At 65.9% G+C, this 57671-nt stretch carries 50 protein-coding genes and 2 pseudogenes (1 of these 52 running past the window's edge); 23 read left to right on the plus strand and 29 right to left on the minus strand.

Annotation, left to right across the window (positions count from 1 at the left end; translation table 11 throughout):
• Positions 1-17: 17 nt before the first annotated feature.
• On the minus strand, positions 18-326 hold the full coding sequence (locus tag OXF11_14595; GenBank protein MCY4488325.1) for a hypothetical protein: 309 nt from the start codon (positions 324-326) through the stop codon (positions 18-20).
• Positions 327-491: 165 nt separating this feature from the next.
• Here OXF11_14595 and OXF11_14600 point away from each other — a divergent pair, with 165 nt between their 5' ends.
• From OXF11_14600 to OXF11_14620, 5 genes and pseudogenes are all read left to right on the plus strand, one after another.
• Complete coding sequence (locus tag OXF11_14600) at positions 492-836, plus strand: transposase (GenBank protein ID MCY4488326.1); 345 nt, start codon at positions 492-494, stop codon at positions 834-836.
• A gap of 131 nt (positions 837-967) precedes the next feature.
• Positions 968-1054, plus strand: a pseudogene (locus tag OXF11_14605) (hypothetical protein).
• A 70-nt stretch (positions 1055-1124) separates the two neighbouring features.
• Positions 1125-1751 (plus strand): annotated as a pseudogene (locus tag OXF11_14610) (IS3 family transposase).
• Between the two features lie 516 nt (positions 1752-2267).
• Positions 2268-3131 (plus strand): EamA family transporter, encoded by an 864-nt coding sequence (locus OXF11_14615; protein ID MCY4488327.1) that lies wholly within the window; start codon positions 2268-2270, stop codon positions 3129-3131.
• Positions 3132-3374: 243 nt separating this feature from the next.
• Positions 3375-4097: a GntR family transcriptional regulator gene (locus OXF11_14620; protein MCY4488328.1), complete on the plus strand. Its 723-nt coding sequence runs from the start codon at positions 3375-3377 to the stop codon at positions 4095-4097.
• Here OXF11_14620 and OXF11_14625 read toward each other — a convergent pair.
• From OXF11_14625 to OXF11_14700, 16 genes are all read right to left on the minus strand, one after another.
• Positions 4094-5230, minus strand: a complete 1137-nt coding sequence (locus OXF11_14625) for a mandelate racemase/muconate lactonizing enzyme family protein (protein ID MCY4488329.1) — start codon at positions 5228-5230, stop codon at positions 4094-4096. The genes OXF11_14620 and OXF11_14625 overlap by 4 nt on opposite strands.
• A 32-nt stretch (positions 5231-5262) precedes the next feature.
• A complete protein-coding gene (locus OXF11_14630; GenBank protein MCY4488330.1) occupies positions 5263-6768 on the minus strand; it encodes a sulfatase in 1506 nt (501 codons plus the stop codon).
• A 24-nt stretch (positions 6769-6792) separates the two neighbouring features.
• Complete coding sequence (locus OXF11_14635; protein MCY4488331.1) at positions 6793-7785, minus strand: hypothetical protein; 993 nt, start codon at positions 7783-7785, stop codon at positions 6793-6795.
• Complete coding sequence (locus OXF11_14640) at positions 7782-8621, minus strand: transketolase (GenBank protein MCY4488332.1); 840 nt, start codon at positions 8619-8621, stop codon at positions 7782-7784. The genes OXF11_14635 and OXF11_14640 overlap by 4 nt, the downstream gene beginning before the upstream one ends.
• 98 nt (positions 8622-8719) lie before the next feature.
• Positions 8720-9781 (minus strand): alpha/beta fold hydrolase, encoded by a 1062-nt coding sequence (locus OXF11_14645; GenBank protein ID MCY4488333.1) that lies wholly within the window; start codon positions 9779-9781, stop codon positions 8720-8722.
• Positions 9781-10848, minus strand: coding sequence for a mandelate racemase/muconate lactonizing enzyme family protein (locus OXF11_14650; GenBank protein MCY4488334.1), 1068 nt, complete (start codon positions 10846-10848; stop codon positions 9781-9783). The genes OXF11_14645 and OXF11_14650 overlap by 1 nt, the downstream gene beginning before the upstream one ends.
• 12 nt (positions 10849-10860) lie before the next feature.
• Positions 10861-13023: an acetate--CoA ligase family protein gene (locus OXF11_14655; GenBank protein MCY4488335.1), complete on the minus strand. Its 2163-nt coding sequence runs from the start codon at positions 13021-13023 to the stop codon at positions 10861-10863.
• Between the two features lie 58 nt (positions 13024-13081).
• Positions 13082-13555 (minus strand): (2Fe-2S)-binding protein, encoded by a 474-nt coding sequence (locus OXF11_14660; protein MCY4488336.1) that lies wholly within the window; start codon positions 13553-13555, stop codon positions 13082-13084.
• 197 nt (positions 13556-13752) lie between these two features.
• A complete protein-coding gene (locus OXF11_14665; GenBank protein MCY4488337.1) occupies positions 13753-15465 on the minus strand; it encodes a thiamine pyrophosphate-binding protein in 1713 nt (570 codons plus the stop codon).
• Positions 15466-15474: 9 nt separating this feature from the next.
• Positions 15475-16983 (minus strand): tripartite tricarboxylate transporter permease, encoded by a 1509-nt coding sequence (locus OXF11_14670; protein MCY4488338.1) that lies wholly within the window; start codon positions 16981-16983, stop codon positions 15475-15477.
• Between the two features lie 9 nt (positions 16984-16992).
• Positions 16993-17487, minus strand: a complete 495-nt coding sequence (locus OXF11_14675) for a tripartite tricarboxylate transporter TctB family protein (GenBank protein MCY4488339.1) — start codon at positions 17485-17487, stop codon at positions 16993-16995.
• Between the two features lie 39 nt (positions 17488-17526).
• Positions 17527-18492 (minus strand): tripartite tricarboxylate transporter substrate binding protein, encoded by a 966-nt coding sequence (locus OXF11_14680; GenBank protein ID MCY4488340.1) that lies wholly within the window; start codon positions 18490-18492, stop codon positions 17527-17529.
• Between the two features lie 258 nt (positions 18493-18750).
• Complete coding sequence (locus OXF11_14685; GenBank protein ID MCY4488341.1) at positions 18751-21147, minus strand: molybdopterin-dependent oxidoreductase; 2397 nt, start codon at positions 21145-21147, stop codon at positions 18751-18753.
• A 9-nt stretch (positions 21148-21156) separates the two neighbouring features.
• A complete protein-coding gene (locus OXF11_14690; GenBank protein MCY4488342.1) occupies positions 21157-22014 on the minus strand; it encodes a xanthine dehydrogenase family protein subunit M in 858 nt (285 codons plus the stop codon).
• Positions 22015-22098: 84 nt separating this feature from the next.
• Entirely contained in the window at positions 22099-22440 is a 342-nt protein-coding gene (locus OXF11_14695; protein MCY4488343.1) for a putative addiction module antidote protein, read from the minus strand.
• A gap of 4 nt (positions 22441-22444) precedes the next feature.
• Complete coding sequence (locus tag OXF11_14700) at positions 22445-22777, minus strand: type II toxin-antitoxin system RelE/ParE family toxin (protein ID MCY4488344.1); 333 nt, start codon at positions 22775-22777, stop codon at positions 22445-22447.
• A gap of 142 nt (positions 22778-22919) precedes the next feature.
• Here OXF11_14700 and OXF11_14705 point away from each other — a divergent pair, with 142 nt between their 5' ends.
• The 4 genes from OXF11_14705 (at position 22920) to OXF11_14720 (ending at position 29883) form a co-directional block, all read left to right on the plus strand.
• Positions 22920-23525 (plus strand): hypothetical protein, encoded by a 606-nt coding sequence (locus OXF11_14705; protein MCY4488345.1) that lies wholly within the window; start codon positions 22920-22922, stop codon positions 23523-23525.
• Between the two features lie 449 nt (positions 23526-23974).
• On the plus strand, positions 23975-25291 hold the full coding sequence (locus OXF11_14710) for an efflux RND transporter periplasmic adaptor subunit (GenBank protein MCY4488346.1): 1317 nt from the start codon (positions 23975-23977) through the stop codon (positions 25289-25291).
• A complete protein-coding gene (locus OXF11_14715) occupies positions 25288-28452 on the plus strand; it encodes an efflux RND transporter permease subunit (GenBank protein MCY4488347.1) in 3165 nt (1054 codons plus the stop codon). The genes OXF11_14710 and OXF11_14715 overlap by 4 nt, the downstream gene beginning before the upstream one ends.
• 291 nt (positions 28453-28743) lie before the next feature.
• On the plus strand, positions 28744-29883 hold the full coding sequence (locus OXF11_14720; protein MCY4488348.1) for a DUF1295 domain-containing protein: 1140 nt from the start codon (positions 28744-28746) through the stop codon (positions 29881-29883).
• A gap of 31 nt (positions 29884-29914) precedes the next feature.
• On the opposite strand, the gene OXF11_14725 is transcribed toward OXF11_14720, so the two are convergent.
• Both OXF11_14725 and OXF11_14730 read right to left on the minus strand, forming a co-directional pair.
• Positions 29915-31387 carry a TM0106 family RecB-like putative nuclease gene (locus OXF11_14725; GenBank protein MCY4488349.1) on the minus strand — a complete coding sequence of 491 codons (1473 nt, stop codon included), beginning with the start codon at positions 31385-31387 and terminating at the stop codon, positions 29915-29917.
• A gap of 23 nt (positions 31388-31410) precedes the next feature.
• A complete protein-coding gene (locus tag OXF11_14730; protein ID MCY4488350.1) occupies positions 31411-32856 on the minus strand; it encodes an amidohydrolase in 1446 nt (481 codons plus the stop codon).
• A gap of 515 nt (positions 32857-33371) precedes the next feature.
• Here OXF11_14730 and grdC point away from each other — a divergent pair.
• The 3 genes from grdC (at position 33372) to OXF11_14745 (ending at position 35971) form a co-directional block, all read left to right on the plus strand.
• Complete coding sequence (grdC, locus tag OXF11_14735) at positions 33372-34826, plus strand: glycine/sarcosine/betaine reductase complex component C subunit beta (GenBank protein ID MCY4488351.1); 1455 nt, start codon at positions 33372-33374, stop codon at positions 34824-34826.
• Between the two features lie 82 nt (positions 34827-34908).
• A complete protein-coding gene (grdA, locus tag OXF11_14740) occupies positions 34909-35379 on the plus strand; it encodes a glycine/sarcosine/betaine reductase complex selenoprotein A (GenBank protein MCY4488352.1) in 471 nt (156 codons plus the stop codon).
• 163 nt (positions 35380-35542) lie between these two features.
• Positions 35543-35971, plus strand: a complete 429-nt coding sequence (locus tag OXF11_14745) for a type II toxin-antitoxin system HicB family antitoxin (protein MCY4488353.1) — start codon at positions 35543-35545, stop codon at positions 35969-35971.
• A 45-nt stretch (positions 35972-36016) separates the two neighbouring features.
• On the opposite strand, the gene OXF11_14750 is transcribed toward OXF11_14745, so the two are convergent.
• Both OXF11_14750 and OXF11_14755 read right to left on the minus strand, forming a co-directional pair.
• Positions 36017-36412, minus strand: coding sequence for a type II toxin-antitoxin system VapC family toxin (locus tag OXF11_14750; protein ID MCY4488354.1), 396 nt, complete (start codon positions 36410-36412; stop codon positions 36017-36019).
• Positions 36409-36657 carry a type II toxin-antitoxin system Phd/YefM family antitoxin gene (locus OXF11_14755; protein ID MCY4488355.1) on the minus strand — a complete coding sequence of 83 codons (249 nt, stop codon included), beginning with the start codon at positions 36655-36657 and terminating at the stop codon, positions 36409-36411. Before OXF11_14755 ends, OXF11_14750 begins: the two co-directional genes overlap by 4 nt.
• A 70-nt stretch (positions 36658-36727) precedes the next feature.
• Here OXF11_14755 and OXF11_14760 point away from each other — a divergent pair, with 70 nt between their 5' ends.
• The 4 genes from OXF11_14760 to OXF11_14775 all read left to right on the plus strand — a co-directional run bounded on the left by OXF11_14760 (position 36728) and on the right by OXF11_14775 (position 41286).
• Complete coding sequence (locus OXF11_14760) at positions 36728-37543, plus strand: alpha/beta hydrolase (GenBank protein ID MCY4488356.1); 816 nt, start codon at positions 36728-36730, stop codon at positions 37541-37543.
• Positions 37544-37745: 202 nt separating this feature from the next.
• Positions 37746-39368, plus strand: coding sequence for a peptide ABC transporter substrate-binding protein (locus OXF11_14765; protein MCY4488357.1), 1623 nt, complete (start codon positions 37746-37748; stop codon positions 39366-39368).
• 53 nt (positions 39369-39421) lie between these two features.
• Positions 39422-40348: an oligopeptide ABC transporter permease OppB gene (gene oppB, locus OXF11_14770; GenBank protein MCY4488358.1), complete on the plus strand. Its 927-nt coding sequence runs from the start codon at positions 39422-39424 to the stop codon at positions 40346-40348.
• A 41-nt stretch (positions 40349-40389) separates the two neighbouring features.
• The gene (locus OXF11_14775; protein MCY4488359.1) at positions 40390-41286 is read left to right on the plus strand and encodes an ABC transporter permease subunit; all 897 of its coding nucleotides are present in this window, start codon (positions 40390-40392) and stop codon (positions 41284-41286) included.
• Between the two features lie 48 nt (positions 41287-41334).
• Here the strand turns inward: OXF11_14775 and OXF11_14780 are convergent, their stop codons facing one another.
• Together OXF11_14780 and OXF11_14785 are read right to left on the minus strand one after the other, a co-directional pair.
• Positions 41335-41670, minus strand: a complete 336-nt coding sequence (locus tag OXF11_14780; GenBank protein ID MCY4488360.1) for a type II toxin-antitoxin system PemK/MazF family toxin — start codon at positions 41668-41670, stop codon at positions 41335-41337.
• The gene (locus OXF11_14785; protein MCY4488361.1) at positions 41660-41884 is read right to left on the minus strand and encodes an AbrB/MazE/SpoVT family DNA-binding domain-containing protein; all 225 of its coding nucleotides are present in this window, start codon (positions 41882-41884) and stop codon (positions 41660-41662) included. Before OXF11_14785 ends, OXF11_14780 begins: the two co-directional genes overlap by 11 nt.
• A gap of 93 nt (positions 41885-41977) precedes the next feature.
• Between OXF11_14785 and OXF11_14790 the strand changes: the two genes are divergently transcribed.
• From OXF11_14790 to OXF11_14800, 3 genes are all read left to right on the plus strand, one after another.
• A complete protein-coding gene (locus OXF11_14790; protein ID MCY4488362.1) occupies positions 41978-42793 on the plus strand; it encodes an alpha/beta hydrolase in 816 nt (271 codons plus the stop codon).
• Positions 42794-42843: 50 nt separating this feature from the next.
• Positions 42844-44082: an alpha-hydroxy acid oxidase gene (locus OXF11_14795; protein MCY4488363.1), complete on the plus strand. Its 1239-nt coding sequence runs from the start codon at positions 42844-42846 to the stop codon at positions 44080-44082.
• 299 nt (positions 44083-44381) lie between these two features.
• Positions 44382-44969, plus strand: coding sequence for a TetR/AcrR family transcriptional regulator (locus OXF11_14800; protein MCY4488364.1), 588 nt, complete (start codon positions 44382-44384; stop codon positions 44967-44969).
• Between the two features lie 80 nt (positions 44970-45049).
• On the opposite strand, the gene OXF11_14805 is transcribed toward OXF11_14800, so the two are convergent.
• The 3 genes from OXF11_14805 to OXF11_14815 all read right to left on the minus strand — a co-directional run bounded on the left by OXF11_14805 (position 45050) and on the right by OXF11_14815 (position 49820).
• On the minus strand, positions 45050-46936 hold the full coding sequence (locus OXF11_14805) for an ABC transporter ATP-binding protein (GenBank protein ID MCY4488365.1): 1887 nt from the start codon (positions 46934-46936) through the stop codon (positions 45050-45052).
• On the minus strand, positions 46933-48882 hold the full coding sequence (locus OXF11_14810) for an ABC transporter ATP-binding protein (protein MCY4488366.1): 1950 nt from the start codon (positions 48880-48882) through the stop codon (positions 46933-46935). The genes OXF11_14805 and OXF11_14810 overlap by 4 nt, the downstream gene beginning before the upstream one ends.
• A gap of 122 nt (positions 48883-49004) precedes the next feature.
• Entirely contained in the window at positions 49005-49820 is an 816-nt protein-coding gene (locus tag OXF11_14815) for a sulfite exporter TauE/SafE family protein (GenBank protein MCY4488367.1), read from the minus strand.
• A 212-nt stretch (positions 49821-50032) separates the two neighbouring features.
• Here OXF11_14815 and OXF11_14820 point away from each other — a divergent pair, with 212 nt between their 5' ends.
• Complete coding sequence (locus tag OXF11_14820; GenBank protein ID MCY4488368.1) at positions 50033-51037, plus strand: LLM class flavin-dependent oxidoreductase; 1005 nt, start codon at positions 50033-50035, stop codon at positions 51035-51037.
• A 391-nt stretch (positions 51038-51428) separates the two neighbouring features.
• On the opposite strand, the gene radA is transcribed toward OXF11_14820, so the two are convergent.
• Complete coding sequence (gene radA, locus OXF11_14825) at positions 51429-52793, minus strand: DNA repair protein RadA (protein ID MCY4488369.1); 1365 nt, start codon at positions 52791-52793, stop codon at positions 51429-51431.
• A 72-nt stretch (positions 52794-52865) separates the two neighbouring features.
• Between radA and OXF11_14830 the strand changes: the two genes are divergently transcribed.
• The 3 genes from OXF11_14830 (at position 52866) to hemG (ending at position 56716) form a co-directional block, all read left to right on the plus strand.
• On the plus strand, positions 52866-53984 hold the full coding sequence (locus OXF11_14830) for a DNA polymerase IV (GenBank protein ID MCY4488370.1): 1119 nt from the start codon (positions 52866-52868) through the stop codon (positions 53982-53984).
• Between the two features lie 17 nt (positions 53985-54001).
• On the plus strand, positions 54002-55036 hold the full coding sequence (gene hemE / locus OXF11_14835; GenBank protein ID MCY4488371.1) for a uroporphyrinogen decarboxylase: 1035 nt from the start codon (positions 54002-54004) through the stop codon (positions 55034-55036).
• A 231-nt stretch (positions 55037-55267) separates the two neighbouring features.
• Positions 55268-56716: a protoporphyrinogen oxidase gene (gene hemG / locus OXF11_14840; GenBank protein ID MCY4488372.1), complete on the plus strand. Its 1449-nt coding sequence runs from the start codon at positions 55268-55270 to the stop codon at positions 56714-56716.
• A 326-nt stretch (positions 56717-57042) separates the two neighbouring features.
• On the opposite strand, the gene OXF11_14845 is transcribed toward hemG, so the two are convergent.
• Positions 57043-57462 carry a VOC family protein gene (locus tag OXF11_14845; protein ID MCY4488373.1) on the minus strand — a complete coding sequence of 140 codons (420 nt, stop codon included), beginning with the start codon at positions 57460-57462 and terminating at the stop codon, positions 57043-57045.
• 137 nt (positions 57463-57599) lie between these two features.
• A protein-coding gene (locus tag OXF11_14850; GenBank protein ID MCY4488374.1) for a xanthine dehydrogenase family protein subunit M crosses the window boundary here: on the minus strand, positions 57600-57671 show its 3' portion. 786 nt of this gene lie beyond the right edge of the window; 72 of the gene's 858 nt are visible here — the last part of the coding sequence; the start codon falls outside the window, past its right edge; its stop codon occupies positions 57600-57602.

Genomic DNA, 57671 nt, shown 5'->3' on the forward strand with positions numbered 1-57671 from the left:
CCGTAAATTTGCTAAAGCTACGGACACAGCGTCAACAGACATTTGCCGAGGAAGTCCAGGATCTGATTCGGGACGAGTGCGGGTTGGCTCGCGGCGGTGGCTTCCGAGGCACCAGTCTCGTATTGACGGCTTTGGGCCGATCTTTGCTCCTGTTCGGCTAGTTTCTTGGCAACTTCAGCACACGCCTCGACACATGTCGTCGCAGGTGGCTTGACCTCCGCCGCAGGTGGGTTGACCTCCGCCGCAGGTGGGTTGACCTCCGCCGCAGAAACCGAAGTGCCTAGAACAACAAGACAAAACAGCACGGTTGAATAGACTCGGAACATTGTGGTCCTCCTTTCTGGATGCTTCTCCCTACTCAGGGGAACAAGATTGACATGCACCCCTGAACCACAGCTGAAGACTCGTACTCTAGTTTTCGTTGCAGAAAGTGTCACGGATGCGGCAACTGTTCAGCTCGCGCGTTTCGCACAGGGCCAGCGCGGATTGAGGTGGTCCCAGAAAAACGGACAGGTTGCAACGGTGTATTCCACCGACTTAGGGGGGGATACGCAAAGAACACACGACGAAGGTGCAGCGGGGAGTTCAAGGCGAAAGTGGCGCTGGAGGCGCTGCGCGGGGACAAGACGATCCAGGAGATCGCTGTGCGGCACAAGGTTCATCCGAACCAGGTGACCATGTGGAAGCAGCGGGCGGTGGAGGGGATGAAGGAGGTCTTCACGAAGGGGGCCGAGCGGGCAACTGGGGACCACGTGGGGGAGATTCGGGACCTGCACGCGAAGATCGGGGAGCTGACGGTGAAGCGGGATTTCTTGGCCAAAGGGCTCAAGTGGTGAGCCGGGAGAAGCGCCGGGCGATGATCGAGCCATCCCAAGCTCAGCTTGAGCCGTCAATGCCATCTGCTTCGAGTGAGTCGATCCTCCGTGTACCACGGCCCAAGGGCGAGAGCGCGGAGAATCTGGCGCTGATGCGCCGGATCGATGAGCTGTTCCTGGAGTACCCCTTCTACGGCAGCCGCCAGATGGTCCGCCATCTGTGGCGGGAGCGAGTCCGAGTGGGTCGTCACCGGGTGCGGCGTCTGATGCCCTTTATGGGGCTCCAGGTCATCTACCAGGCGCCGCGGACCACCCGACCGCACCCCGAGCACCGGGGTCTATCCCTATCGGCTCAAGGGCGTCGCCATCGAACGGCCCAATCACGTGTGGACCGCAGATATTACCTACATCCCCGTCCAGAAGGGCTTCCTGTACCTGGTGGCGGTCATGGACTGGGCCACCCGCCGGGTGCTCTCCTGGCGGCTGTCGAACACCCTCGATGCCCGCTTCTGTGTCGAGGCCCTCTCAGAGGCTCTGGAACGCTACGGTCCTCCCGAGATCTTCAACACCGACCAGGGCAGCCAGTTCACCAGCCTGGAGTTCACCTCCGTGCTCAAGGACGCCGGCATTGCCATCTCCATGGACGGCAGGGGCCGGTGCATGGACAACATCTTCATCGAGCGCCTGTGGCGCTCCCTCAAGTACGAGGCTGTCTACCTGCACGAGCTCTCGGACGGCTTGGCGGCCCTGCGGGTCATCGCCCGGTGGGTGGCCTTCTACAACAACCAAAGGCCTCATTCCCCCCTCGCCGGCTCCACCCCGGCGGAGGCCTACGAACGAGGACTCCAGCGGCAGGCCGGACCTCACAACCCGCCCGCCCCTCTGCCAGTTCCATCGGAACACGAAGACGTGTTAAACGGGACCCTGGCGGCATGATCGAACGTCGGGAATACACCTTATCTCGGCCGCCTTCCTGTCCAACGAACCAGGACCACCTCACAACCCGCGCTCCCGTTTCGACGGGTTCGCAACGATACCCATTTGCAAGACGCTCCGAGGTGGTTCATAACGAAACACGGCATCCTGTAGGAGGTTAAACCATGCGTGATCGTGCCACATGGAAACCCCTCGCGGGCGGGATGACCATGGTCGCGCAACCGCACCGAGAGCATCGTTAGGATCGTAGAGGCGCTGATGGAGACGGGATCGTTGCAAGGGGCCGGCACGCGAAGCGTTTGCCCATGCCGTGATGGCCGCGGAAACCGTCGATAATATCCATTGGCACGCCCGTGTGCCCGCCGACATCGTCTTCGCCATGGCGTCCGGGAGGTGCTCGCCCGCGGATGACCTGGATCTTGAGCGGAGAAATGAAGAGGACCGGCCGGGACCTTGCACGCCGCCGTTATTCCTCCCGGCACCTGCAGCCGTCATTGACTCATCCCAAGGAAATTCGTGCGTGCCGAATTCGTAGCCCTTGCCGCCGCCATCCTCTACTCCGGGGGCTCCATCACCGCGCGCATGGGGATGCACCACTCCTCCCCGCTCACCGCGGCGTGCGTGCTGCTCTTCCTGCGCACCGTCGTGTTCTGGATCGGTGTCTCCCTTATGGGCGGGATTCCCCACGTCGAGTGGCTGCCGCTGCTGCTGTTCGTCGGGCTGGGAGTGCTGCAGACCGCTACGAGCCTGCTCCAGTTGACCGGCATTCACCGCCTGGGCGTATCCCGGGCCGAGCCCCTGCGCAACACCTACCCGCTGTGGAGTGCCGTCATCGCCATCGTGTTCCTGGGGGAACACGCGAGCCTGGGGATCATCGCCGGGACCTTGCTGGTGGTGGGCGGCATCGCCCTTATCTCGTGGCAACCGGAAGAATCGGGGCTGCGCTACCGCTGGTGGGAAGGGATCTTCTCGCTCCTGGCGGCGCTGTTCGCCGGCATTGCCTTCCCCATCAGGCGCATCGCCTTCGACATCTCCAACGAGCCCCTCTACTTCGCCGCCATCCTGGCCGTCGTGTCCTTCGTCTCGCTGGGTCCGTACGTGTCCGTCCGCCTCCGCAGCGAGTCGTTCGTGCTCAACCGCCGGGCCGTGGCTCCGTTCATCCTGTCGGGCTTGTTCGAGTCCGCCGCCTCGCTGCTGTCCCTTGTCGCCGTGAGCCTCGGCCGGGTCGTGGCGGTGGCCCCCATCGTCGCCTCCACTCCGTTGTGGACCCTGATGCTCACCGTGGTCTTCCTGCGCGGCCTCGAGCGCATCAACGCCCGCACCGTGACCGGCACCTTCGCGGTGATGACGGGGACGATCTCCATTATCCTGAGCCGGTGACACGCTCCCGCGGGGCGGACCGCGATTTACCGCCAGGACTGAGGCATTCGTCCCGAAACCCTGGACTCGAACCCTTTTCTTCCCTATCCTTGGTGACGGGGCGCTTCTCATCTTCCCGTGAAACCGGGCCTCTACAAGCCCCTTTTTCGGGAATGCCGCGCCGCCTCCTTCGACTCGGCCGTACACCAGTTTCAGGCGCAGCTCACGGATCTACCTTTGGACACCAAGGAGAAACCGGTCAACATGAACCTTCTCACCATGAAGCGGGAGGCGGTGCCGCTGCACGCCGAGGTCGCGGCGGTGCTGCGACACCAGATCCTCGCTGGCACCCTTGTCCCGGGAGCGCAATTGCCGCCGCTGAGCGAGTTGACCGAAAAGTTAGGCGTGGCGCGCATGACCATCCGGCAGGCGATGGACGCGCTGGAAGCCGAGGGATTGATCGAACGCCATTCGGGCCGCGGCACGTTCGTCAAGCGGGTGGAGCTTCCCAAGCGCCAGACCCTGAACATGCGCGCGGATCTGTCCCAGCTTCAATCGATGGTCGCCCAGTTGGAGGTCTCGGTATTGGTGGAGGATATCCAGGCCGAGAAAACGGACGAGAACGGCGTTGCCTATCGAACCATGAAGCGGATCCACTCGCTCGACGGCAAACCCTTCTGCCATGTCGACCTGCGCGTGGACAACGCCCTTTATGAACAGGCGCCGGAGCGGTACTCTTCCGAGATCGTGGTCCGTGTTCTCAAGGATATGGGAATCCCCATCGGTTCCGCGCGCCAGCGGGTGACCATATCGTACGCCGACTTCGAAATCGCGCAGGCCCTGCAAATCAAGGTCAATTCGCCGGTATTCCGCGTATTTCGGGAGTTCTTCGATCGTCGCGGGCGGTTGATCTACTCGGCGAATCTCGTCTATCCGGGCGACGTGCTGGAGTTCGAGATGGAGTTCACGGCCGACACGTCCGGCTAATCCGCCTGTGCTTCCCGAAACTCCTCGAGGCGCGCGCGGACGGGCGGAACGACGAGACCGGGTGCGTCCGGCAGCGCGACGCGACCGTCGCGAATACCCAGGATGTCACCGCATAGATCGGTTCGCAGGGGGTTGGCGTTGACGTCCATTTCGCAGGTTGCGGTGGCACCGACCGCGGCGGCCACCGACAGAGCCGCCACCTGGCCGACGGAAGTCCCCATGAAGTGCGGCCAGAGCGCCACGCCCGGCGGCAGCGCGCGCGCCAGCGCGAGGGCTCCGCTCACGCCCCCCCATTTGGCAACATCCGGCTGGACGAAGCGCAGTCCGGCATCCGCCATGCGCAGAAACTCGTCGACTCCATAGAGGTTCTCGCCCCCTGCCAGCGGGATCGAGGTGGATTGCGCCAGACGCTCCCAGTCGGCGCAGCCGGCATCCGCCGGAATCGGTTCTTCGGCGAAGAGTGGCTCAAATTCCTCCAGAGACCCGAGCATGGCCTCCGCCCGCGACACATCCCATGTCTGGTTGCTGTCGATCATGATGTGTGTGCCGGGCGGGCGGATGGCGGCGGCCTTCCGCACGAAGGCGCGGTCGGCGGTGTCATCGAACCCCAGCTTCAGCTTGAACTGCGACTGGCCCCGTTCCGCGTGGTGTTGCATCAACCGTTCAAGGTCGGGCGGATTGATCGAGCTGGCGTAGGTAGGGGCGCTGGCCTCGGCAAGGCCGCTGTGCGCGGCGAACGTCCGCCCCGCGCTTCGGAGCACAAGATCCCAGAGCGCGACGTCCATTCCGGCGAGGATGTGCTCGAAGACGCGCTTCTGTCCGACGTGCAGGAAGTAGGTCGACAATGCCCTTCGCAGGAACGCGTCGATTTCCACCGGCTCGGAGAACGCAACCCCCCTCAGACGAGGGGCGATCACATCCTCGATGACCTGCGCCTTGTGGATATTCGCGCGTGGCGGAAAGTTCGCCCACACCTCGCCCCAGCCGACGCAGCCGTGGTCATCCCGGACGCGCACGAGCAGCGCGGGACGGGTGGACATGACTCCGAGGGCCATGTTCGGGCTCACGCCGCCGGCGGCCCGGATCGGGTACGCATCGACGGATTCAACCGTCACCGAATGCTTGAAATTCATCGGTCGCAACGAGCCGCTCCGCCCGGTGAACGTCAGGGGACGACGATGGCGCGCGGCAGAAGCTCATCGAGATAGCGTCTGCCCTCTTCCTGAGTGAGGTAGTTCTCGGGCGGGAAATCCAGCGCAAGGTCCCAATCGTCTCCGGTCTGCTCCATGTGGGCCCGGATGCGCGCGTCGAAGTCATCCATGAGCGCGCCGAACTGCCCGTCCTCGGCCAGGTTGTTCAGTTCGTCGGGGTCGTTGCGCAGGTCGAACAGCAGCTTGCGCCGTGTCGGTTGGCGCACGTACAGCCAATCGCCGGTGCGGATGCCGCGCTCCGGGACCGGCGTAAACTCCGACACGTCGCCGTCGTGCATCTTCATGGACTGGTACATCACCGCGTCACGCGTTTCCGCGGCCGTGCCGTCGAGCAGGGGCAGGTAGCTGACACCGCTGACCGGGTCCGGCACCGGAACGCCGCACAGCTCCAGCAGGCTCGGCATGGTGTCCACGGCGACGTCGATCATCGAGTCCGCGGTGCCGCCCGCGGGGAACCGGGCGGGGTAACGGACGATGAACGGCACCTGCATGGCGGCCCGGTAGGCGGTCTTCTTGATGCCGCAGTAGTAGCCGTGCTGGCCCAGCATGTCGCCGTGGTCGCTCAGGAAGATCACCAGCGTGTCGCCGGCGATGTCCAGGGCATCAAGCCGGTTCAGCACCCGCCCCACGTTGTGGTCGATGTTGGCGATCATGCCGTAGTACTCGGCGATGAACCGCCGCACCTCCGCCTCCGTCTCCGCCTCCCCCGGCGTCTTGTGTCCATGGCCGGCATGGCTGCTCAATTCGGCCTTCACGTTGCCGGCGCAGTCGAATTGCAGGCGATCCCTGCGCGCCTTCTCACGCTCCTCGGGACCGAGAATGCCGGGAGGCAACGGGACCTCCTCGGGCTTGTAGAGATTCCGCAGGTACCCGGGCATGTTCATGGGGAAGTGCGGCGGCCCGTAGCACACGAAACCGAAGAAGGGTTTGCCGGAGCCCTCGGTGACCGACGCGTCGATGAACTCGATCAGGTGGTCGGTCTGATAGTCCGGCTCGAAGCGGGGACAGTGATACGGCTGGCCGTCGTCCTTGTAGTAGATCGACCGCAGGTAGTGATGGCCGCGGTTGAAGCCGACGAAGTGGTCGAACCCGAAGCGGCGTTCCCCGGGCGGCACGAACCCCGGCCTCGGCCCTCCTTCGAGATGCCACTTGCCGATGTAGCCGGTCTGGTAACCCGCGTCCTTCAAGAGCTGCGCCAGAAAGATCTGCCGGGCGTTCAGTGGAAAGTGGTTCTGGTACATGCCGTGCCCCTGGGCGTACTTTCCGGTGAACAGCGACGCACGGAAGGGGCAGCACACGGGATACGACACGTAGGCGTTCCGGAAGTGGACACCCTCGCCGGCCAGCCGGTCGATATTCGGCGTCTTGATCACCGGGTTTCCGGCGCACCCCATGGCATCGTGCCGCATCTGGTCCGGGTAGAATATCAGTATATTGGGTCGTGTACGGGTATCCGGCATCACGCATCCTCCTGCCCGCTTGTCTCAGCCTTTCCTCCGCACGACCTCACGTGCGGCGTCGACGATAGCGGCGCTGTCCAGTCCGAATTTCTTGAAAAGATACTGCGTGGATCCCCCTTCGGCGAAGCGATCGGCGACCCCGACCCGCCGGAACGGCACTCCGATTCCCGCGTCACACAGCACTTCGGCCACGGCGGAACCGAGACCGCCCAGGATCGTGTGATTCTCGGCGGTGACGATGGCGCCGGTGGCCTTCGCGCGATCGAGCACCAGCGCGGCGTCCAAGGGCTTGAGCGAGGCCATGTCGACGACCGAGGCGGCGATCCCCTCAGCGGCAAGCCGGTCCGCGGCGGCCACGGCCTCCGCCACCGCCAGGCCGGCGGCCATGATCGTGAGGTCGGCGCCGTCCCGGCGCAGGATGCCGCGGCCCGACACCAGCGGTTGCGCCGCAACCGGACCATCGGGCGGTGTCTCCGGCCGCTTCATCCTCAGGTAGACCGGACCCTCATGCTCGAGCGCCAGTCGCACGGCCGCGGCGAAATATTCGGGAGCCGATGGCTCGAGGACCATCATGTTCGGCACCGCCCGCATCGCGGCCACGTCCTCGGTCGCCTGGTGCGACACGCCCAACAGCGTCGCGAGGCCGGGAAGGAAGCCCACGATCTTGATGGGTAGGTTGGGGTAGGCCGCCTGCAGGATGATCTGGTCGTAGCAACGCCTGGTGGCGAACGCGCAGAAGGTGTGCACGAAGGGGATCTCGCCACAACGCGCCATGCCTCCCGCGAGACCGATCATGTTGGCCTCGGCGATGCCGACGTTGTGAAAGCGATCCGGGAAGGTATCGCGGAAGATATCGGTTTCGGTGGGCGCGGCCAGGTCGGCGGCCAGACACACGATTCGGGGATCGTCGTGGGCCGCGGCCAGGAGCGCGTCGCCGTAAAACCGGGGAATGGGACGCTGCGAGCGGTTGATGAAATCGGCCGCTTCCAACCGCGACAGGGGGTGGGATCCGGTCATGGCGCGAGTCTTCCTTTCAGTTCCTGAACGGCGCCGGCGGCGATGTCGGGCGGGAAGCGCAACTGGTGCGCGATCATCCCTTCCAGGAAGGACACGCCCTTCCCGACGAGGGTCTCCGCGATCAGGAAGCTCGGTATGCCCTTGGTTCCCCGCGCCGCGGCGAGGGCATCCAACAGGGCCGCCAGGTCGTTGCCGTCCACCCTGCTCACCGAAAACCCGAAACTCTCCATCTTGCCGGCAATCGGCTCCAGCGTGAGGATGTTGTCCACATTTCCTTCGGACTGCATTCGATTGGAGTCGAGAATAAGGCACAGGTTGTCGAGTTTCCACGAGCCCGCGGTCATCGCCGCCTCCCAGACCTGACCTTCCTGCATCTCGCCATCGCCCAGGACCGCGTAGACGCGCGCGGACCTGCCCTGCCGCTTGAGCGCCATGGCCGTGCCGACGGCAACGGACAGTCCCTGGCCGAGGGAACCGCAGGTCGCCTCGACGAACGGCCCCACCCGCTCCGAGGCGTTCGTCTCCAGCTCCGCGCCGTCCTGGCAGTAGGTCGCGAGACGGTCCGTCTCGAAGAATCCGCGTTCGGCCAGCGCGGCGTAGAAAATCGCGGTGTTGTGCGCCGTCGTCAGGAAGACCCGGTCGCGGTCCGGCCACGTGGGATCGGACGGGTCCAGCCGCGCTTCGGCGAAATAGAGCGCCGTGAAGATATCCGCCGCGCCCAAGCCCTGCTGAACATAGCCTTGCCCCAGAGGGGCGACCATCTCGACCACGTGCAGGCGAAGTGTCGCGGCAATCCGTTCCAGCACGGCGATGTCTGTAGTGCGGATGTCTGTCATCTGCTCCTCCCTGAACGAGCCGTATACCAGTCTAGCTCTTCAGCCCTATATACTTCAAGCGAATGCAATCGACGTCCCCGAAAGAGGACATGGCGCGGTCACTCCATGGGGTGCGTCAGCGTCTCCAGGTAGGCCTGGATGACCGTGTTGTACCAGGGCGTGGCGCCGTGGCGCGCGTGAAAACCCACGTGGCCGCCGTCGCCGGTGAGCACCAGGGTCACGTTGGGTGGGGTGTCGCGGCCGATGTCCACGTAGGGATCGGCCGGTATCCAGGGATCGTTCCTGGCGTGAAGCAGCAGCAATGGGATGTCGATGCGGTCGAGCAATCCGGTCGCGGAGCAACGAGCGTAATAGTCGTCGGCGTCCGCAAAACCGTGGTGTGGCGCGGTGAAGGCGTCGTCGAACTCGCGGATGCTGCGCGCGTCCAGGACCGCCGCCTTTTGCCCCGGAGTTATCTCGGAGGCGCCGGCGATGACCGCATCCTTCATGCGCCCCAGCAGCCACCGGTGATAAAGAACATTGCGCGGCCGCATCAACCTGTGAATCACCGCCGCCAGGTCGAGGGGAGTCGACACCGTTACCGCGCAGATGGGCTGGACCGCGCACGCGTGCCGCGCCAGACAGTGAAGGGTCACGGTGCCGCCGAGGGAGAACCCGATCAGCACGACCCCGTGGCGCGCCTCCTCGATGTCCAGGGCCGACAGCACCGCGGCGACGTTGTCTCCCGAACCCCCGCAATAGCTTCCGCGGCAGGTCTCCCGCGACGGACCCGCACCCCGGAGGTTGAGGCGCATGACGGGATATCCGCGGGCGAGGAACGAGCGTGTGGTCTCGAACATGTACGAGCTGCCCTCGCATCCGGTGAGCCCGTGGACGAGGATGACCAGCGGCCGGTCCGTGGCGTGGTGCGGCCGATGCAGCCTGGCCACGAGCACATCACCACTCCCATCCGGCAGCGGGAAGCTCAGGCGCCTCGACGGCCACGCGGACAGATCCTCGCTGCAAGGAAAGAAATAGTAACGGAGCGTCTGGAGATCGCCGCCCAGCCACGGGAAGCGGGGGACGAAGCCGGGATAAACGGTGGACGGGCGGGTTTCGAAACCCGCCCGCGCCCGCATCGCGCCATCGGCCGGCACGCATTGCTCGGAGGTCCGCGCCACTAGTCCGCTCTCGTGACTCCCAGCCCCGGACCCTCCGGCACGCCGAGCTTTCCGTCCACCACCTTGATGCCCGTGAACGGGTCGCCGGTGAGGGCCTCGCACTCGCCGATCTCGCAGAACTCGGACACGCCCGGCGAGCTAAGGGCCACGTGCAGCAGTGCGGCGTCGCCCACCATGCAGGCGGCGATGTTGCTCAGGCCGCAATCGGTCCCGGTGAGCGCGCACATGTCGGCGATCTGCCGCGTCTGTTGCACGCCGCCGGCCTTGAGGATGCCGGTGTTGATGGAATCGCAGGCGTTGTCGCGGATGAGCCTGAAGGCATCGTGGACCGCGCTTGCCGACTGGTCGGCTTCGATCTTGATGCTCGACTGGGCCTTCACCTCGGCGAGCGCTACGTCATGATGCCGGGACAGCGGTTGCTCGAACACCGACACCCCCAACTCGGCCATGCCAGCGGCCATGCGAATGGCGGATTTGGCGTCGAAGGCTTCGTTGGCGTCCACCTTGATGTAGATGTCCGGCCCTACCGCGTCGCGCACCGCGGTCACCCGCGCGAGGTCTAGACCCACCTCGCCCTTCACCTTGAGCTTGATCGCGCGGTAGCCCTGGCTCACCAGCTCGCGGCACTCCCGGGCCATCTCCATCGGCGATCCGACGCTCACCATCTTGATGACGATGATCTCCTTGCGCACCAGTCCGCCCAAGAGCACGTAGAGGGGCGCGCCGTAGCACTTGCCCAACAGATCGTACAGGGCCATGTCCACGCCGCCCTTGGCGCGCCGGTTGTCCACCATACGGAAGTTGATGAGCTTGTTCAGCCGGTTGAGCTCTTCAATCGGCTGTCCCACCAGGAGCGGGCGCATGATCTCCTCGATGGCGCACCGGACCGAAGCGGGGGTCTCGCCGGTCCTGGGAAACACGTCGATATAGCCGTAGCCGGTGTGTCCCGAGTCCGCCTCCACGCTCACCAGGAAACCGTTGGACGAGTAGAACTGATTGGTGGCGGTGATGAGAGGCTTCGTGTACGGCAACTCCAGAGCCTCGAGCTGTACGTCCGTGATCTTCATGATGGCACTCCTTCAGAGAGAAGACGTGTAGTCCCCCGCGGCACACCGCACCAGCGTGTCCACCGCCAGCACGCCCTGTCCCTCGGGCAGGACCATGAGGGGGTTGAATTCGATCTCGTCCACTTCACCGCGATAGTCCAGCGCCAGCCGAGACAGCGCCACGATGGCCTCCGCCAGGGCGGCGACGTCGGCCTTGGACCGGCCGCGGGCTCCGGCGAGCAGCGGGTAGGTGCGGATCTCCCGGATCATGTCTTGAGCCTCCGGCAACCCCAGAGGCGGAAGCCGGAACGCCACGTCTTTCAGCACCTCGGTGTAGATGCCGCCCAGCCCGAACACGAGGCAGATTCCCAGATCCGGCGTGCGCGACGTGCCGATGATGACCTCGGCGACACCCTGCACCATCTTCTGCACCAGCACGCCGTCGATGCGAGCGCCGGGCGCGTTCCTTCCCACGTCCTCCAGCAGCCGGTCGTACGCCTGCGCCACCTCCGCGGCGCTCGCCAGGTTGAGCCGCACGCCTCCGGCCTCGGTCTTGTGGGGCAAGTCCGTGGACTCCACCTTCAGCACCACCGGAAACCCCATTTCGCCGGCGGCTTCCGCCGCCTCCTCACGCGAGCCGGCCAGGCGCTCGGGAACCATGGGGATGCCGTAGGCCCGAAGCAGCCGCCGTACGGTGGCGTGGGAGGCCTCGCCCCCGGCGAGGAGCGGACGCAGCGCCTCGGTCTCCGCCGGCTCCGCCACGGACGCCTCGGCCGCGGCGCCTGAGCGACCCCGCGACAGCGCGAGGACGTCGCGCACCGCGCGCAGCGATTTCTCGTACTCCAGCAGCAAGGGAACCTGCAGCTCGTCGAAGAACTCGAACCAGGAGCGGTCGAGTTGCTCGCTGGCCCGGGAAAGGAACAGGAACGGTTTGCCGCCGCGCCGGAGCGCGGCCGTCGACTCCCGGTACAACTGCGTGAGCCGGTCGCTGGGACTCTTGGGCAGGTTCAGGCGGCAACAGATCACCGCGAAGTTGTCGTCGCCCATGAACGTTTCCAGGCATTCGAGATAACCGGACCGGTTCGCCCAGTGCAGTTCCTCGATGTCCAGGGGGTTGCCGTTGAAGCCCTCCTTGTCGAAATAGTTGCGCAGCGCCTCGTAGGTGGCGCCGGAGGGTTCGGGCAGGTCCACGCCGTTGCGCTCGCAGATATCGGCGAGGAAGCTGCAATCGCCCCCCGAGATGGTGACGATGCCGACGCCGCCGGAGCCGGGCAGACGGTAGGGGTCCGGGGTCGCCACGGCCAGGGCGGTGACTTCCAGCATCTGGTCGAGGTTGTCCACCGGGATGACGCCCTTCTGCCGAAAGAGCCCGTCCCACACCGCGCCCGAGGTGGCCATGTTGCCCGAGTGCGACGCGACCGCGCGACCGCCCTTCTGCGAACGCCCGAGTCTCAGCGCGACCACCACTTTCTCCCGTTCCCGCGCAAGGTCCAGCAGGCCCGCCATCTCCTCGGGACGGCTCATGGACTCGATGACCACGACGATGACGCGGGTGCCGTCGTCATCCACCGCGGCCCGCAGGTAGTCGGTGAAGCCCGCGCCCACCTGGTTGCCCGGCGCGATGGCGTAGCGGAATCCCAAGCAACGGTCGGCGGCGGTGTTGAGGAAGAGGTTGAGCAGGCCGGCGCTGCTGAACACCGCGCTCACGGGCCCGGTGGTGAGGCGTTCGGGGAGCGGCGACGACCACAGCGCGGCGCCGCATTCGAGGGACAGATAGCCCAGGGTATTGGGGCCGGCCAGCGCGATGCCGCTCTCGCGCACGATGCGGGACAGCTCCGCCTGGTACTTCCGGCCCGTGTCATCGAACTCGCCGAAGCCCGTGGCCACGGTAAGCGCGGCGCGCACGCCCTTGGCGGCGCATTCCTCCATGACCTGCACGGTGCCGTCGCGCGGGATGGCGATGACCGCCAGGTCCACGTCGCCCGGGACCGCGCCCACGGAAGGGTGGCATGGCAGATCGAAAAGCCGCTCGTAACGCGGGTTGACCGGGTAGATGTTCTCTTTCGGGAAGCCGAACCGGAACAGGTTGCGCATGAGCGCGGCCGCGTGGGGAGCGCGCTCGGACGCTCCGATGAGCACGATGTTGCGGGGCCTGAGGAGGGCCGACATGCCGTCGGAGTTGGAAGCAGTAGCCATGATCGTCCTGGAGTTTGTGGCGTCCTTAGACTTCGCTACGCTACGCTCAGGACGAACGTCAACTCACGCCCAACCGTCCTGCCGCCGCGCGGACCGCGCGCATGATGTTGGGGTAGCCGCCGCAGCGGCACAGATTGCCCGAAAGGTACTCGCGGATCTGGTCGTCGGTGGGGTCCCGGTGTTCTTCGAGCAGTGCCTTGGCGGCCATGATGAATCCGGGGGTGCAGTAGCCGCACTGAGCGGCGTCGTTCTCGAGGAACGCCTGCTGGATCGGGTGCAGGGAGTCGCCGCCGTCCATCCCTTCCACGGTCTCCACGGCGCAGCCGTCCAGGCGCGACGCGAGCAGGAAGCACGCGCTCACCGGCCTCCCGTCCAGAAGGACCGTGCAGCTCCCGCAGGCACCCACGCCGCAGGATTCGCGGACGCTCCAGAGCTTGAGTCCGTCGCGCAGGACCTCCAGCAGGGTGTCGGCATCGTTGAGCTCCAACTCCCGCTGTTCCCCGTTCACCGTCAGGCTGATGGTACGTTCCATGACCTTCGCTCCGTCAACCTGTCCGCGGTGCTCTAGTGTTGCGTTTGGCCCGACACCGCTCCAGGTTCAAGCGAACCGTAGACGCTCCCAAGCCCGAAGGCAAGCTCCGTGAGCCGGACACGGCATAGCCGGGAAAAACGGCGCCGCCGCCATCACACGGTGGATGAAATACACGGCCTGAAAGAGGGCGCGTCGAGTCAGCTCAACGCCTGGAGGCTCATTCTGTCGGGAACGACATCGCCCATGACGCGCACGTCCACGACGGCCGGCAGCTTGCTCGCGAGGGCCTCCGACAAGGCGCCCTCCAGGTCGCCGCGGCGCTCCACCCGTATCCCCATGCAGCCGAACGCGCGCGAAATCGACGCATAGTCGAGCTCGGAAAACTCCGTCGAGATGAACCGAGACTCGTGAAGCAACCGCTGATTCTCCCTGATGTACTGGAGGTTCGAGTTGTTCATGATGCAAACGGTGATTCCGGCGCCATTGCGAAGCGCCGTCTCCAGCTCCTGGATAACCATCGCGAAACCGCCGTCGCCGCACAAGGCTACGACTCTCTCGTCGGGTTTCGCCAGGGAATGCGCAATGGCGGCCGGCAGGGAGAACCCCATGACTCCGAAGCCGCGCGGCCCCATGTAGGTCCGCCCCGGTCTCCGAACTTCGAAATATTGTCCGCCCCAGATCTGGTTGAAGCCCGAATCGCAGACAAGAACGTCTTCGGCGCTCATGGTGTTGCGCAACGCGCGAATGACCTGCAGCGGGTGGACGGGCGACGCCTCATTGTCCCGGGCCACGGCCGAGTCGATGCCGATTTCCTCGCGCCATCGCGACGTGAGCGCGGAAGCCTCCTCCTGTTGCGAATGACTGGTGGCGAGGGCGCCGTCGGCTTCGATGATGTCCAGCATGGAGCGAAGAACGGCTTTGATGTCACCCGGCAGGGCCTGGTCCGTAAAGTAGTTGCGGCCGATCTGGGTCGGTTCGATATCGATTTGGACGATCCGCGTCTTCTTGTCTGGAACTCGCCACGCGGCGGTGTCGACATTGGTGAACCGCGTCCCCAGGGCTAGGGCGAGGTCCGCGCCCAGAACATATTCGTTGGTGGATGGACGGCCCAACAGACCGAAGGGACCGAGGCACAACGGGTGGTCCTCCGCCAGCGTCCCCTTGCCCATGAAGGTGGTGGCGACGGGGATGCCCAGCAACTCCGCGAGTTCCCGGACTTCTTCCGTTGCGCCCGATGCGATGGTCCCACCTCCGGCCAGTATGATCGGACGTGTCGCAGTCAGCAACAGACGCACGGCGGCGGCAACATCTTCCCTCGGCGGTGTGAGCCGGTTCGCCGGAAACCAGCCGTAGCGCTGGTCCACCTCCTGTTCCGACGGACTGAAGCCGTGCGCACCCTTGAGCACGTCCAGCGGAAGGTTCACGAGTACGGGGCCGGGTCTGCCCGTGGTGGCGACTTGAAAAGCGCGTGCCAGGAACTCCGGGATACGCGCCACGTGATCCACGGAGAAGACCTTCTTGGTGACGGGCTTGAAGACGCCGACCTGGTCGATCTCCTGGAACGAATCCCGTCCTCGCCAATCGGTCCGGATGTCCGAGATCAGGGCGATGACGGGGATGCCGGAGTTGGAGGCTTCCGCAATCCCGCTGATCAGGTTGGTGGCACCCGGCCCGACCGTGGCATCGCAGATTCCCACCTTGCCCGTCGTCCGCGCGTAGGCATCCGCCATGTGGGCGGCGGCCTGTTCGTGCCGAACCAACACATGACGAATTCCAGGTCGGCGATAGATGGCATCGTAGATGTGTGTCTGTTCGCCGGGCAATCCGAACATCATCTCGACGCCGAACCTCGTCAGCGTCTCCACCACGGCTTCTCCACCGGTCTTCATTTGCTCGCCCTCGCTCGGCATCGGCATTTCCTACCCTTCGACCCCGCCGGCGTTGCGGCGCCGGAACCACGCGGTCACGGGACCCCAGAGGACCGTCAGCGCCAGCGCGGCGTAGATAAACAAGCCGATGGGCGTGTTGAAAAACTCCGCGACGCTGCCGTCCGCCACGGTCAGAGACTGCCGGAGCGAGTTTTCCAGTATCGGACCCAAAACGAAACCGATGGACAGCGGTGCGATGGAGTAACCGAGCTTTCGAACGACGTAGCCCAATATGCCGGCGGCGAGCAGAACGCCGACATTGAAGAAGCTGTTGGAAACGGCGTAGATGCCGACGAAGGACAACAGCATCACCGTGGGCACGATCACCGCCGTCGGCACCGTGATCAATCGCGCCGCGAAACGGATCGCCACGAGTCCGATGAACATCATCAGGATGTTGATGAGGAAGAGGCCGATGAAGATCGAGTACATCAAGTCCGGCCGTTCCGAGAACAGGCTCGGCCCCGGCGCCAGCCCGTGTATGAGGAACGCGCCCAGCAATACCGCCGCGGCGGGACTACCCGGAACGCCCAGCGTCAACGTCGGTACAAGCGCGCCGCCGACGGTCGCGTTGTTCGCGGTCTCCGGAGCGACGACCCCTTCCGGAATCCCGGTACCGAATCTCTCCGGCTCTTTCGAGCGCCGCTTGGCCTCGGAATAGGCGAAGAACGCGCCCACCGCCGCGCCCTCGCCCGGGATGATGCCGATCACCGTGCCGATGATCGACGAACGAAAAAGGAGCTCCTTCATTCTTCCAAGCGTTTTCAACCCGGGCAGCCTGACGGTGAGGCTCGCTTCGGTGAACTCGACCGTCTGAAGGGCGCGCTCCGCCCCGATCAGCACTTCGGACATGGCGAAGAGCCCCACGAGAAACGGCACAAGCGGCAAGCCGTCGTAGAAGTGATAGCTGCCGAAGGTGTAGCGCTCCGTGCCATTCAGCTCATCGAGCCCCCAGGTCGTCAGGAAGATCCCCAAGCCTCCGACCAGGAGGCCCTTGGCCAGACTCTCGCCCGCCACGCGCACCACCACCACAAGGCCGAAGACGCTGACGGCGAGGTACTCGCGCGGGCCGAACTTGACCGCCAGCTCACTGAGCAACGGCGAGATGAACGCGAGGCACACGACGCTGACCAGTCCGCCGATGATGGAGCCGGTGAGCGACAGGCCCAGCGCCTCGCCCCCGCGACCGGCCTTGAACATCTTGTGGCCGTCCTCCACCGTGGCAATGGCGGCGCCGGTGCCGGGGATTCCCACTGCGATGGCAGAGATCGAACCGCCGTAAATCGCCGCGGAATAGATCCCCAACAGCAGGATCAGCGAGGGAACCGGGTCGAGGTAGAAGGTGAAGGGCAGCGCCAGCGCGATGGCTATCGGCGGGCCGAGACCCGGCAGTATCCCTATGACCAGGCCGAGGACGATGCCGCCTATCAACAGGACGATGCTGACCGGCTGCGTGAGTTGCGTAAGCGCAAGGATGAGAGCGTCGGGATCCGCGTACATCCGTGAGGCCTAGGTGAATTGAACACCGAGAAACTGGGTAAAGACGGCGTAGACAAGCCCGGTCAGAACGAGCACCGTGACGTAGATCCGAATGGAGCGGATGCCCATGGCGAGGAGACTTACGGGTCCCAGCAGAACCGCCATGGGCAAGAACCCGACGCTGAACCAGACGAGGTAGCACAAGACCGCGACGGCAAGCATGAGGAGGCCGCGCCGCGCATCCCCGGCGTCGCGGAACACCGTCCGCCTCGCGTCGTTGCCGGCGGAACCGCGCAGCGCGTACAAGACGCCCACGACGGCCGCGCACAGGGCCGTGAAGCCCAGCATCAGCTGCGGGAAGAACTTCGACGGCAAACCGGAACTTGCCAGCAATCCGGTGGTCTCGAACCCTTCCGCAAGCACGCCGAAGTAGCCGCAAGCCACGACCACAACGATTGCAAAGACGATGTTTGCCAGACGTTGGGTCAGCATGTTCGATGCCTTCGACGGGACGGCGAACGGCACCGCGCAGCCCCTGCCACGCGGCGCCGTAATGCCCTGGCCCTACTTGCGCAACAGGCCGAGGCTGTCGAGGATAGGCGAATAGAGGTCGATGCCGAACTGAATGTTCTTTCTCACCGCCTCCGGTCCGTGGATCCAGTGATAGCTGACGCTCTTCGGAATTTGGGCGCGGAACTCGTCGGTGTTGAGCACTTCCATGGCCGCAAGCAGCTTGTCGATGACCTCCCGCGGGGTGCCGGCCTTCACCGCCATGCCGCCATGGACCCACACCGCCGCTTCCTTGCCCGGGAAGGCTTCACCCACGGTACGTACATCGGGGAGGTCCTTCTTGAAAAAGGCTTTGCGGTTGTTGTCGAGGATGATCAGCGGGCGCACCTTGTCGCCGTACTTGTGGATGGAAGCCACCTGCCCCACGGCTACATCCACCTGACCGCCGATCAGGCCCGCCATGGTCGCGGGTACGGTCTTGAGCGCCAGCGTCTTGAATTCCAGGCCGAATTCGCTGGCGAGCTGCACCGCGCTGAGGTTGGGCGGCGCGCCGAGGTTGTTCACGCCGATGGTCAGTTTCTTGGCCTTGGCACCCGTGATGAACTCCTCGAAGGTCTTGTACGGGCTGTCCGCGCGAACATACAGCGCGTTCGAGGCCGAAATGCCGGCCATCAGCGGTATGAAGTCCTCCAGCGGATTGTAGGGGACCTTGCGGGTCAGCGGCACGATCATGAAGCTCGGCGGCGACCAGTTGAACAGGGTGTAGCCATCGGCCGGCTTTTCCAGGACGCTCATCGTAGCCGGGATATGCGCGCCGCCGGGTTTGTTCAAGACATTGACCGGCACGCCGAGCTTCTCGCTGAGGGCCTTGGCATTCAGCCGGGCCATGATGTCGGCGTTTCCCCCTGCCGCGAAGGACACGACGATGGTGATGGGCTTGTCCGGATACGCGGCCAGCGCGGCACCAGCACTGAGACCCAATGCGGCCAAAGTGGCGATGGCCATGGTTTTCAACTTCATTATGGAGTCCTCCCTCCGTCCATTCGCAACCCTATGGCTACTAATGTGCTAGATGTATGGATCATTTCTGCTCGGTGCTCCCGTATTTGTCAACCCAAGGAGGCGCTTTTCCCGACTCTCGCCCATGGCAGCCCATGGCTTGGAAGGCGTTTCCACCGTCGGACCGCAAGACGTTACGGTCGGACACGCTCCAAACACCCAGATTGGAAACGGAAATACAGCCAGATCAACGAGGTGCCAGGGCGTGCCGGGGCCGGATCACTTCCCCGCCGCCTTGAGCGCCTGGTGGATCCTCTCGGCGGTGAGCGGAATGTCGCGCAGGCGCACGCCCACGGCGTCCTCCAGCGCGTTGGCCACGGCGGCGGCCACGGTCAGGGCGCCGGTCTCGCCGATGCCCTTGGCGCCGAACGGGCCGTCCTTGTGGGGCACCTGCACCACGATGGGGTGGCAGGCGGCGGGCACGTCCTTGATGGACGCGATCTGGTAGTCCAGCAGGGAACCGTTGAGGAGCTGCCCGTCCTGGAACACCATCTGCTCGAACAGCGTCAGGCCCAGGTGCATGGTGGCCGCGCCCACGAGCTGCTGCTCGCAGTACTTGGGGTTGATGGCGGTGCCGGCGTCGCCCGCGGCGTGGAACTGCAGCACCTCCAGGCGGCCGGTCTCCAGGTCCACCTCGACTTCCACCGCGCTGGCCGAGGCGAACCAGTACTCGGTGCACTTGTCGGACAGGCCGGTCTCGGGGTCCGTGGGCGTCACCACGGGCTGGCACAGGCCCTCCCCCACCATGGTGGTGCCGAGGCTGCCGAACTTGGCCATGAACGCCTCGGCGACGGTCATCCCCAACTCTTCGGCGCCGCGCACGAACACGCGGCCGTCGCGCGCTTCCAGGTCGGCGGCGTCGATCTCGAGCTTGCCGGCCACCGCCTCGAACAGTTCCGCCTTGACGTTGGCCGCGGCGGTGCGCACGGCGTTGCCCATGTGGTAGGTGGAGCGGCTGCCCGCGCTGATGGTGTCGTAGGGCGTGACGTCGGTGTCGGGCTGGACCACGTGCACCTTGTCGAAGGAGATCCCCAGCTCCTCGGCCGCGATCTGCGACAGCAGGCTCTCGGAGCCCTGGCCCATCTCGACGGTGCTGCTCAGCACGTTGGCGCTGCCGTCGGCATTGAGGATGACGATGGCCCCGGAGATGGACGGCGTGAGCACCGCCTTGACGCCGCAGGCGATGCCCTTGCCGCGGCGCTTGGTACCCGAGACGGTTTTCCCGGGCTGCTCCGTCCCCGCCGCCTCGGTTGTCTGTTGCGCCTCCTCCGGAAGAGGCGGCTCATTGCCAGGAGCCGCCGCCGTGCTGTCCCAGCCCACGGCGTCCGCCGCCCGCCGCACCGCTTCCTTCAGCCCGCAGGCATGGACCGGCGTCCCGGTGACGAACAGGTCCCCCTCCTCCAGCGCGTGTTCGAGCCGGAACTCCACCGGGTCCGCGCCCAGGCCCCGGGCGACGATGTCCATCTGCGAGTCGTAGGCCCAGATGACCTGGGGCACGCCGAAACCGCGAAACGGCCCGGCCGGCGGCTTGTTGGTGTAGACGCAATAGGAATCGATGGAGACGTTGGGGATCTTGTACGGCCCGGAGGAGGTGTAGCCCGACTTGTGAACGATGCGCGGACCGATCTCGGCGAAGGCGCCCGTGTCCCAGTAGACCTCGCACTTGCGCGCGGTCATGGCCGAGCCCTTGACCGCGGTCTTGAGCTTCACCACCACGCCGTGCTTGGTGACGGTCTGGAATTCCTCCTCGCGGCTCAGGCTGTACTTGACGGGCCGGCCCGTCCTCATGGCCAGTATCGCCACGATCGGCTCGAGCTTGTTGTAGAGCTTGGCGCCGTAGCCGCCGCCCAGATAAGGCACCCGCACCCGGATGCGGTTCATTGGCACGCCCAGCATGCGCGCCAGCTCCCCGCGCACGAAGGACGGCGACTGGCTGGCGGTGTGGATGTTGATGCGCCCGCCCTCGTCCACGTAGGCCAGCGACACGTGCGGCTCCATGGGAACGTGCTGGGCCGGCGGCGCCGTGAACACGTCCTCGAAGATGCGGTCGGCCTCGACGAAGGCCTTGTCCACGTCGCCCTTGCGCAGCTTGTAGTGGTAGCAGATGTTGGAGCGGTCGCCGGCCTTGACGTGGGCCAGGTCCGCGAACGCTCCGGAGGGGCGGATCTCGTCGTGGACGATGGGGGCGTCCGGCTTGATGGCGTCGAGCACGTCCCGCACCACCGGCAGCGGCTCGTATTCCACTTCCACGAGCTCCAGCGCCTCCTCCGCCGCGCGCCGGTTCTCCGCCGCCACCGCCACCACCTGCTCGCCTTCGTGGCGCACCCGGTCGATGGCCAGCACCGGCTGGTCCGCGAACGCCGGCCCGTGGTAGGGCGTGATGCCGGGCATGGCGGCGATGTCCGCGCCCGTAAGCACCGCGACGACACCCGGATGGACCTCGGCCCGGGACTTGTCGATGCGCACGATGTGCGCGTGCGGGTGTGGACTCCGGAGCACCGCCACCTGCAGCAGCCCGGGCGGCTCCATGTTGCCCACGTGGAGCGCCCGCCCTGTCACCTTCTGGACGGCGTCCCGGCGGTCGACCGGCTTGCCGACGATGGAATAGTCCGCCACGCGATTACCTCACGACGCCGCCAAGGCGCTGAGCGTCCGCTTGATCCAAACCCGGGTCATTTCGCGCTTGTAGTCCGCGCTGCCGCGCAGGTCCGACACCGGGGAAATCTGCGGGTCGACGACGTCGCACACCGCGTCCCAAAGCTCTTCCGAACAATGCTCCCCACGGAACCGGTCCAGCCCGGCGGCCAAGAGCGGCGCTTCCGCCACGCCGCCGAGGCCCAGCCGAAGCTCCCCAACGTCATCCCCATCCAGGGACAGCAACGCCGCCACCCCGATGCACGGCCAGTCGTTGGCCGAGAGCGAGCTGAACCGCGAATACGCCGTCCGGGCCGCCGCGTCCAGGTGCGGCACGTGCACCTCCACCACGATCTCGCCCGGCTCCAGCACCGTCTCGTACATGCCGCGGTAGAAGTCCTTGAGCGGGACCAGCCGCGTGCCCTCCCCCTTGGCCAGGACCACCTCCGCATCGAGAACCAGAAGCGCCGGCGGCGGGTCGAGCCGGTAGTCCGCATGGGCCAGATTCCCGCCCACGGAAGCCGTCTCCCGGATGCGCACGTTGCCCACGTGGCTGAACGCCTGTGCCAACGCGGGCGCACGGCGCTGCACCAGCGGCGAGCGCTCCACCGACCGGTGCGTTGCCATCGCGCCGATGCTCAGGCCATCGTCGTTGTCGGTGATTCGTTCGAGCCCCGGAATCGACTGCAGGTCCACCAAATGGGAGAAGCGCAACGCCCGCTGCTTCATCAGGATCACGAGCGTCGTGCCCCCGGCGATGGCCCGCGCCTCGTCGCCGTGTTCGAGAAGCATCTCGCTGGCTTCAGCCACGGAGCCGGGTTTCAGCAGGTCGAAAGCGGGAATGGTCATGGCGGTTCGGGTGCCCGGCAAAGCACGGGCCGGGATTGGCGGGATTTATAGCCTCTACGGTCGTCGTTGACAATTCACACCATATCACGGCGCCGCACCGGCTCTGCCCGGCGGGAGCTTGGTGTCCGCCATGACTTCCACCGACAGCCTCAGCCCAAGGCTCTCCAAGACAGCCTCAAGAGTAGAGAAACGGGGATTGCCCTTCCGCGACAGCGTCCGATAAAGGCTCTCACGGCTCAAGTGCGTATCCTCCGCGAGTTGTCTGATGCCGCGGGCTTTCGCCACATCGCGCAGCGCCAACAGGAAGACATCCGATCCGATTCCGGACCTGTCTTCAAGAGCAGCGGTCAGATAGGCCGCAGCTTCCGCAGGGTCCTGAAGGTCTTGATGGAGGATGTCTTCGTAGGGAACCGTTCGTCTCGCCATATGCCTACCCTCCGAGATAGTCCGCCCAATACTCCTGAGCCTTCCTTATATCTTCCGTCTGGGTCCTCTTGGTTCCGCCGGACAGCAGGAGGATGAAACGGGGCCCATCCTGTCCAATATACACCCGATAACCCGGACCAATATCCACACGCAGTTCCAACACACCACCACCCACAGACTTGTAGTCACCGAGATTGCCCAAGCGAAGTCGTGCAATCCTGACCCGAATACCGTTTCGCGCCCTTCGGTCCCCGAGATGCCGCAGCCAGTCCGCGAACGGGGCGGCCCCGTCTCGCGTCACATACGCCACAACCTGTCGGAGACGTGTCTCACCCATACCGCATGGTAGCGCATAGGCTACTTTTTGCAACCTTTGACGGGGAGCGGGTCAATTCAAACCCGAGTGTGGCTGCATCGCCCTTACCTCCAACGAAACCCGCCTTGCCGTGCCACCCGCGCACTGCAAGAATGAAGCCCTCATGACCATCGGGATTCTCGCGTATGGATCGCTGATTCCCAATCCGGGAGCGGAGATCGGACCTTTGACGGCGCGCCGGATCGGCGGTGTGGAGACGCCGTTTCGGGTGGAGTTCTCCCGCACCAGCCGCGTGCGCGACGGGGCGCCGACGCTGGTGCCGGTGGACCGGGGCGGGGCCAGGGTTACGGGGGTCGTGCTGGTGCTGCACGACTCGGTCACCGAGACCGCGGCCCAGGACATGCTCTACCGGCGGGAACGAAACCGGGTTGGCAGCGGCGATCGCTACGCGGACGTGGACCCGGACGACCCGGACAGTGCCTTTCTGGGGAGGTCCGACGGCTTCGCCGGGCTGGACGTGGTGTTCCACGCGGCGTTGCGGGCGAACATCGTGGAGCCGACGCCCGAACTGCTGGCGCGTCTGGCCATCGCGAGCGCCGCGGCGCCCTCGGGGGCCGTGGGCAGGGACGGCATCCGCTACCTCATGGACGCGATGCAGAGCGGCATCGGGACGCCGCTCATGCCGGAGTACGAAGCCGAAATCCTCCGCCAGACGGGCGGCCGCGACCTGGAGGAAGCCCGGACCATCGCCCTGGGCAGGTCGCGCTAGGCCCCGTATCCGTCGTTCTCGAAACAGCGGGAATCCAGGCGGCCGGGGCGGAGCCAACGCCCCGAAACGTCATTCCCGCGGAAGCGGGAATCCAGGCGGGGTGGTGGGGCACTACAGCGGCGTTTTTCCGCCTCGCCACCCCTGTATTCCCGCTTCCGCGGGAATGACGATTCGCCCGCTGTTCGCGTATTGCAGTGGAGCCCGCGGAAAGCTATTCTGCCGTCGCACAACGCGGTCGCATGGATCAGGCGGAACCCCGTTGAGTCTAATAAAAGCCTCGGTCTGCCTGACGGCGGACCCGTGAGAATACCAGAGAAGGCCAAGGCGCAGGTCACGGTTATGTACACCCAGCCGGACGGCCCGTCAGACTCATCTTCAATCTACCAACCACGGCTCTACCGGCCGCGGCGGGCAGCGCCCACCGCGGGCCGGAGACAGGGGTCCCGCCCGTGAAACGCGTGGCGGTCACTCTCGTCGTCCTGGCGGTCGCCGGCGGCGTGCTCTACTACCTGGGCATCGGGCCTCCGCTCGGCCTCGGGCCGTTTGAAATCGGCGCGGCCAAGGGTAAGCCCGAGCAGGGCAACCGCGGGCAGGGTAATTCCGGACAGCGCAACTCGGGACAGCGTCGCGGCGGCGGCCGCGCGGTCACCGTCAAGGCCGAGGCGGTTCGGGTGGGGGACGTCGAGGCGACATTGAGCTACGTGGGCTCGTTGGCGGCCAACGCGGCGGTCACCATCGCGCCCAAGACCTCGGGCCGGGTCGCCAAGCTGTTCGTCACCGTGGGCGAGCGCGTCAAGGAGGGCCAACTGCTGGGGCAGCTCGCGAAGGATGAGCTCACGGAGGAGTTGCGCGAGGCGCAGGCGTCGCTTCGGGTGGCCCAAGCCACGCTCAAGGGCCGCCAGGCGGAACTGGAGAACATCAAACGGCGCCAGCAGAACGTCAAGGTGCTGGCGGGCAAACAACTCGTGTCCCGTGAGGAGGTGAACAACCTGGAGACCCAGGTGCTGTCCGCCGAGTCCCAGGTGGAGCTGACCAAGGCCCAGATGCTGCAGATGCAGGCGCGACTGGACAACGCCCGCATTCGTCTGCGGCACACCGAGGTCCGCTCGCCGTTCGCGGGTCACGTGAGCCGCCGCATGGTGGACCGCGGCGCCCTCGTGAGTGCCAGCACTCCCTTGTTCGAGGTCGTGGACATCGACCGGGTCAAGGTCGGCATTGCCGTGGTGGAGGGGGACTACCGCAAGGTTTCCCTGGGACAGCCGGTCGCCGTCAAGGTCGACGCCTACCCGGACAAGCGCTTCAACGGCACCATCACGCGCATGTCGCCGGTCCTCGACCCGCAGACGCGCACGGGCGAGGTGGAGATCGAGCTCGACAATCCCGGCGGGGCGCTCAAGCCCGGCATGTTCGCGCGTACGAACATCGTGGTGGAGCGCAAACGCGGCGTTCTGATGGTGCCGGAAGCCTCGCCGGTGAAGTCCGGCGAGGGGTACGGCGTGTTCCGGCTGACGGACGAAGGCAGCAAGGTCGAACGCGTGGAAGTCACGCCGGGCCTGAACAACGGCGGTTGGGTGGAGGTGACGGGAGACCTGCGCAAGGGGGACCGGGTTGTCACCCTGGGCAGCAGCCTCGTGCGCCACGGCCAGCAAATCCGGGTTGCCGGCGACGGCCCGCGCGCGGGTGCCCGCCGTGGGCGGCGGGGGGCCGGGCGGGAAGGCCGGGCGGGCGGCGGTCGCGGCCGCGCGGAAAGGACGCAAAACCGATGAATCTCACGGCGCTTTGCCTCAGACGTCCGGTGGCCACCTGCATGGCCGTCATGATCGTCGTGATCCTCGGGGTGATCTCGTTTCTCAAGATCCCGGTGGACCTCTTGCCCGAGATCACCTTCCCCAGGGTCACCGTCTCCACCACGTACCCCAACGTAGGACCGCTGGAGATGGAGACTCTGGTGACGGTGCCCGTCGAAAAGGCGGTGAGCTCCGTGGAAGGCGTGGAGGACATCACCTCCGTGTCCGTGGAAGGCCGCAGCCAGGTCCGGGTGGCCTTCGGCTGGAGCAAGGACCTGGAAGTGGCGGTGAGCGACGTGCGCGCACGCATCGACCGCATCCGTGACGACCTTCCCCCGGGAGCCGAGGCCCCGGTGGTCTCGAAGTACGACGTCAACGCGTCGCCGATCATGTTCATCGGCGTATCGGGTCAGATGGACCCGGTGGCGCTGCGGACCTTCGTCGAGCAGGAGGTGCGTTATCGACTGGAACGGGTCGCCGGCGTGGCCGCGGCGGACATCCGTGGCGGACTGGAGCGCGAGATCCAGGTCCAGCTTTCCCTGGACCGGCTCAAGGCCTTCAATCTCTCGGCGGACCAGGTCATCCGGGCGCTGCGGGCGAGCAACATCAACCTGCCGGCCGGTAGCGTCGGCCGGGCGCACCTGGAGGTATCGGTACGGACCCTGGGCGAATTCACCGACCTGAATCAACTGCGCAACACGGTGGTGGCCACCCGCGACGGCACCCCCATCTACGTCAAGGACCTCGGAGAGGTGAAGGACTCCTTCAAGGACCTGAACCACGCGGTGCGGATCCACGGCTCCCACGCCGTGGTCATCTCCCTGCTGCGTCAGCCTTCCGCCAACACCATCACGGTGGTGGACCGCGTGAAGCAGGCCATCGAGGGCATCAATCAGGAACTCCCCACCATCAAGGTGACCGTGCTGCGCGAGAATGCGCATTACATTCGCAACGCGGTGGACAACGTGACCCTGGCCGCGGCCTGGGGCGGCATGCTGGCCCTGGCCGTGCTGTTGTTCTTCCTGCGCAGCCTGCGCAGCACCGTGGTCATCGCCACGGCCATTCCCATCTCCATCGTGGCCACGTTCGCGCTCATGTTCTTCCAGGGCTTCAGCATCAACATCATCTCCTTCGGCGGCCTCGCCCTGGGGATCGGGCTCTTGCTGGACAACTCCGTGGTGGTGCTGGAGAACATCTACCGGCACCACGAGACCGGCACCGACCGCCGGGAGGCCGTGCTCACGGGCACGCGGGAGGTGGCGGGAGCCATCACCGCGTCCACGTTGACCACGGTGGTGGTGTTTCTGCCGCTGATCTTCGTCCCCGGCTCCGCGGGCATCCTCTTCAAACAGCTCGCGTGGGTGGTGTTCTTCTCGCTCGCGGCCTCCCTGATGGTGGCCCTGACCGTGGTTCCGGTGCTGGCGCACCATCTCCTGGGGCGGCCGGGCCATGCGGGCCCAGGGGGCTTCCTGTCGCGTCTCATGCGCGCGGGCTCAAGTTCCCAAAGCGGTCTGGACCATGCCTACCAGGGACTGTTGCGCTGGAGCCTGCGCCATCGCTTCACCGTGGTGGCGGCGGCCGCGGTCCTGCTCTCCAGCAGCCTGTTCCTCTACCAGGGCATCGGCAGCGAGTTCATGCCCCGCGCCGACGAGGGCAACGTGTTGATCCTCGCGGAAACCGAAGCGGGTTCGAAGATCGAGGAAACGGACCGCACTTTCCGGCAACTCGAGGCCATCGTGAACCAGGAGGTCACAGAGCCCTACCGGAACTTCACGCACTTCGGCCAGTTCGGCTGGCGCGCCCGGGGCAAGAACAACGGGCACGTACACATTTGGCTGGGGTCCAGGAATACCCGGGAACGGTCCGACCAGGACATCGTCCGGGCCTTGCGGCGACGGGTCGGCGAGGTCCCCGGGGTGCGCGCCCGCGTGCGCGCAAGCTCCGGGCTGTGGATCTTCCGGCGCCTGGGATTCACCGACAACGACAACCTCGACGTGAAGGTGCGCGGTCACGACCTGGGCCAACTTCAGCGCATCTCCCGGCAGGTCAAGAACGCCATGGAGGGGGTTGACGGCATCGCGGGCGTGCGCATCAGCCGGCAGGCCGGACAGCCCGAAATGGGAATTCGCGTGGATCGGGAGCGCGCGGCGAGCCTCGGCATACCGGTGGAGACCATCGCCCGCGGCCTGCAAGCGAGCCTGGGCGGCACCCGGGCGACCTTCTACCGCGAGGGCGGCAACGAATACGACGTGCGCGTCCGGCTCGGCGACGACGACCGCGCCGACCTGAGCGCCCTGCTGGATCAGAGCGTCTCCGACGGCTCGGGCCGGGTGCTGTCGCTCAAGAACCTGGTCCGGCTGGAGGAACGCCGCGGACCCATGTCGATCCAGCGCCTCAACCAGGAGCGGGTGGTGTCCATCTCCGGCGAAGTCTCGGGACGCGACATGGCCGGGGCCGTGGCCGACCTGCAGGCAGCGCTGGGACAGATCCCGCTGCCGCAAGGCATGGTCCTCCAGGTCGGCGGGGACTTCGAGGAACAGCAGAAGGCCTTCGGCGAACTGCGGATCGGCCTGCTCCTGGCCTTGATCATGGTCTACATGGTCATGGCGGGCCAGTTCGAGCGCCTGATCGATCCGTTCGTGATCATGTTCGCGGTTCCCTTCGCCGCCATCGGCGTACTGGCGTCGCTTCACGTCACCGGCACGACCTTCAACATCAACTCCTACATCGGCATCATCCTGCTGGTGGGCATCGTCGTGAACAACGCCATCGTGCTGGTGGACTACATCAACCTCAAGATGCGCGAGGGAAACCTGAGCGTCGTCGACGCGGTGGTCCTCGCGGGCCGCACCCGTCTGCGACCGATCCTCATGACGACCCTCACCACGGTCCTCGCGCTGGTGCCGCTGGCACTGGCATGGGGCGAGGGCGGCGAGATTCAGGCACCCATGGCCCGCGTCGTGATCGGCGGACTGATCACCTCCATGCTGGTGACCCTGGTGCTGATCCCGGTGCTCTACGCCACCGTACGCGAACGGGCGTGGCGGAAAGCCGAGGCCCGTGAGGCGGCGGACGCGACCGGGCCAGTACAGGATCCGGCGGCGTTGCAGTCGGACCGTGTCCGGGAGAACCCGCTGTAGGAGCTTGCGCCGTGGAAAGCGGGTCGGTTGAATTGTCATGCCCTGTTGCGCGCGTCATTTCCACGCAACAGACCGTGTCAAGACTCCGCTCGGATGAGAATTGGCACCAATGCCCCGAGTCGTCATTCCCGCGAAAGCTTGCCCTCGACCCCGATCGGGGGCGGGAATCCCTGCCCCACCCCGCCTGGATTCCGGCTTCCGCGGGGATGACGTATTCGTCACGTCTCCGCCTGGCGGGTTTTGACACGGCCTGTTCCGCGGGAATGACGAACAAGGGCCTCCCCGTCGATCATGATTGAATCGCTTGGTATCGCCCACCTCTTCGAACTCTCGCGCACGGAAGCGACGCTGGGGTTCTTTACCCCGCTGGTGATCTTCGCCGCGTTCTTTCTGGCGCAGATGGCCCTGCCGGCGAGGCGGGTTCCCGGCTACGTCATCGATCCGCGGACCGGCGCACCCCGCAGCTATCGCCTGAACGGCCTTCTGGTATTCGCCATCGCGCTCGTCGTGTGGGCCTTCGAGCTCACTGGGATGCCGCGCGACTGGTTCTACCGGTCCTCGATTTACGCCGTGGCCGGCGGGACCGTCGTCGCCACCCTCGTTACCATCATCGCGGTGTTCAGCCAGCCGCAAGGCAGGGTAAGGAACCCGCTGCTGGCGCTGTGGTTCGGTCGGGCCCAGGAGCTGGCGTTCCTGAACCAACGCTTCGACGTAAAGATGTACCTCTATGTGGTCGGCGGGGCGATGCTGTCCCTCAACGCCCTTTCCGGGGCCGTGTACCACTACGAGATCTTTGGCGAAGACTCCAATCCGGGCGTCTTCCTGTACGCGGCGTTCTTCACGTTCTACATACTGGACTACTTCATCTTCGAGCGCGTCCAGCTATACACCTACGACCTGATCCATGAGAATCTTGGCTTCAAGTTGTTCTGGGGTTGCTTCGTCGTATACGGGTGGCTGTTCATTCTCCCGTTGTGGGGCATGGCCGCTTACCCGGATCCGGGATTCTCGCCGGCCTGGACGTATGTCTGGCTCATCGGAACGGCCGCGCTGTTCCTCCTCGGGTGGGGCATCTCGCGCGGCGCCAACATGCAAAAGTACACGTTCAAGCGTTGGCCCGACCGGAAGTTTCTCGGGCTCATCGAGCCTGTCTTCATCGAGGCCGGCGACCGCAAGATCCTGTGCAGCGGCCTATGGGGTGTCGCCCGCCACTTCAACTACCTGGGCGAGGGTTTCCTCGCCCTGTCCATCGCCCTGTCGTTCGGCTACTTCACCAATCCCTGGGCCTGGACCTACTTTGCCTTCATCGTCTCGATGTTCGTCTACCGTCAACGCGATGACGACATGCACTGTGCCGGAAAATACGGCGCCGACAAGTGGGCGGAGTATCAGGCAAGGGTGAAGTACCGGATCTGTCCGGGCATCTATTGAGAAATTCTTCCCGGCGCGTGCCCGGGCCGCCTCACGCGCCCCCGGTGAGCCGTTGGTCCACGTGCCACATGGCGACGCAGTCGTCCTCGTTGTAGCGGACGGCCTTTTCGGCCAGGGAGCGGTCGCCGGTGTCGACGGCGTCCCAGTAGCAGAGCAGCGCCTCGTAGGCGCCGAATCCCTGCTGGCGCCAGTTGAAGCCCAAGGCCGGGGCGACGCTCTTGATGGAGAAGCGCGGCACGGGCAGGTAGACGGCGTCCTGGATGCATCGCTTCAGGTCGACGCAGGAGCCCATGAGACGCGCCAGCCGTCCCTCCAGCCGCGGCCAGCGGCGCATGACCGCCTTCATCTGCCACACCTCGTAGTCGGTCCAGTGATACAGGCGCACGGCTTCGAGGTCGTCGCCCACGTAGTCGAGGAATTCTTCGAAGATCTCCGCCTCGTCTTCGGGGCCACGGGCCAGGAACCTGACGAACTGGTCGCGGGAGCCGTCCCAGCAGCCGATGAGGTAGACGTGGGGCGGCATGGTGGGATGCGTGTCGTCGGAGGTCTCGAAGTCGAAGTAGAGTAGCCGTCTCGCCCTGGGAATCCGCAACTCGCGGCCGGGTTTGGGGACGGGTTGCCCCGTCCTGTAGCTCTGGGCCACGTGGTAGGCGGTGGCGCCGTGGTGCGGTCCCAGGATCTCCTCGGTCTCACCAAGGGAACTTGTCCACAGTTCATCCACATTGTGGATACCGGCGGCGCGGAGCTTGGCCCGCTCGGGCGCCCGCACCCCGGCCAGCAGCACCAGGTCGCGGCGCTCGTGCACCAGCCGGTTGCCGTACGCGCGCCAGGGGGAGTCGGTGACGTCGGGGGGTCTGCCCGGCTCCGGCTCCTCCACCGTACGGTCCCGCAGCGCGCACCAGCGCGCGGCTACGTCGTCCATCCTCTTCCCGAAGCCCGAGACATCCACCGGACGGACCTCTTCCCGCAGGGCCACGGTCACGCGTTCCGGCATGTAGCCCTGGACGGCGCCCACGGTGCGGTTGTAGAAGGCCGCCTGGAGCACGTAGGCGTCCCGAAGCTTGCGCGCGCGCTTTATCTCGATGACGCGATAGTGGTAGGGGCCGAGGTCCGAGGCGTGGCTGTCGTCCCGCACCAAGAGGTCGCCGCGGCCGTAGACGTCCCGGCCGAGGTCCCACAGTTGCGGCTGGTGGATGGCGGGAACGCCCTCCAGCATGGCCCGAAGGGTGCGGACGAGGGCCTGGTGGCCGAAGTCGGGCCGGATGGCCAGGACGCCCGGGTAATGCGCGGCCACCCAGGCATCCTCGTGCTCGACGCCCCGGCGGTAGCGCATCTGCTCGTAGCGGCCGATCTCGTTTACCGCCTCGGCCTTGGGTGCATGGTGCTGGCACCAAACCCAGAACGGGTCCCGCAGAACCTTGTCCACCAGGGACGGGCGCAAGCGGGAGCGGCCATGGATCCTCTGGCCGGCGGTGGCGCGGTCGAGCAGCGCGCGCAGCCGCACCTCCGGCCCCTGGAGCGGCAGGGTTAGCTGAATGCGGGCTTCTCCTTGGGATAGTGCGCTTCCATGGCCGAGCGGTAGCGCTCCATGAGGATCCGGTTGAGCTCCAGCGGCGGCTGCTGGTCGTCGGGCAGCAGCGGGCGGTACTCCACGTCGCCGATCTCCTCCTTGAAGGTCTCCTTGGCCCGGGCCACCAGTTGCGGGTCCATCAGCAGGTCGACGGCCGACGCGGCCATGGTCTTGGCGCCGGCCACCGCGCCCTTGTGGGCCACGGTGGTGGCCAGGGACACCCCCGCGCCCCAGTGGTGGTAGGCGATGCCCGGGATGTTGGACGGGAAATTCACCACGCCCGAGGGCACCACCCAGCACACGTCGCCCGAGTCGTTGGCGGACACGGACTGCACCGCCTCCCGGAGCTGGGCCACCTGTGTGGGCATTCCCGTGGCCTTGACGTTGACCTTGGCCTGGACGTCGGTGACGAGTTTCTGTTCGGCGTCGCTCCACCGCGGCATGCCCACGGCCTCGATGTTCTGCTGGATCACCTCCGCCAGCACGCGGTTGCAGCGGGTGGGCGCCACCGCGCTCAGCACGTTCACCGAGTAGGAAGTGTCGGTCATGGTGGCCGCTCCCTGGGCGACGCGCTTGGCCTTCTCGAACAAAGCGCGGGCCTTCTCGGCCGTGGCCTCGCGGAAGAACCACCAGATGGTCGAAGTGTTGGGGATGACGTTGGGCTGGTCGCCGCCGTTGGTGATGACCCGGTGGCTACGCTGGGAGGGCTCCAGGTGTTCCCGAAGCTTGTCCCAGCCGATGTCCATCAGCACCGTCGCGTCCACCGCGTCGCGCGCGTTCCACGGCGAGGTGGCGGCGTGGGCGCTCTCGCCCTTGAAGGTGAACTCGGCCGAGATGAGCGCGTACTGGCGCAGACCGTACACCGTGCCGAGGTTGGAGCCGATGTGGTCGTGCAGCGCCACGTCCACGTCCTTGAAATAGCCGTCGCGCACGAAGTACGGCCGGCTCACGAGCTGCTCCTCGGCCGGGGCGCCGTAGACCCGGAGCGTCCCCTGGATGTCGAACTGCTCCATGGTCTTCTTGACCGCCACCGCCGCCCCGGTCATCACCGCAGCGTTGACGTTGTGCCCTTCGGTGTGCCCCGGCGCACCGTCCACGATGGCCTTTTGCTCGGCCACGCCCGGCATCTGCGAGCTCGACGGCGTGGCATCGAACTCCGTGTGCAGCGCCACCACCGGCTTGCCCGACCCGTAGGTGGCGATGAACGCCGTGGGCATCCCCGAGATGCCCCGCTCGATCTCGAAGCCCGCCCGCTCCAGGATCTCGGTCATGAGCCCAGTGGTGCGGTATTCCTGCATCCCCAGCTCGGCGAAGTAGAAGATATTGTCGCCGAGGAGCGCGATGTTGTTCCGGTTCTCCTCGACCGCGTCGATGACGAACTGTTTCTGTTTCGAATCCTGCATGGTTTCCTCCCCTGGGCGCGGCGGCCGGAGGCGCGTCACGGCGGCTCCGGCGGGCCAGCCCTCATGGCATGCGCGGATCATATTACAAGGAGGGGGGCGCGTCGACACCCGCCGTCCAGGCTGTGTCCATGCCCCGCTCGGACCAGCAACGGCGCGGATCCCCTCTCCGTCCGGACACGTAAACGATTCGCCCCTTCTTGGCTCAGACACAGGGACGGCACGGACTCCCGAAACGTCATTCCCGCGGAAGCTTGCCCTCGACCCCGATCGGGGGCGGGAATCCAGGAGGGGTGAGGCGGGGAATACGGCCGCTTGGCCCCTCCCCGCCCCTGGATTCCCGCCCCCGATCGGGGTCGAGGGCAAGCTTTCGCGGGAATGACGTTTCGGGGCGTTGGTACTTCGGGGGTATTGACACAGCTTGTACCGCCGGAATGACGGAGAGGTGGAATGACCGTCATAAGACATCGTTGCCGTGAAACTTGCCCGACCTTCCCGGACGTTATAAGGTCGCTTCCATGTCGACGAATCGGCCTGTCATCCGGGGCGCGGCCACCGCCCTCGCTCACACCCCGAGCTTGGTCCGCTACGGCTCCAAGCCGTTCCGCGAAGCCCAGGCCCGCCCGGACTTCCTGGCGGAGCTGGCGCGGAACCTGTGGAGCTACGACGACGCGTGCCGATACCTGCCGAACCAGGTGTTCATCGGAAGCCGGTCGCCGGCGCGGCTGTGGGAGGTGGAGCAGCCCTGGTTCGACAAGCTGGCCGACGCGGACGGCGGCGACCCGCCCTTCGGGCACATCATGGACGAACGGCGTTTCCTCGCCTTGCTGGCCTGCGCGGACCCGTTCAAGCACGTACTGCTGCGGGAACGGTTCTGGGACGAGATGGGTCCGGTTCTGGAATCCGCGCCGCTCACGGCGCCGCTGACCGCCAGGACGCCGGCGCTGCTCACCGATGCGCAGATGGACGCCGAGCTGGAGTCCGCCGACAGCCTGCCGCTCTTCGCCGGGGGCGAAGGCGCGCCCGTGGGAGTCGTGAAGACGGGCCACTCCGAGGACGAAGCGCTCTCCGCATCGGTGCTGCTGGAAAACCTCTGCTGCAAGGTCTCGGGCGCCCTGGCCGTGCACGAACTGCTGAACCACGTCGACGGCCTGGGCCCGGGCGACGTCGACCTGGTGCTGAGTTGCTCGGAGGAAGCGGTGGGCGACCGCTACCAGCGCGGCGGCGGCAACCTGGCCAAGGCCATCGCCGAGTTCGCGGGCTGCGATCTCGGCACCGGCATCGACATCAAGGACTTCTGTGCCGCGCCAATTCCCGCCATGGTCATCGGCGCTTCGCTGGTGGAGAGCGGCGTGTTCGAGAACGTCGTCGTGGTGGGCGGCGGTTCGCTTCCCAAGCTCGGGATGAAGTCCCTCTACCACCTCGAACAAGGCATCCCGGTGCTGGAGGACGCGCTGTCCGCGGTGGCCGTGTGGATCGGCCGCGACAACGGCAGCAGCCCGACGGTGAATTTGCAAGCCGTCGGACGCCATCCCGTCAAGGCCGGCGCCGCCCTCGACAAGCAGTTCCGGGAGCTTGTTCTGGAGCCGCTGAGGCGGCTAGAATGGGGCGTCGACCGGCTCGACCGCGTGGTCACCGAGCTGCACAACCCGGACATCACCGTGGCCGCCAAGGCCGGCGACGTGGCCGCCCGCAACTACAAGATGATGGCCGCCATGCTCGCCATGGCCAAGGAGATCGACCGCAGCGACATCGCCGGCTTCGCCCGCGCCAAGGGCGTGTGCGGCTACGCCCCCACTCAAGGGCACATCGCCTCGGGTTTCGTGTACGTGCCCCACGCGCTGCGGGAGATGGCCGCCGGGAACATCCGGAACTGCATGCTGGTGGCCAGGGCGAGCCTATTCCTGGGCCAGATGACCGAGCTGACGGACGGAATGTCGGTGCTGATCGAACGGAACGGCGCGTCTCAGTAGCGCTCAACCTTACGAAAATACGGGACTTTTACACGGATAGGGCTACTACAAGAATTGACCCTACCAAAACGAGGAGGACCCCATGTCGGCACAACCCATCACCCTCAACGGCAAAAAGCTCATCATCCTCGGCGAACGGGACGGCGTCCCCGCCCCGGTCATCCAACAGGCCATCGCTGGACTGGGAGGCGAAGTCGCGTACGCCGCCACCCAGTGCTTCGTTTGAACAGCCGCTGGGGCCATGGACCTTGAGGATCAAGGTCGAATAAAAGAACTCGCGGAAGCCTACGGAAAAGACGACATCGTGGTGCTGCTCGGCGCCCCCACAACCGAGAGCAGCCAGGTCCAGTTCGAGACCGTTACCACCGGCGACCCCTCCTACGCCGGCCCCCTCGCCGGCGTGGAACTCGGGCTCCCGGCCTACCACGTCTTCGAGCCCAACGTGAAAGCCGCCATCGACCCCGCCCAGTACGCCGAGAACATCGAGATTCTGGAAATGGGGCTGGAGGCGGACGCCATCGTGGACGCGCTGGCGGGGATGCGGGCGGGGTAGACGTAACGCGGCAAGGGAAGTCACCTCACGTTGTACTACGGCGGTCGGAAGACCATCGTGAAGGATCGCCGGAAGGAGATTAGCCGGAGTCTTCTCGCCGCCAGGATCCGCCAGCTTGGACTCGATCCGAATGACCTTAGGTAGGGTAGGAGTAAGGATCGTTATGCAATTTCGCTATCCAGCCAGACTCCAAGCGGACCCCTCGGGAGAACTCGTTGTCTCCTTCCGGGACTTCCCCGAGTGTCTCACGTCTGGAGCCGATCAAGCCGAAGCACTCGTTGAGGCGCGGGACGCGCTTGAAGAAGCCGTCGCCGGCCGCATTGACGACGACGAGCCGATCCCAACGCCAAGCCGACGGCGCACCGGCGAACATCTGATCGCGGTGCCGCCCGATATGGCGGCAAAGGCCGCGTTCGTCCTCGCTTTACGTGCCAGCGGGTTGTCGCGCAACGCATTTGCACAGCGCCTCGGTGTCGACGAGAAGGTCGTACGCCGGATGCTCGACCCACGGCACCACACCGCCGCCAACCGGATTCACAAAGCGTTGCGAGTGCTGGGACAGGAACTCATCGTCGAATCTCACGCGGCATGACCGGCGCGGCGGTTCTGGGAGCTCGTCCTTGAGCCGTTGCGGGGTCTACAGGGTCGGGACGAGCCGGGACTGGATGATGCGCGCGTCGCGTGTCAGCACCGTTGCGCCGAGAAGCTGTGCCGAGGCGACAATGACCCGGTCGGCCGGGTCGCGATGAAAGGCGGCGGGAAGGGCGGCCACGGCCGCGGCAACCGCGGGTGAGATGCCGACCCGCTGCACCAAGGGCGGGGCGGTCGCAGCCTCGAGCCACTCCCTCAGCGGCAAATGAAACGAGATCCGCTTGAGGTTGTACAGCGTGGCAATCTCCCACAGGCTGATGTCGGAAACCCACAGCGGATTCTCGGGACCGGCCTCTCGAAGGACTTCTTCCTGCTCCGCCGAAAGATGGCGGTCCGCGCCCATCCAGTGAATCAGAATGTGTGTATCGAGGAGCGCCTTCACCCCGTCTTCCCCGCCTCGGCCTCCCAGAAGTCGGCATCCAGGACCGGCCCCACAATATCTCCGTGTACCTCCACCGTTCCAAAAAGCGCATGCTGCGGGTAGCGGTGCTGCCTGGGGACCGGCGGGACAAGCTGGGCGACCGGCTTGCCGCGTTTCAGGATCGTAACCGCCTGTCCCGTCTGTACGACTTCATCGAGGATGGCCAAGCACTTTGCCTTGAATTCCGAGGCATTGATTTCCTTCATGTGACCAGACTATATGACTAGTCAATGGAAATCAACGCAAGGCATGGAACCATGCAGAAGGAGACCCACCATGGCAAACCACATCCAAGGACCCCTCTACTACGAGCGCATGGGCCGCACCGGCCCGGTGATGGCGTTCATCCATCCGAACCCGATGGACCAGTCGTGCTGGATCTTCCAGATGGCGCATCTGTCGACATGGTACCGGTGCATATCCATCGACATTCCGGGGTATGGGCGGTCGCCGAAGGCAGAGGCGGGGCTGACCATGGATGACATGGCAGAGGCGTGCTGGGAGGCCATCGACGACGCGACGCCCGGGGAGGATGCCATCCTGGTGGGCTCTTCGGTGGGATCGGCCATCGCCCCGTACATGTATCACCAGCATCCGGACCGGACGAAGGCGATCATCCTGTCGGGCAAGGGATATTCCACCGACAAGAGCAACTTCCAGCGGCGCATCGACACCTACCGCGCCAACGGCATCGGCTTTCGCTGGAGGTACACGTTCGAGGACTTGAGCCCGGCGTTCCGCGCGACGCCGCTGGCGCATTTCTTCGCCAACCTGTTCACCGAACGCAACGAGTTCGCGGATGTGGACACGATCTGTCACCAGTTCGGCGCGCTTCAGGAGCAGGAACCCGAGGGCCATTACTCAGGCATCGGGTGCCCGGTCACCATCCTCACCGGCAGCGAGGACAACGCCCATCTGCGCTCGTTCGCCTTGCAGGCACAAATACCGGGTTGCGAGTTGAAGGTGTTGCCCGGTGCCGGGCACGCATGCCAGATGGAGCAGCCCTGGCTGTACGACCGCTTCATGATCGAGTTCCTCACCAAATACGGCCTGTTTCCGAAAACGCCGAAGCCGGCTTCTTCCGGATTCTGAACCGGAGGCCTCCAACCGCGCCTTCCCACCTGTCCGAGTGCCACGAGGCTAGGCCGGGGACCGTTCGAAACCCCGGCCTGGCCTACGCAGGTTAGACAACCAAATGTAGTAGGCTACTTTGTTAGACTGGCCAGATGTAGTGTGCTAGCCTTCCTGTTGGAAGCCGTTCAGTAACCGTCCACACCCATGGGAGGCCTCGGACATGCTTGAAACATCCGCAAGGCATCGCCCCGGAACATCCACCCGGACGCTGTTCATCGTCCTCATCGCCGCGTTGCTGCTGGGGGTTTCCTCCGCCCACGCGGCCACGAACATCCTTCAGCGGGGCAACGGAGCGGAGCCGGAGACCCTCGACGTGCACAAGTCGTCGGGCGTGCCCGAGGCGAACATCCAGCGCGACCTGTTCGAGGGGCTGGTGGCGGAGGGAGCGGACGGTTCCATCATTCCGGGGGTGGCGGAGAGCTGGAGCCTGAGCGAGGACGGCAAGGTCTACACCTTCCGGCTGCGGCGGAACGCCAAGTGGTCCAACGGGGACCCGGTGACGGCCCATGACTTCGCGTTCGCGCTCACGCGGGGGGTGGACCCGTCGGTGGGCTCGGACTACGCGTTCATCCTGTGGCCCATCGCCAACGCGGAGGAAATCACCAAGGGCAAGGTCAAGGAACTGGGGCGGCTCGGGGTGAAAGCGGTGGACGCGCACACGCTGAAGTTGACCCTCAAGGCGCCCACGCCCTACTTCATCGGGCTCCTGACGCACCACCAGGCGTACCCGGTGCATCGCAAGACCCTGGAGCAACACGGCGACAAGTGGACCCGGGCCGGCAACATGGTCTCCAACGGGGCCTACCAACTGGCGGAATGGGTGCCCCAAAGCCACGTGCGCCTGGAGCGCAATCCCCACTACTGGGACGCCGCCAACGTGCGCATCGACGCGGTGGTGTTCCACCCGACGGAGGACAAGAGCACCGAGCTGAAGAGGTTCCGGAGCGGCGAGATGGACGTCACCTATGACGTGCCCATCGACCAGATCGGATGGGTGGAGAAGAACCTCGCCCAACAGTTCCGCAACACCGCGTATCTGGGCACTTACTACTACTCCCTCAACCTCACCAAGACGCCGTTCCGCGACCGGCCGGGGCTGCGCAACGCGCTGGCCATGACCATCGACCGGGAGATCCTCACCGGGAAGGTCACCAAGGGCGGCGAGATCCCCGCCTACGCCTGGGTGCCGCCGGGCGTGAACCAGTACGCGGGCGCGAAGGTACCCTGGCAGGGCCTATCCAAGGCCGAACGCCTGGCCAGGGCGAAGAAGCTCTACGCCGAGGCCGGCTACTCCAAGGACAACCCGTTGAAGGTGCAGATCCTGTACAACACCAGCGAGAGCCACAAGCGCATCGCCATCGCCATCGGCGGCATGTGGAAAAAGGCCCTCGGCGTCCAGACCGAGCTCTTCAACCAGGAATGGAAGGTCTACCTCACCACCCGGCGGGCGAAGCAGTTCGACGTGCTCCGGGCCGGCTGGATCGGCGACTACAACGACGCCAACACCTTTCTGGAGCTGCTCAAGGGCACCGTCGGCACCATGAACCCGGCGGGCTACGCCAGCTCCGAGTACGACGCCCTCATGCAAAAGGCCGAAACCGAAACCGACCTGCAGGCGCGGGCGAAGCTCATGCAGAAGGCGGAGAGCATCCTGCTCGCGGACATGCCCATCATCCCCATCTACCACTACACGACCCAGCACCTGGTGAACCCGCGGGTCAAGGGATGGGTGGACAACGTCATGGACGTGCACCCGACCCGGCATTTGTCGCTGGCGCCGTGATGCCCCCGGCGTTCCGTCCGAGGCTCCCGGAGGCCTGACCACCCAAATTTCCCTTGTGGACCTACGCGATACGGCGGTTGGCGTCGGCGGTGCCGACCCTCTTCATCATCATCGCCATCGCCTTCTTCATGATCCGGCTGGCGCCGGGCGGTCCCTTCGACCGGGAGCGGGTGGTCCCGCCTGAGATCTCGGCCAACCTGAACCGCGTCTACCACCTCGACGAGCCCCTGCCGCAACAGTTCCTCCGCTACCTCAAGGGCCTCGCCCGCGGCGACTTCGGCCCGTCCTTCAAGTACCGCGACTTCACCGTCACCGAGCTCATCGCCGCGGGCTTCCCGGTGTCGCTCAAGATCGGCCTCCTGGCCATGGCCGCGGCGTTGCTGCTCGGGGTCGGCCTTGGCGCATGGGCGGCGCGGCGGCGCAATTCCCTCGCGGACCACCTGGTCATGGGGCTTGCCATGACCGGCGTCGCGGTGCCCAACTTCGTGGTGGCGCCGCTCTTGTCGCTGGTCATCGGCGTCTACCTGAACCTCCTGCCCGTGGGCGGGCTGGGGGACGGCGGCATCCGCCACCTGCTGCTGCCCGTGATCTCCCTGGCCCTGCCCCAGGTGGCCTACATCGCGCGCCTCTCGCGCGGCAGCATGCTCGAAGTGCTGAACGCCGACTACATCCGCACCGGCCGCGCCAAGGGGCTCACGGAACGGCGCATCGTCTTCCGCCACGCCCTCAAGAACGCGCTCACGCCGGTGGTATCCTACCTCGGCCCGGCCACCGCGGCCATCATCACGGGTTCGGTGGTGATCGAGCAGATCTTCGGCATCCCCGGCCTCGGCCGCTACTTCGTGCAGGGCGCCCTCAACCGCGACTACACCCTGGTGATGGGGGTGGTGATCACCTACGGCACGCTCATCATCGCCCTCAACCTGGTCGTGGATCTGCTCTACGGCGTCCTCGATCCACGGGTGCGGTCACATGAATAGCGTCATGAAGCCATCCATGAGGCCGCACCCAAAGGTGCGTCATGATTGAGGCCGCGACCGCGACCGGAAGCCGCCGGGCGACGCCCGCCGCGGGCCGGAGCCCCTGGCGCGACGCCGCGACCCACCTCCGGCGGAACCGCGCCGCCATGGCCGGCCTCACAACGTTGTGCGTGCTCGCCGTCCTCTCGGTGGCCGTCCCCATGCTCTCGCCCTACGCCATCGACGAGATCTTCTGGGACGCCATCGGCACCGGCCCCAGCCTGGGTAGCGGCCACCCGTTCGGCACCGACGCCAACGGCCGGGACCTGCTCCTGCGCACGCTCTACGCCGGACGCATGTCCCTCTCGGTAGGGCTCGCCGCGTCGGTGGTTAGCGTCCTGGTAGGAGTGTTCTGGGGCACCGTGTCGGGATACGCCGGCGGCACCACCGACTCCTTGATGATGCGCTTCGTGGACATCCTCTACGCCCTGCCCTTCATGTTCTTCGTGATCCTGCTGATGGTCTACTTCGGGCGCCACGTGGTGCTGATCTTCGTCGCCATCGGCATGGTGGAGTGGCTGGACATGGCGCGCATCGTGCGTGGCGAAACCCTCTCCCTCAAGCGCCGGGAGTTCGTCGAGGCCGCCCGGGCCATGGGCGCGGCGCCGGCGTGGATCGTCCTGCGCCACGTCATTCCCAACGTCGTCGGCCCCGTGGCGGTCTTCGCCACCCTCACCGTCCCCCGCGCCATCCTGTTCGAGAGCTTCCTGAGCTTTCTCGGCCTGGGCATCCAGGAACCCATGACGAGCTGGGGCGTGCTGATCAGCGAAGGCGCCACACAGATGGAAACCCAACCCTGGGCGCTCATCTTCCCAGCCACCTTCCTCGCCGCCACCCTCTTCAGCCTGAATTTCCTGGGCGACGGCCTGCGCGACGCGCTGGATCCGAAGCAGCGGTAACCGGACGGACTTGCGCGCACGCGCGACGGACCGCGTAAGCAAACCCGGTCAAGCCGTTGCCAAGACGCGGGAGAGGGCCGTCCTGATGGCGCGGGCGTCCCGCGTCGACAACGAGCCGATCCTGCGAACGATCATACCGTCATCAACGGTGAAGAGCTTGAAGCGGACCTTGCAGGGGACACTGAGGCCCACTCCCTGCCAGTCCTGAATATCCACGTCACTCGGCCAGGGGGCACGCACCGAGGTGATCATGGTCAAGATCGATTGTTCGTGAGCGGCGTTGAAGTCCGCCGATGAGACGACCAGGGCTGGCCGACGCTTGCTGGTCTCGCGGTCCGCGAAAGGGAAAGGGACGACGACCACGTCGAGCGTGTCAAAGGTCACGCCACGCTTCCTCGTCCTCGGGAGAGACCCATTCGCTGAGGACTTCGGAGAGACCCTTCAGGTAGTCGTCCTCTGCCGGAATGACCTTGCGAACCACGACATGATCATCCGCGACCTCGAAAGTGATCAAATCACCCTCCCGGAGGTTCGCCGCCTGGCGTATCTTCTTGGGAATCGTCGTCTGCCCGCGTGAGGTAATCTTGGCGAGTTCCATTTGCCTGCCCCCGAACATACAGAATATAAGCAATACAGAATTTCGGTGCAACCACGGGCGAACGGTTCTGAACCACCGCAACGGAGGAACATCATGGCAAACAACGTTGAAGGACCACTCTACTACGAACGCATGGGGCGTGAGGGGCCGGTCATGGCCTTCATCCATCCCAACCCCATGGACCAGTCGTGCTGGATCTTCCAGATGGCGCACCTGTCCACCTGGTACCGGTGCATCAGCATCGATATCCCGGGGTACGGACGCTCGCCCAAGGGAGCCGAGGGGCTCAGCATGGACGACATGGCCGCGGCGTGCTGGGAGGCGGTGGACGATGCGCTGCCGGGAGAGACCGCCATCCTCGTGGGCTGCTCCACGGGTTCGGCCATCAGCCCCTTCATGTACCACCAGCGTCCCGACCGCACCGCCGCCATGATCCTGACGGGCACGGGCTACACTCACGGCAAGGAGTTCGCGCAGCGGCGCATCGACGCCTACACGGCCTTGGGGGTCGACTACCGCTGGCGTTACACCTTCGAGGACCTGAGCCCGGCATTCCGCGCGACTCCGCTGGCGCATTTCTTTGCCAACCTGTTCGCGGAACGGAACAAGTTCGCGGACGTGGAGACCATCATCCACCAGTTCCGGGCGCTGCAGACGCAGGAACCCGAGGGGCATCACGCGCGCATCGCCTGCCCGGTCATCATCCTCACCGGCAGCGAGGACGGCGCCCATCCCACCGCCTTCGCGCTGCAGGAGCGTATCCCGGGCTGCGAGCTTAAAGTGCTGCCCGGAGCCGGCCATGCCTGCCAGATCGAACAGCCCTGGCTCTTCGATCGCTTCATGATCGAGTTCCTGGACAAGCACGGCCTCTTCTCGGGGGATCCCAAGCCGCTGGCGGCGGGGTTCTGAGCGGGCGCGGCGTTTGACCGGCGCGGCCCGCTGCTCTTATTCTGGCGGACATGTTCCTGTTGGGACCCTATCTGAGACGCGCCCACGCCCGCGCCGAGAAGCGCTGGACGCGGGAGGTGGAGCGGTGCGTGACGGTGGACCATCTCCGCCAGGTGATGGAGAAGCGTGTACCGCCCATCGTCCGGGAATATTACCGCGGTGGGGCCGACGAGGAGATCACCCTTCGGGACAACGTCGAGGCCTTCCGGCGGGAACGGTTCAAGCCGAGGTCCGGTGTCCGGCTCGAGTCGGTGGAGATGCGCACCGAGATCCTTGGTCACGAGATCGAACTGCCCGTGATCGCCGGACCCATCGGCAGCCCCAGAATGATCTGGCCCATGGGCGAGGCCGTGGCCGCCCGAGCCGTGGGCGAAGCGGGTACCATCTGCGTGCTCTCGACGCTCACCGGCACCGACCTGGAGGAGGTCCGGGCCGCCACCCAGGGGCCTTGCTGGTTCCAGCTCTACCTCGTCGGCGGTGAGGAAGTAGCCGCGCGCGGCATCGCCAGGGCCAAGAGCGCCGGCTACTCCGCCATCGTCCTCACCATCGATACCGCGGTGCCCGGAAACCGGGCACACCACGAGTGGATGGGGGCCTCGCGGGCCATCAACGGGACCCCCGGCCAGAAGCTCAGGTTCGCGCCGCAGATGCTGCGGCACCTCTCCTGGCTCAAGAGCTTCTACGCCGACGGCGGGATGATGCAGTTCCGCAATGTCATCCTGAAGGACGGCACACCCATGCCGTATACCGACATCGGTACACAACTCCGTGCATCCGCCGTCACCTGGGAACATATCCCGTGGGTGCGCGAGCACTGGGGCGATGCGCCAATCGTCATCAAGGGCGTCCAATGCGCCGAAGACGCCCGCCTCGCGGTCGAGCACGGCGCCGACGCCATCGTGGTCTCCAACCACGGAGGCCGGCAACTGGACCGCGTCTACCCCACCCTCTACATGCTGAAAGAGATCGCGCCGGCGCTGAAGGGCTCCGGTGTGAAGATCCTGCTGGACGGCGGCATCCGATCCGGCGCCGACGCCGTCATCGCCATGGCGCACGGAGCGCACGCCGTGCTCGCGGGACGCGCTTACGTCTATGGTCTCGGCGCGGGCGGCCTCGCGGGGGTCCGCAAGGCGTTGTCGATAATGAGAAAGGAGATAGAGGACACCATGCGGCTCCTGGGCTGCGCTTCCATCCACGAACTGCGGGCGGAAAACCACCTCCTCCCCCATCCCTTCGAAGCCCGTCGTTGAAAACAACCGAGATCGCGCTTCGCGCCATCCTCATTCCGCGCACGCCATCCGAGGCGGAGCCAATGCGCGAAGCTAACCTCTGTTTCGTGTATGCTCGACTATTTTCGCCAAATGGATCGCCGGTACGGTTCGCGAATCGCCAAGAATCTATCAACCGTCCACGCTGCGGGGTTTGCGTCTGTAACAAAAATGTAACACAGTAACCTACGCTTCGTTATATGATCCTGAAACAAATTCTGTTAGATTCACCCCCATGTCCTCCCGATGGTCAAGGATTAATCAACAGCGGAGTTGGTTCTATGGGTAGACCAAAGGAATTCGACGAACACGAAGCGTTGATGAAGGCCATGCACCTGTTTTGGGTGCACGGCTACAAGGCCACCTCGATCCAGGACCTCGTAGATGGCATGGGCATAGGGCGCGGAAGCCTCTACGGGACCTTCGGCGGCAAACGCTCACTCTTCATGCGCGCTCTGCGCCATTACGACAGAACGCGTGAGGAGAACCTGGCACAGCTTGCCGAGGAAATGGATCCCCGCAAAGCCGTGTTGGCCACGTTCGAAGGGGTCGTGGAGTCCGTGCTGTCCAACGGTGGACGCGACGGCTGCTTCCTCGTCAACACCGCCCTTGAGCTGGCGGCGCACGACGCGGAGATCGCCTCGGTTGTCGCGAGTGGATTCGCGGATTCGGAAGGCTTCTTCCGCATGATGATCGAGCGCGGCCAAGCCTCCAGGGCAATCCCTAACAACGTGGATGCCCCTACTACGGCACGGTCGCTGCTGACGCTGTTACTGGGCTTGTTCGTGCTGTCGCGGAGCCGCCCGGAAACGGTGTTGCTGCGGTCCGTCGTCCAGCAGGCGGACGCATTGATCGACGGCGCCAACTGAACGGCCCCACTCCACCGAGAGATCACGCCACCCCGGTCCGGAACCGTTCCTTCGCTGGACGAGCGGTCGGTCTGCGCTGGTCACGACCGCGTGGTCGCGCGCGCCGCTCCCTCCACCAGATCCTCGGGCAAATCGTCGAATGACGTATAGTTGAGCGCATAGAGCCGCGCGTACAAGCCTTTTCGCGCGATCAGCTCTTGGTGCGTGCCGGTTTCCACGATGCGCCCTTCCTGGAGCACGATGATGCGGTCCACGTCGCGCACGGTGGCAAGCCGGTGGGCGATGACGATGCCGGTGCGCCCTTCCAGGAGCGCGGTCAGGCCGATCTGGATCTGCCGTTCGGTGTAGGAATCGATGTTGGCGGTGGCCTCGTCCAGCACGAGCACCCGGGCGTCGGCCACCAGGGCGCGGGCAAAGCTCAGGAGCTGGCGCTGTCCCAACGACAGGTTCCCCCCTCCCTGCTCCAGCATGGTGTCATAGCCGTCGGGCCAGCGCATGATGAAATCATGGGCGCCGACGATCCGGGCCGCCCGCTCGACATCCCGGTCGGTGGCGCCGGTGGTGCGAAAGCGGATGTTCTCCCGGATCGTACCGGTAAACAGGAACGGGTCCTGCAGCACCATGGCGATGTGCCCGCCCAGGGACGCCGCCGCGTAGTCGCGCACGTCTCGCCCGTCGAGCAGGATGGCCCCCTCCCACACGTCGTAGAAGCGGTGCAGCAGCGCCGTGGTGCTGGTCTTGCCGGAACCGGTGGGGCCCACCAGCGCCACGGTCTCCCCAGGCTCGATGGTGAAGTTGATGTCCTTGAGCACCGGCTGGTTCTTCTCGTAGCCGAAGGTAACGCCGCGGAACTCGATGCGGCCCTCGACATCATCCGGCGCGATGGCGTCGGGCCGGTCGTTGATGGCCAGCGGCACGTCCAGCACCTCGAAGATGCGCTGGCCCGAGGCCATGGCCCGCTGCATCACGCTGTACTGGATGGTGAGGGAGCGGATCGGGTCGAAGAACCGCTGCACGTAGAACAGGAAGGCGACCATCACGCCGATGTCCAGAGAGTCGCTGAGCACCTGCGCGCCGCCCACGACGATCACCACACCCCATGCCGCGCCGGTGAGGGTGTCGACGATGGGCACCATGACCTGGGCATACTGCGCCGAACGCAGGTGCGCGTCCAGGTTTTCCGTGGCCTTCTCGTCGTAGAGCTCGAAGTTGACCGCCTCGCGCCGCATCCCCTGGACCGTGCGCACCGCGTGAATGCCCTCGGCCAGGGCGCCGTTGGCGATGGAGCTGGTCTCCCGGGCGCGGCGGAAGGCGGCGCGCGCCCGCGGCAGCCACACCAGCCGGACGAAGAACAGCACGGGAACCACCGACAGCGTCAGCAGCCCGAGCTGGAAGTCGAGCCACAGCATGATGGCGACGATGCCGAAGAGCAGCACGAGATCGCCCAGCGCGGTGATGGAGTTCTCCAGAAACTCCTGCAGCGAGTACACGTCGCCCTGAAGGCGCGACATCATGCGGCCCACCTCGGTCTTGTCCATGAAGGCCATGGCGACGTACTGGAGGTGGACGAACATGGCCCGGCGCAGGTCGAAGATGACCTCCTCCCCGGTGCGGCTCACGATCCAGTCCTGGACGAAACTGGCGCCGTAGTTGAGCAGGATCGCCGCGAAGAAGGCCAGCACGACCAGCGACAGGAGAGAAGCGTCCCCACCCGCGGGAATGATGGCATGGTCGATGGCGTGGCGGATGATCAGGGGAATCGCCAACTGCGCGCCGGTGAAGAGCAGCAGCGCGACGATGGCGGTATAGAGATGCCGCCGGTAGGGGTAGACGTAGGCAAAAAAGCGCCGGATGACGTGCCGGTCGAAGGCGGCGCCGAACATCTCCTCGTCGCGGCTGATCTGCGAGCCCACCACGGCCCGCGGCGGACGATCCCGTCCGGCCCACGCCTTGGCCGCCGGCGTCACGCGCCGGCTCCCTTCCGCACCCCGGCTTCGGCCGCGAGATCGACGATGTCCTGGAGGGGACCGTCGAGCGTCTGAAGGGCGAACAGCGCGGCGTACCGGCCGCGCAGAGCCACCAACTCATCGTGGGTGCCGCGTTCCATGATCTTTCCGTTCTCGACGAAAAGGATCTCGTCGGCATGACGCAGCGCGCCGAGACGGTGCGAGACGATCAGCGTCGCGCAGTTGGCGGTGTGTTCTCCGAGCGCTTCGCGAATGCGCTGCTCGGTGCCCGCGTCGATGGCCGCCATGGAATCGTCGAGCACGAGCACCGCGGGACGCAGCATGGCGGTGCGCGCGATGGCCACACGTTGCTTCTGGCCACCGGAGAGCGACACGCCGCGTTCTCCCACCAACGTCTCGTACCGCTCCGGCAACTGGTGGATGAACCCATCGATCTGAGCGGTGGCGGCGGATCCCTCGATGGCCGCGTCATCCGCCCACGGGTCGCCGTAGGCGATGTTGTTTTCCAGCGACGAGGTGAACAGGAACGGGTCCTGCTGCACCACGCGCATGGCCCGGCGCAGGGACTCGAGGGTAACGTCGCGGATATCCTGGCCGTCCACGGTGATGCGCCCGCCGGTGACGTCGTAGTAGCGCGGCAGCAGGTGCGCGATGGTGGACTTGCCGCTTCCGGGGGGACCGACGATGCCCAGGGTCTTGCCCCGTTCCACCCGGAACGAGACTCCCTCCAGGATCGGCGGCGAACCCTCCCCGGGGTAGGCAAAGGAGACGTCCTCGAACTCCAGCACTCCGTCGGTGACCTCCAGGGGCTTGGCGTCCTCGCCGTCCCGGATCGGCGCCTCGAGATCCAGCACCGCGAACAGCCGCGAGCCGCAGGTGGACGCGCGCGCGAACGCGTTCACCACCATGCCGAGCTGGCGCACCGGCTGCTGGAGAATGGTCATGAAGGTGAGAAACTCGGTCAGCGTGCCCACGGTCATGTCGCCGTTGATGACGCGCGATCCGCCCATCCACAGCACCAGTCCCATGGCCGCGAAAAACGCGAAGTTCATGACGGTGGTGGAGGAGACCCGCGTGCGGATGCGCCGTTCAGCCAGTGCCAGCGCGTGGTCCGAGGCGTCCTGGTACTTGTCCAGCTCGTAGGGCTCGGCGCCGAAGGCGCGCACCACCCGGATGCCGGTGAGGTTCTCGTCCATGATGCGGCCCAACACCCCCATCCGCTCCTGCAGCGCGAACCACATCTCGCGCAGCCGCAGCCGAACGGTGGTGGAGCGCCAGGCCACGAACGGCACGAAGCTCAGGCTCAGGAACCCGAGGAACACGTCCGTGGACAGCAGCCGGTAGGCGCCCACGCCGACCAGGATCATGAACAGCAAGACCCGCAGCACCCCCATGTTCATGAAGGACCGCACCCCTTCCAGGTCGAGCATGCCCCGGGTGATCAACTCGCCCGTGTGCACGCGGTCGTGGAAGGAGAAGTTCAGGTACTGGAGCCTGTCGTAGAAGGCCATCCGGAGCCGGTAGGCGAGGTGGTGGCCCAGGGTCTCGCCACAGTAGTTGTGGGTGAGGGTGAAGAGGCCGCGCAGGGTCGAGACCCCGAGCAGTATCCATGCGGTGCCGTAGAGATAATCGAGCGCCGCCTCGTTCGACACCGATCCGGTCTCCAGCAACCCGACGGCGCCGTCGACGGCGTCCCCGAGGTACTGGGGGATCATGAGCTGGAAGGTGGCCGCGATGACGATGGCCACCGCGCCCAGGACAAGCCGGAACCGCTGCTGCGCCGCGAGCTTGAAGATACGCCACAAGACCGCGAGGTCTTCGGTGGCGTCGCGGTCCTTGTCGATGTCCATGCCGGCGTACGCACGGGCGTACACCTTCTTTTCGGGCGGCCGGTCGGCGCCGTTGCCGGATGCCGCCCCGTTGGCCTTGCTGTCCATCGTGTTCATTTGTGAAGACGCCGCGCGCGGGTTCTCTCCTCCGAAACCCGCGACGACGCCGGTGTCCGTTCAGACGTTATTCAAGATAGTTCCTGCGCGTGCCGCGGTCAAACCGTTCGTTTCCGGAAGGGCTAAAGGAAACGGTCCACCACCATCATCACCACCGCGAGCACGACCACGCCCACCACCACCGCCTGGAGCCGTCGCGGCTCCAGGCGCTTGCACAGGGCGGCGCCGTAGTGAACCCCCGGGAACGACCCCACGGACATGAACGCGGCCGCGGCGAGATCCACGTCCTGCGCGCCCTGTCCCCGGCCGATGAGGGCGTAGAGCGTGGACATGACCGTCATCAGCAGCACCGCGACGAAGATCGACGTGCCCACGTAACGCGACGTCTCCCGGTAGAACAGCAGCAGCGACGGAATGATCAGGATGCCTCCTCCGACCGAGGTCATGCCCATCACGGCCCCCACGAGGAAAAGGCACGGGAACTTCACCACCGCGCCGCGCCGGGAGGAGAGGAAACGCGTGTCCAACCGATTGTAATCGAAGAGCAGCGCCACCAGCGCAAAGCTGATGGACGCCATCACCATGTAGCTGACGATCTCCTGGAGCATCTCGACCCCGCTCGGAGGGAGCGAGACGCGGCTCCACTTTACCGCCAGGGCACCCAGCAGCACCCCGGGCACGGCCGCCAGGAAGAACCGGATGCCCACGTCGAGGTTCAAGGTCCCCTGCCGGTAGTGCCGGATGCCGGCCCAGATCTTGGTGAGAACGCCGTAAAGCCCGGCGGTCCCCACCGCCGCGATGGGCTCCAGCTTGATGACCAGCAGCAGGAAGGGAACCGTCAGCACCCCGCCGCCGATGCCCGTCAGCCCGATGAGGAAGCCCAACACCAAGCCGGAGAGGAGGAGCAGGATGAGGTCGGAGAGGATGATATCGGGCATGGTGGTTTGTCGCACGCCTCAACGAAACCCACGGACCAATCGGCAGGGTTGATGTCGTCGGGAGCGGGATCGGGGGGTGGGATACCTTCCAGTCTTAGCGCATGCGCCTCGGTCGTGTCCAGGACAACCGGTCAACAGACCAGCACGGCGAAACCGCATGTTGACAGGTTCCACCGGCAAGGGTACGAACTGCCCAGAACGCGGGCCGGCCCATGGATTACGGAGTATTCGACCATCTCGACCGCGGCGACATGCCGCTGACGGACTACTACGAGGCGCGTCTCAGGCTCGTGGAGGCGTACGACCGGGAGGGGTTCTACGCCTACCACCTGGCGGAACACCACTCGACGCCGCTCGGCATGGCGCCGTCGCCGAGCGTCTTCCTCGCCGCGGTGGCGCAACGCACCCGGCGGCTCCGCTTCGGCCCCATGGTCTACGCGCTGCCCCTGTACCATCCCATCCGGCTGATCGAGGAAATCTGCATGCTCGACCAGATGAGCGGAGGGCGGCTGGACATCGGCTTCGGGCGCGGCGCCTCGCCCATCGAGCTGGCGGCGTACGGCCAGGACCCGAAGCAGGCCCAGCGCATCTACGCGGAGGGCCTCGACCTCATCCTCCAGGGACTCACTCAAAAGACTCTCGACTTCGCCGGAGAATTCTTCAACTTCAGGGACGTGCCCATGGAGCTGCAACCGTTGCAGCAGCCCCACCCGCCGCTGTGGTACGGCGTCCACTCCCTGGAAAGCGCCGAACGGGCCGCCCGCCGGCGACTCCACATCGTCAGCCTGGACCCGCCGGAGCCGACACGCACCTTCACCGACCTGTTCCGCGAGGTCTGGAACGAGGTTCACGGGAACGGCGCGGACCTGCCCAAGATCGGGTTGGGCCGCTTCATCGTGGTGGCCGACGACGACGAAACCGCCCTGCGCATCGCGCGCCGCGCCTACCCCGTCTGGCACCGGAGCTTCACCTACCTGTTCCGCCTCCGGGGCAGCTCCCCCACCCACCCGCGCCCGCCCGACTTCGACGGCGCCGTCGCTTCCGGCCAAGGCGTCGCCGGCGGCCCGGAGACAGTGAAGACCTTGCTCCGCGCGCAACTCCAGAGCGCCGGCGCCAACTACTTCATCGGCCAGTTCGCATTCGGCGACATCTCCCTCGACGAAGCCCTCCGGTCCGTGGGACTCTTCGCCGAGCACGTCGCGCCGGGCCTGGACTGACCAAGGACACCGGACCAGCGGAAGCGGTTGCGTCGAACAGAAAACGGCCGGACGCCCTATACGTCATTCCCGCGAAACAGGCTGTGTCAACAACTCCATCCGAGAGAGGCACCCACGCCCCCAAATCGTCATTCCCGCGGAAGCGGCTGTGTCAAAACGTCGTCCGGACAAGAGTTGGCGCCAACCCCCCGAATCGTCATTCCCGCGGAAGCGGGAATCCAGGGGCGGGGAGGGGCTGAAACGAGCCTGTTTCCCCGCCTCACCCCTCCTGGATTCCCGCGTCCGCGGGAATGACGATTTGGGGGCGTGGGTGCCTATTCTCATCCAACCGGAGTTTTGACACAGTCCGGGAAGCGGGAATCCAGGGGCGGGGCGGTGAGCGGCGTCTCCTTCAGAAGAGGATTTCCCAGCATGCTTCCAGCGTTGCGACCCCGACCAACTCGGGTTCCTTGACATGCGGCAACTGCCGGCAATTCCCCTGCGGCAGGATACACCTGCGGAAACCGAGTTTGCCCGCTTCCGCCACCCGTGCCTCGGCTCGCGTTACGGTGCGGATTTCCCCGGCCAGACCGACTTCGCCGACGAAGATCGTGTGCGGGTCCAGCGCCCGGTCGAGCGCGCTTGAGGCCACTCCCACCGCGATCCCCAAATCCACCGCGGGTTCGGACACGCTGACACCGCCGGCCACGTTGATGAACACGTCCTTGTCGTAGAAGTTCATCCCCTTGCGCTTCTCCAGGATGGCGAGGATCAGCGCCACCCGGTTGGTGTCGACGCCGATGCAGGTGCGCCGCGGCAGCGTAAGGAACGAGCGCGTCACCAGGGACTGGATCTCCACCAGGATCGGGCGGGTGCCCTCCATGCTGGGAACCACAACCGAGCCCGATCCGCCCAAGGGACGCTCGGAGAGAAAGATCTCGGAGGGGTTGGACACTTGGCGCAGCCCCGCCTCCTGCATTTCGAACACGCCGATCTCGTTGGTGGAGCCGAAGCGGTTCTTCACGGCGCGCAGGATGCGGAAGCTGTGGCCGCGCTCGCCCTCGAAGTAGAGCACCGTGTCCACCATATGCTCCAGGACACGCGGACCGGCGATGGCGCCGTCCTTGGTCACGTGACCCACCAGGAAGGTGCCGATGCCGCTCTTCTTGGCCAGGGAGATCAGCGCGCTCGAACATTCCCGGACCTGTCCGATGCTTCCCGGCGCCGAGGGGATGGCCGAAGTGTGTACCGTCTGGATGGAATCCACCACCAGCACCGCGGGCTTGACCGCCTTGACCTGCTCCAGGATGCGCTCCAGCGACGTCTCGCTCAGCACCAGCAGGTTCGAGGCGCCCAAGGCGATCCGCCGGGCGCGCATCTTGACCTGCTGCTCGGACTCCTCGCCCGAGACGTAGAGACAAGGGGCCCCGTCCTGGCTCAAGGCCGCCACCGCCTGGAGCAGCAGCGTCGACTTGCCGATGCCGGGGTCGCCGCCGATGAGCACGGCCGAGCCGTCCACCAGCCCGCCGCCGAGAACCCGATCGAACTCCTCGATGCCGGAGCGCAGGCGCCGGTCCGTATCCGCCGTCACCGCGTCGATGGGCGATGGCGCGTGCGCCGGCCCGGCCTCAACGCCGCCGCCGCGCCCGCCCGGGTCGCCCGTGACCGCTTCCTCCACCAGCGAGTTCCACTGCCCGCAGTCCGGACACCGCCCGAGCCACTTGGGCGACTGGAAACCGCAGTTCTGACATTCGTAGATGACCCGCGCCCGCGCCATGCACCACTCCCTTCCGTGTGACTGTTCATTATAGACTGCCCGGCGCCAAGACTGTTAACATTTCCCCGAGACATGGCGTTTTACCTGCACATCGACATGGACTCCTTCTACGTGTCCGTGGAACGCGTCCTCGACCCATCCCTCGAAGGCAAGCCGGTGATGGTCGGCGGCGCCGGCCGTGGCGTGGTGACCTCGGCTTCGTACGAGGCGCGCCAATACGGGGTGCGCTCCGCCATGCCCGGGTTCCAGGCGCGCCGGCTCTGTCCCGATGGCATCTTCGTTCCCGGCCGGCGCAGGGTCTACAGCGAATTCTCGCAGAAGGTGTTCGACCTGCTGCGCTCGTTCTCGCCGGACGTGCGCGCGTACTCCATCGACGAAGGGCTCGTCGATCTCACCGGCACGGAAAAGCTGATGGGCCATCCCGTGGGCACGGCGCACGACATCATCGGACGCATCAAGCAGGAGCTGGGGCTGCCGTCGTCCGGCGGCCTCGCCACGCACCCGACCCTGGCCAAGATCGCCGCCACCGCCGTGAAACCCCGCGGCCTGCTCTACGTGCCGCCCGGCGCCGAGGAGCGTTTCCTCGGACCGCTGGACGTGTCGGTCATCCCCGGCGTCGGCCCCAAGACACACCGCGAGATGGTGAGCCGCGGCGTCGCCACGGTTGCCCAGCTTCTTTCCCACCCCCGGCTGGGCAAGCGCTACCTGAACCTGGAGCGGCAAGGCGCCGTCCCGCACGCGCACGAGCACTCGATCGGGAGCGAGACCACGCTGTCGCAGCCGCTCACGGAGCCCGCGGACATGGAACAGGTGCTGGGCGGCCTCGTGGGCGAGGTGGCCGCGCGGCTTCGCCGCCAGGACGGGCGCGCCCGGCGCATCACCGTGAAGATCCGCTATTCCGATTTCAAGACCATCACCCGGTCGCGCACCCTGAAGGCGCCCACCTGCTTCGACGTGGACATCTTCAAGGTGGCGCGTGAACTGCTCGCGCACAACGTATCGCCGGGCCGGCCCGTGCGCCTCCTCGGGATCAGCACGAGCGGCATCACCACCGAAGGCTGGCAGGACACGATCTTCGACTACCGCGAGCGCGCCTCCATGGACAAGCTCTACAAGGGGATCGACAAACTGCAGGACAAGTACGGCAAGGGAGCCGTGACCCTGGGGGCGGGGAAGCGGCGCTCGGACTAGTGAACGACAGAACGACAATGACCGACACATCATCACAACACCCGTTTCTCACCGCCTGCCGTCGCGGCAAGACCCCTTACACCCCGGTGTGGCTCATGCGCCAGGCCGGGCGCTACATGAAGGAGTACCGCGACGTGAGGGCCAAGGTCGGCTTTCTGGAGCTGTGCAAGACGCCCGACCTCGTCGCCGAGGTGACGGTGACGCCGGTGGAGCGCCTCAACGTGGACGCCGCCATCCTGTTCGCCGACATCCTGTTGCTGCTGGAGCCCATGGGCGTGGGGCTGGAATACGCCACGGGCGGGCCGGTGATCGAGCGGCCGGTGAGGACCGGTGCGGACGTCGACGCGCTACGGGACCCGGTCCCGGAAGAGTCCCTGGCCTACGTCTACGCCGCCGTCCGCAGCACCCGCGCCGCGCTGGCCGGACGTGTGCCCTTGATCGGATTCTGCGGCGCTCCGTTCACGCTCGCCTCGTACCTGATCGAGGGCGGCGCCTCGCGCAACTACATCCACACCAAGCGGCTGTTCCAAACCGACCCCGGCGCTTGGAGCGCGCTCATGGACCGGCTCGTGGACGCCACCGTGACCTACGTCAACGCCCAGATCGAGGCCGGCATCGACGCTCTCCAGGTCTTCGATAGCTGGGTGGGTAGCCTGGCGCCCGGGGACTACCGCGAATACGTCCTGCCGCACATGCGCCGGCTGATGGCGGCCGTCACCCCCGGCGTCCCGGTCATCCACTTCGGCACCGCCACCAGCGGCCTGCTGGAGCTCATGCGCGAGGCCGGCAGCGACGTGATGGGCGTCGACTGGCGCGTGGACCTGGACGAGGCCTGGAGCCGAATCGGCCACGACGTCGCCATCCAGGGGAACCTCGATCCCGTGGCCCTGTTCGCGCCCCCCGCCGAGATCCGCCGCCGCGTCAAGGATATTCTCCAACGGGCCGCGGGCCGCCCCGGCCACATCTTCAACCTCGGCCACGGCATCCTCCCGGAGACCCCCGTGGACCACGTGCGCGCCATGGTGGACGCGGTGCACGAGCTCAGCGGGTAGGAAACATGTCCCGCCATCACGGGCACGACCACCACGGGTATGACCACCACCGGCACGAGAACGCCGCCCAGACCCCGAATCCGTCATTCCCGCGGAAGCGGGAATCCAGGGGTGGAGAGGGGTCCAGCGGCCGTGGGTCCTCCCCTCACCCCGCCTGGATTCCCGCTTTCGCGGGAATGACTGTCGGGTGTTCCGCACCAACCGCTACTTGAGCATGCCGGATTCGCAGCCATGAACAGGCACGTCATCGTCATCGGCGGAGGCATCTCGGGTCTGGCCGCCGCGCATCGGCTGACCGAGCTGAGCCGCGCGGGAGCCCTGGAGATGAGAGTCACGCTGCTGGAGGCCTCCGACCGCCTCGGCGGCGTCATCGCCACCGAGCAGACCGGCGACCTCCTTCTGGAACTCGGCCCCGACTCCTACATAACCGACAAGCCGGCCGCGTTGAGCCTCTGCGAGCGTCTGGGGCTCACCGACCGCCTCATAGCCCCGCAACGTGCAGACGGGCTGAAACTCTACACCGTCAACCGCGGCCGCCTGGAGCCGCTCCCCGAGGGCTTCCTGCTGATGGCCCCCACCCGAGTCGGCTCGGTGCTGCGCAGCCCGCTGTTCTCCTGGATCGGCAAGCTACGCATGGCCCTGGAGCCCCTGGTCCCGCGCCGCTCCGGCGCCGGCGACGAAAGCCTCGCCTCGTTCGTGCGCCGCCGGCTGGGCCGGGAAGTCCTGGAGCGTGTCGCGCAACCACTCATCGGCGGCATCTACGCCTCCGACCCGGAGCACCTCAGCCTCGCCGCCACCATGCCCCGCTTCCCGGAGATGGAGCGCAACCACGGCAGCGTCATCCTCGGGAGCCGTCAGGCGCAGAAGCGCCGCGCCCAGTCGGCCAGCGAAACCGGCGCCCGCTGGAGCCTGTTCGTCAGCATCGACGGCGGCATGGAAGTGCTCGTGCGGAGCATCGAGCAAGCACTCGCCCCCGGCGTGGTGCGACTTGGCGAGGAGGTCCGGGAGCTGTCCTGGAACGCGGACGCCCGCCGCTGGCGCGTCGCCACCGGGCGCACCGGATCAGAGCCAGATTCCAGCGAGCTGGAAGCCGACGCCGTCATCTGCACCCTGCCGGCTCATGTAGCGGGCGATGCCCTGACAACGCTGGACCCCGACTTGGCCAACGAACTCAAAGCGATCCCCTTCTCGTCCACCGCCACCGTCAACCTCGCCTACCGCCGTAGCGATATCGCCCATCCCCTGGACGGCTACGGCTTCGTGGTCCCCCACGTGGAAAACCGGGCGATCATGGCCTGCACGTTCAGCAGCGTGAAGTACGCCGGAAGGGCACCGAAAGACATCGCCCTGCTGCGCTGCTTCGTCGGCGGCGCCCTGCAAACCCACCTGCTCGACCAGTCCGACGAGTCAATGGAAGCCCAGGTGCACGACGACCTGACCGCCCTCCTCGGCATTTCCGGCGAACCGATCCTCCGGCGCACCACCCGCTATCCCGACTGCATGCCCCAATACAACGTCGGCCACCTGGAACGCGTCGAGAGAATCGAGAGCAGACTCAAGCACTTTCCTGCCCTCGCCCTCGCTGGCAAGAATTATCGGGGCGTTGGCATCGCCGACTGCGTCGCGGGAGGCGAAACAGCAGCGGAGACGATTGTGGAGAGACTTCCACACACGGGGTGATCACTGCACTTCCACCGAGGTCTCCGTACACCAGACGTCGCTTGGACATTGCCTTTGTCATTCCAGGCTATGTCAAGACTCCGCTTGGCCACGCAACGGCACCGCCGTACGAGTCGTCATTCCCGCGGAAGCGGGAAGGTGGATTCCCGCTTCCGCGGGAATGACGACTCGGGGCGTTGGTGTCAATTCTCATCCAAGCGGAGTTTTGACACAGCCTGATTCGGCAACAGAATTCTTGCCAAGAATTCTGTTGCCAAACAGCGGGTTCCTGCCGGACAGAGGGATGCCGCGACGTGACTGCTGATACGAGATGAAGCCCGTGGAAATCAGCCGCCGCGGATACTCTGCCCGCTCAGCGTCGGCTCATAAAGCATCTGGATCACCACCCCGTCCGGGTCCGCGCAGTAGAACGAGGCGCTGCCGTCGCGGTGGCGTTTGAAGGGTTTGATGATGGTGACCTGTTTGGCGCGGAACTCGGCTTCGAGTTCCTGGACGCGGTCGATGTCGGAGACGATGAAGCCGAGGTGATCGAGGGCGGAGGTGGCGGCGTCGGGAGGCCGGCCGACGGGGGTTTCGTGGAGGGCGAGGTTGTCGGAGCCGGAGCTCAGGTAGGCGTTTTGGGGGTCGGGCTGCCACACGACCTCCATGCCCAGGATATCGTGGTAGAAGGCTTTGGAGCGCTCGACGTCCTCGACGTTGAGGGCGATGTGGCGCATTCCCATGAGGCCACTGAGCGCCTTGGGCATGGTTTGGTCCTTGCTGGGGTTGGTACGCGAAACCTCGCCGCGTAATCGAGTCGTGGCCCGCAGGGGCGACCCGCCGGTCGTCCCTGCACGGATCATTTCCATGCCTCGCGGTGGATTCCCGACTCTCGGACAGACTGCTAACCGTTCATAGCGTCCTGGATGGCCCGGGCGGTGTTGAGCCGGGCCAGGTGGGCGCGGAACTCGCCGGA

Source organism: Deltaproteobacteria bacterium (genome assembly GCA_026712905.1).
Lineage (GTDB): Bacteria > Desulfobacterota > Binatia > UBA9968 > JAJDTQ01 > JAJDTQ01.

Bases quoted from the DNA above. Each gene is read 5' to 3' on its own strand.
- OXF11_14595 (MCY4488325.1), bottom strand. From the start codon at position 326: ATGTTCCGAGTCTATTCAACCGTGCTGTTTTGTCTTGTTGTTCTAGGC.
- OXF11_14620 (MCY4488328.1), top strand. From the start codon at position 3,375: ATGAACCTTCTCACCATGAAGCGGGAGGCGGTGCCGCTGCACGCCGAG.
- OXF11_14625 (MCY4488329.1), bottom strand. From the start codon at position 5,230: ATGAATTTCAAGCATTCGGTGACGGTTGAATCCGTCGATGCGTACCCG.
- OXF11_14630 (MCY4488330.1), bottom strand. From the start codon at position 6,768: ATGCCGGATACCCGTACACGACCCAATATACTGATATTCTACCCGGAC.
- OXF11_14635 (MCY4488331.1), bottom strand. From the start codon at position 7,785: ATGACCGGATCCCACCCCCTGTCGCGGTTGGAAGCGGCCGATTTCATC.
- OXF11_14640 (MCY4488332.1), bottom strand. From the start codon at position 8,621: ATGACAGACATCCGCACTACAGACATCGCCGTGCTGGAACGGATTGCC.
- OXF11_14650 (MCY4488334.1), bottom strand. From the start codon at position 10,848: ATGAAGATCACGGACGTACAGCTCGAGGCTCTGGAGTTGCCGTACACG.
- OXF11_14655 (MCY4488335.1), bottom strand. From the start codon at position 13,023: ATGGCTACTGCTTCCAACTCCGACGGCATGTCGGCCCTCCTCAGGCCC.
- OXF11_14660 (MCY4488336.1), bottom strand. From the start codon at position 13,555: ATGGAACGTACCATCAGCCTGACGGTGAACGGGGAACAGCGGGAGTTG.
- OXF11_14665 (MCY4488337.1), bottom strand. From the start codon at position 15,465: ATGCCGAGCGAGGGCGAGCAAATGAAGACCGGTGGAGAAGCCGTGGTG.
- OXF11_14670 (MCY4488338.1), bottom strand. From the start codon at position 16,983: ATGTACGCGGATCCCGACGCTCTCATCCTTGCGCTTACGCAACTCACG.
- OXF11_14680 (MCY4488340.1), bottom strand. From the start codon at position 18,492: ATGAAGTTGAAAACCATGGCCATCGCCACTTTGGCCGCATTGGGTCTC.
- OXF11_14690 (MCY4488342.1), bottom strand. From the start codon at position 22,014: ATGACCATTCCCGCTTTCGACCTGCTGAAACCCGGCTCCGTGGCTGAA.
- OXF11_14695 (MCY4488343.1), bottom strand. From the start codon at position 22,440: ATGGCGAGACGAACGGTTCCCTACGAAGACATCCTCCATCAAGACCTT.
- OXF11_14700 (MCY4488344.1), bottom strand. From the start codon at position 22,777: ATGGGTGAGACACGTCTCCGACAGGTTGTGGCGTATGTGACGCGAGAC.
- OXF11_14705 (MCY4488345.1), top strand. From the start codon at position 22,920: ATGACCATCGGGATTCTCGCGTATGGATCGCTGATTCCCAATCCGGGA.
- OXF11_14715 (MCY4488347.1), top strand. From the start codon at position 25,288: ATGAATCTCACGGCGCTTTGCCTCAGACGTCCGGTGGCCACCTGCATG.
- OXF11_14720 (MCY4488348.1), top strand. From the start codon at position 28,744: ATGATTGAATCGCTTGGTATCGCCCACCTCTTCGAACTCTCGCGCACG.
- OXF11_14730 (MCY4488350.1), bottom strand. From the start codon at position 32,856: ATGCAGGATTCGAAACAGAAACAGTTCGTCATCGACGCGGTCGAGGAG.
- grdC (MCY4488351.1), top strand. From the start codon at position 33,372: ATGTCGACGAATCGGCCTGTCATCCGGGGCGCGGCCACCGCCCTCGCT.
- OXF11_14745 (MCY4488353.1), top strand. From the start codon at position 35,543: ATGCAATTTCGCTATCCAGCCAGACTCCAAGCGGACCCCTCGGGAGAA.
- OXF11_14755 (MCY4488355.1), bottom strand. From the start codon at position 36,657: ATGAAGGAAATCAATGCCTCGGAATTCAAGGCAAAGTGCTTGGCCATC.
- OXF11_14760 (MCY4488356.1), top strand. From the start codon at position 36,728: ATGGCAAACCACATCCAAGGACCCCTCTACTACGAGCGCATGGGCCGC.
- OXF11_14765 (MCY4488357.1), top strand. From the start codon at position 37,746: ATGCTTGAAACATCCGCAAGGCATCGCCCCGGAACATCCACCCGGACG.
- OXF11_14775 (MCY4488359.1), top strand. From the start codon at position 40,390: ATGATTGAGGCCGCGACCGCGACCGGAAGCCGCCGGGCGACGCCCGCC.
- OXF11_14785 (MCY4488361.1), bottom strand. From the start codon at position 41,884: ATGGAACTCGCCAAGATTACCTCACGCGGGCAGACGACGATTCCCAAG.
- OXF11_14790 (MCY4488362.1), top strand. From the start codon at position 41,978: ATGGCAAACAACGTTGAAGGACCACTCTACTACGAACGCATGGGGCGT.
- OXF11_14795 (MCY4488363.1), top strand. From the start codon at position 42,844: ATGTTCCTGTTGGGACCCTATCTGAGACGCGCCCACGCCCGCGCCGAG.
- OXF11_14800 (MCY4488364.1), top strand. From the start codon at position 44,382: ATGGGTAGACCAAAGGAATTCGACGAACACGAAGCGTTGATGAAGGCC.
- OXF11_14810 (MCY4488366.1), bottom strand. From the start codon at position 48,882: ATGAACACGATGGACAGCAAGGCCAACGGGGCGGCATCCGGCAACGGC.
- OXF11_14815 (MCY4488367.1), bottom strand. From the start codon at position 49,820: ATGCCCGATATCATCCTCTCCGACCTCATCCTGCTCCTCCTCTCCGGC.
- OXF11_14820 (MCY4488368.1), top strand. From the start codon at position 50,033: ATGGATTACGGAGTATTCGACCATCTCGACCGCGGCGACATGCCGCTG.
- radA (MCY4488369.1), bottom strand. From the start codon at position 52,793: ATGGCGCGGGCGCGGGTCATCTACGAATGTCAGAACTGCGGTTTCCAG.
- OXF11_14830 (MCY4488370.1), top strand. From the start codon at position 52,866: ATGGCGTTTTACCTGCACATCGACATGGACTCCTTCTACGTGTCCGTG.
- hemE (MCY4488371.1), top strand. From the start codon at position 54,002: ATGACCGACACATCATCACAACACCCGTTTCTCACCGCCTGCCGTCGC.
- hemG (MCY4488372.1), top strand. From the start codon at position 55,268: ATGAACAGGCACGTCATCGTCATCGGCGGAGGCATCTCGGGTCTGGCC.
- OXF11_14845 (MCY4488373.1), bottom strand. From the start codon at position 57,462: ATGCCCAAGGCGCTCAGTGGCCTCATGGGAATGCGCCACATCGCCCTC.